Genomic DNA, 47,789 nt, shown 5'->3' with positions numbered 1-47,789 from the left:
CTGAGTCCGTTGGCGTATCGTCAGCGGTAGGCACACGCTGGTTCCGTCATCGCGGCGGGATGCCATTGTTCATGTCTAACCACATATCCGAAAGGTACTTGTCGTTCGCGGAGCGAGAAGACATTGGGCTGCTCCGTGCGCAAGGTGTTGGCGTGCGAGAGATTGCTCGCCGTCTTGGGCGAAATCCATCGACAGTTTCCCGGGAGCTGACGCGTAATGCTGCGACTCGCGGCGGCCTGCTCGAGTATCGCGCTTCAGTCGCACAGTGGAAGGCGGAACTAGTTGCCAAGAGACCGAAGCCGGCGAAACTGGTGACTAACCTGCGTCTGCGCCACTACGTGCAAGATCGTCTGGAGGGCAAGGTTCATGGCGCTGATGGTCGTGAGATTACCGGGCCTCGACAAGCGCCGTTCAAGGGCCGAAATAAACCACACCGTGGTGACCGCAAATGGGTTAATGGCTGGTCGCCCGAACAGATTGCTAACCGGCTACGGATCGACTTCCCGGATGACGAATCCATGCGCATCTCTCACGAAGCCATATATCAGGCGCTCTACATTCAGGGGCGAGGTGCTCTCAAGCGTGAGTTGGTGAGCTGTCTGCGCACTGGGCGGGCGTTGCGCGTACCGAGAGCCAGGGCACAAGCCAAAGCGTGGGCCCATGTCAGCGAGGGTGTCATGATCTCCAGCCGCCCTGCTGAGGTAGAAGATCGCGCCGTACCAGGGCATTGGGAGGGTGACCTGATCATCGGCCTGAACCGTTCCGCGATAGGGACTCTGGTCGAGCGGTCAACTCGTTTCACCATGCTCGTCCACCTACCCCGTGAAGAAGGCTATGGGCTAATTCCCCAGACAAAGAACGGCCCCGCACTTGCCGGCTACGGCGCTGTCACGATGGCTAATGCACTGAAGAAGACCGTGACTGGCCTGCCCATGCAGCTGTGGCAATCATTGACCTGGGATCGTGGGGAGGAGCTATCGGACCACGCCCGTTTTACTATCGAGTCAGGAGTGAAAGTCTTCTTTGCCGACCCTCACAGTCCATGGCAGCGCGGCACGAACGAGAATACGAACGACCTTCTGCGGCAATACTTCCCGAAAGGCACTGACCTGTCTCGTTGGAGTGCCCAAGAGATCCAAGCCGTAGCCCATGCGCTAAACACGAGACCCCGAAAAACACTCGGCTGGAAAACACCTGCCGAGACGCTGAACGAGTATCTCAAATCTATTCAACAATCCAGTGTTGCGACGACCGGTTGAATCCGCCTGCAGCATGAGTGCTGTCGAACATTGCGGAGATAACGCGGCCTGAGAAGGGTTTTTCGGAGTGCTCAAGCGGGAGCGTGTCGCTCATCAATCCTATCGGACACGTGATGAGGCGCGAGCAGACCTGTTTGATTACATCGAACGGTTCCACAACCCAAGAATGCGCCGTAGAGTCGCCCGGCAACATCAGAAATTTTCAGCCCTTTCAAAACCGTCCGTGGAAATGGGGTAGAACCCGGCGCAATTGCTCTGCGTTAGGACTCGCCAGCCTGCTAAGGACGTCCGTAATCGCTGCAGGCGTGTAGAACTGGCCAAGCCGAGCACTACCGGCATCAAGGGCCATGTAAAGCTCTCCCAGCACGTCACACGCCTTACAGGTCAAGGCAAGGACCAGGTGCGACAGGAGCCGCGGGAAAACCTCTTGGTCCTTCTCCCGATATTTCCTCATAATTTTTTTGATAGCGAGCTTCAAGCTCAGCTACGTTCCGATGCGCAAACACATTTGCGTGATGTTCATGCTGGCGGTGACCGGTGTGCTCGGTGCTGCGGGCTTTCTCTTCAAGCAGTTGAGCCAGCATCACTTCGATCAGCTTGACAGCCATGCGCTGGAAGAGAAGCTGCATGCCAGCCGTAGCCTGCTGGAGGTTCTCGGCGACCTTTCCAAGCTTCGATGCCTTGCGCCCGCAGCTGCAGGCGTTGCTGGGCGCTCATAGTGAACTGGCGGCGCAGATATATGGTTTCGAAGGTCATCTATTGTTCGCCGATACAGGCGGGGCGCAGCTGGTGTTCAGCCACCCGCATACGGCAGACGATGGCGATCTACTGCATGAGCGTCGCGTCTGGCATCGCAAAATAGGCGAGGTAGGGGTAGCAGGGCAGCCCCTGAAATCGTGCTTGCGCTCGATGTTACTGTCCACATCTTCACCGGTGTCTACGGGTTGGGCGAGGCCGCCATGCAGGGCGCGGTGAAACCCGACGAATTCTATGGCCACAAGCACACCATAGAAGCCGGACGCCCTGCCATCCTGCGCCGCAACCTGGGCAACAAGGCAATCAAGGTGGTCTATGGAGAAGAAGCCAGCGACGGTAAATCGGTAAAGACCGTGGATGTCGACCAGGCCCGAGCGCATGCGTTTCTGCCTGCCGGATGCCGAAGCCCTAATCTTGCCAGGCATGCTATCACCATTGAGAAGCACTACGGTCGTCCGATGTAAATCGAATGTGCCAAAGGCGGCGATCGCGGCCAGCTCTACATCGTCCAGGCGCGTCCTGATACACCCTAAGAGCCACCTGCTCAAAGAAAAAGGCACGGTCCTGATCGGAGGGCGCGCTATCGGTCAGCGCATCGGCGCCGGTCCGGTGTAGATCATCCACGACGTGTCCGACGGACAAGGTTCAGCCGGGCGACGTGCCGGTGCCCGACATGACCGACCCGGACGGGAGCCGGTGAAGAAGCGCGTCAGCGCCATCGCCACCAACCGTGGCGGCCGTATCTGCCATGCGGCCATAATCGCCCGAGCTGGGCATCCCGCGGTCATTGGCGGCGGCAATGCGACCGAGCAGCTGCAGGACGGCCAGGGCGTTACCGTGACCAGCGCCGAGGGCGACTGCCCTGTTCTTCGAAAATGAACTGGGGTTCGACGGCTCTACCCCATTCAGCCTGACGGTGCCTTGCTTAAGGAGTGTTTCACACGCATCGCCAGCACTTACACGAACAGACTCGCCAACTCGTCGAGAAAGTGTCCGCGAAGTTGCCAGCGTGTCATGGTCGTGCGTGCCGGTAGCAATGAAGCGAAAGGCGACCGAGTCATAAGTGGCCCGCTCAATCTTGCGGCTCGAGAACTCGCCGCCGCGCTGCCGCGACCGGTGTAGGCCTTCTTCAGAGCTGATATCCAGCCCGTCCACAACCTCGACGATAAACCGGGTGAGACGGTTTTCCGGAAGCCACTCATCGACCGGGGGCAGAAACAGGTAGCCTGCCTGGCGGTCAACGGGGCGAAAGCGATTCATTTTTCGGACTCGTTTCGGTTAGCGTGCGGTTATTATCCCATCAGAACGGGGTTAGTCCGACAGGCTGCTAGACCCCCCCTGCGTCTACTAGGTTTTCAATTACAGCAAGCATTGCGCGCTTTACAATCTCAACCTCGCTGTTGGATAGCCCTCTGACGGCAATCCCATTTAATTCCTCCGCGATCGGAATCAGGACCGACTTTAGGGAATGGCCCTTCGGCGTCAGGTAGATATAAATCTTCTTCCGATTGCCGTCTTGGAAGCGACGCTCGATGAGCCCATTGGTCTCCATCGCTTTGAGCGCAGCAAAGGTGGTCGGCTCCATCAGCCCGACTTCTTCGCTGAGTTCACGCTGGGTGAGCCCGTCCTGAACCCAGAGCACACGGAGGAACGACCAATGGCCAAAGCTGACAGAGTGTTGTGACAAGCGAAGTTGCAAGCTTTTTGTCAACACCCTTGCAGCGTCTCTGATGAGGTGCGCCAGGCGATCGTTGGGAACCTCTTCACGCCAGTGCCGCAGTACCCGCTGCGCCGTATGGTCTTGTTTCATTCGTTTTGTTTTCTTAGTCGGAAGATGGGTTTGCGTAGGGTGGAAGTGCGCCTGGCATGTGCTCTCGCTTTGCTCTTAGGCGTGCAGCTGTCCCGCATCGGCCGAGCGTACTCTGAAGTTTGAGCTCCTCGGTAGGACGGTCTATGCGCTGAAAAAGGCCCGTCCTGCCGTACGGCTTCAGCGTCGTCAACAGAACATTAATCATTTAGTCGAACCGATTTTTCGAGGGACTTGACAGGATCAGAACGAATAGTATCTTAGATCCCTAACTTAGATATAGAACTTTCCGGTTTCACTGGTCCTCAGCCAGTGGCAAGGTGCGGTGGAAGCGAGCAGCGACCCACGATTGCGGGAACGGCTTTAGGTATCTAGACTTGCGCTAAGAAAAACGTGAGAGCGAATCTCGCTATATAAGAAGCGCCTGTATGCAGGCCACTGATAGAAGGAGTGGGTAGATGCGCGAGATTCGGCATTTCATTAATGGCGAGTACGTCGCTTCGCACAATGGTCGTACGTTTGAGGATATAAACCCTGCGAACGGCGAGCTAGTGGCTACGGTGCACGAAGCTGGACAATTCGAGGTCGATGCCGCCGTCGCGGCTGCCCAAGTGGCGTTAGCAGGCGAGTGGGGGTGTATGCCGGTTGCCGAGCGCATGGCCCTGCTGCACAAAGTCGCCGACGGCATCACCGCTCGGTTTGAGGAATTCCTCGAGGCAGAATGCCTGGATACAGGTAAGCCGAAGTCACTCGCCTCCCACATCGACATTCCGCGCGCGCGGCAAACTTCAAAGTCTTCGCCGACCTCGTGAAGAACGTGCCGACCGAAAGTTTCGCAATGGACACGCCGGACGGCTTGGGCGCCCTGAACTACGCGACGCGGAGGCCGAGGGGGGTTATCGCTGTCATCGCGCCCTGGAACCTGCCTTTGCTGCTGATGACCTGGAAGGTCGGCCCGGCTCTTGCCTGTGGCAATACCGTCGTTGTCAAGCCTTCGGAAGAGACGCCGCACACCGCCGCCTTGCTAGGCGAAGTCATGAATGCCGCAGGCATTCCCAAGGGGGTTTATAACGTGATCCACGGCTTCGGTCAGGATTCGGCCGGCGAGCTGCTGACGCGCCACCCCGGCATTAACGGCATTACCTTCACTGGCGAGACTCGCACAGGCACGGCCATCATGAAGGCGGCTGCCGATTTCATGCTGCCGGTGTCATTCGAGCTTGGCGGAAAGAACGCGGCGGTCGTCTTTGCCGATGCCGACCTGGATAAAGCGATCGAAGGCACCATGCGCTCCGCATTTGCCAATTGCGGGCAGGTTTGCCTTGGTACCGAGCGCGTCTATGTCGAGCGTCCGATTTTTGAAGTCTTCGTTCAACGGTTGAAAGAAAGCGCCGAGCAGCTGCAGATGGGTTGGTGGGAAGAGCCTTGTGTGAGCTTCGGGCCACTGATCAGCCAAGAACACCGCAACAAGGTGCTCTCCTACTACGATAAGGCACGGGAAGACGGCGCAACTATCGTCACCGGTGGTGGCGTACCGGAGATGCCTGCGGCACTAAGCAGTGGTGCCTGGGTGCAGCCGACCATATGGACTGGCTTGCCGGAACATTCCGCCGTCATCCGTGAAGAGATTTTTGGCCCTTGTTGCCACATCTGTCCCTTCGACACCGAAGAAGAGGCGGTCCGACTGGTCAACGACACCCCATACGGCCTGGCTGCGGCGATCTGGACCGAGAACCTATCGCGTGCCCATCGTGTTGCTCCGCAAATCGAAGTGGGGGTGTGCTGGGTTAATAGCTGGTTTCTACGGGATCTGCGCACGCCTTTTGGCGGCAGTAAGCAATCGGGTATCGGCCGAGAAGGTGGTGTACACGGGCTCGAGTTTTATAGCGAGCTTTCCAATATCTGCATCAAATTGTGAGCGCGTGCACTGCTGACTCGCACGGCGAATTAAAGGAAGCTGGAATGGAAAATAACAAGATCAACCTGTACGGCGATGAACTTTACACGGCAATGCGCAACCGCGTTGCCGTGGCGCCGCTGACCGAGCGCGATCCTACCATCACGCTGGAGGATGCCTACCATGTCTCGCTGCGCATGCTCGAGCGTCGCCTAGCCGATGGCGAGCGGGTCATCGGCAAAAAAATCGGCGTCACCAGCAAAGCCGTGCAGAACATGCTTAATGTTCATCAGCCGGACTTTGGCTATCTCACCGATGCCATGGTATTCAGCAGCGGCGAAGCGATGCCCATCAGTGAGCTGTTGATACAGCCGAAAGCGGAGGGCGAGATCGCCTTCATTCTCAAAAAGGATCTAGTCGGCCCGGGTATCACCAACGCCGACGTGCTGGCGGCCACCGAGTGCGTGATTCCATGCTTCGAAGTCGTCGATTCGCGCATAAGTGACTGGAAAATCCGGATCCAAGACACCGTTGCGGACAACGCTTCATGCGGTTTTTTCGTGCTTGGCGATCAGGCCGTATCGCCGCGCAAAGTTGACCTCGTCACCTGCGGCATGGTTGTGGAAAAAAACGGCAGCATCATCAGTACCGGCGCCGGGGCTGCCGCGCTCGGCTCACCAGTCAACTGCGTGGCTTGGCTGGCCAATACGCTTGGTCGCTTCGGAATTTCCCTCAAGGCGGGTGAAGTGATTCTTTCCGGTTCCCTGGTCCCGCTCGAGCCGGTGAAAGCAGGGGATTTCATGCGAGTAGACATCGGTGGTGTCGGCGGCGCCTCAGTGCGTTTCACCTGAACAGGCGAGGGGACAATGAACAAAAAATTGAAAGCAGCGATCGTGGGTTCTGGCAACATCGGGACCGATCTGATGATAAAAATCATGCGCAATTCGGAATGCTTGGAAATGGCCGCCATGGTCGGCATTGATCCCGAATCCGATGGTTTGGCCCGCGCGGCCCGTATGGGCGTGGCAACCACCCATGAGGGCGTACAAGGGCTGATGCGCCTGCCCGAGTTCGCCGATATCGACTTCGTTTTCGACGCTACGTCGGCTGGAGCTCATGTCCAAAACGAAGCGATCCTCCGGGCAGCCAAGCCGAGCATTCGCTTGATCGATCTCACTCCGGCGGCCATCGGGCCGTACTGTGTACCGGTGGTGAATCTGGAAGAGCATCTGGGCAAGCTGAACGTGAACATGGTCACTTGTGGTGGGCAGGCCACCATCCCGATGGTTGCAGCGGTGTCACGCGTTGCCAAGGTTCATTACGCCGAAATCATCGCCTCGATTGCGAGTAAGTCCGCGGGGCCGGGCACTCGGGCCAACATCGACGAATTTACAGAAACTACTTCTAAGGCAATTGAAGTGATCGGCGGGGCCACAAAAGGCAAGGCGATCATCGTCATGAACCCGGCCGAGCCCCCGCTAATCATGCGCGACACGGTGTACGCCCTGTCCGAGATGGTCGATCAGACTGCCGTGGCAGCGTCAGTCGAAGAGATGGTCGCCGCGGTACAGGCGTATGTACCGGGCTACCGTCTCAAGCAGCAGGTGCAGTTCGATGTCATTCCGGAATCTGCGCCGCTGAACGTGCCGGGGCTTGGCCAGTTCTCCGGCTTGAAGACATCGATCTTTCTCGAAGTCGAGGGTGCCGCCCACTACTTGCCAGCGTACGCCGGCAATCTCGACATCATGACTTCCGCCGCGCTCGCCACTGCCGAACGCATGGCGCAATCCATGCTCAAGGCTTGAGGAGACCGCAATGACTTTCAATCCCGGCAAGAAGCTCTATATTTCCGACGTGACGCTGCGCGACGGTAGCCATGCGATCCGTCACCAATACTCTGTTAAGAACGTACAGGCGATCGCTCGCGCACTCGACAAGGCCAGGGTCGATAGCATCGAAGTGGCCCACGGCGACGGCCTGCAAGGGTCGAGTTTCAATTATGGCTTCGGTGCCCATACTGACCTCGAATGGATCGAGGCGGTGAACGATGTCATTAGTAATGCTCAGATCGCCACCCTTCTGTTGCCTGGCATCGGTACGGTACATGACCTGAAAGCCGCCTATAACGCTGGCGCACGCATCGTCCGCGTAGCGACTCACTGCACCGAGGCTGATGTCTCGAAGCAGCATATCGAATACGCCCGTGAGCTCGGTATGAACGCCGTAGGTTTCTTGATGATGAGCCACATGACCGAGCCTGAGCACCTGGCACAGCAGGCTAAATTGATGGAAGGCTACGGAGCCACGTGCATCTATGTCGTCGATTCTGGCGGTGCGCTGAACATGAACGATGTTCGGGCACGCTTCCGTGCGCTAAAGGATGTGCTCAAGCCAGAAACCGAAACTGGCATGCATGCCCATCATAACCTGTCGCTCGGCGTGGCGAACTCGATCGTCGCGGTAGAAGAGGGCTGCGATCGGATCGACGCCAGCCTGGCCGGAATGGGGGCGGGTGCGGGTAACGCACCGCTTGAAGTTTTCATTGCGGCCGCCGAGCGCCTGGGGTGGGAACACGGCACCGACCTTTATACCCTCATGGATGCAGCCGACGACATCGTCCGGCCACTTCAGGACCGGCCGGTGCGCGTAGATCGCGAGACGCTGGCGCTGGGGTATGCCGGCGTCTATTCCAGTTTTCTGCGGCACTCGGAAGTGGCCGCGCAGAAGTACGGCCTGAAGACCGTGGACATTCTCGTGGAGCTGGGGCGGCGGCGCATGGTCGGCGGTCAGGAAGACATGATCGTTGACGTTGCCCTGGATCTTCTCGCAGCCCGGAAGGAGCAAAGCGTATGAGCCGTACCCTGAGTGCCGAGCAAGTTGCAGCGCTTGCCGATCACCTCGAAAGTGCGGAGCTGGATGCCCGCGAGGTCTGCAAGGTGACCAAAGAGCTGCCGGACATGACTTTTGCCGACGCTTATGACGTGCAATGGGAAATCCGGCGACGCAAGGAAGCGCGTGGCAGCAGGATTGTCGGAATGAAGATGGGGCTAACGTCTTGGGCGAAGATGGCTCAGATGGGCGTGGAAACCCCAATCTATGGCTTTCTCGCCGACTACTTCAGCGTGGATGATGGCGGCGTGATCGACTGCTCAAAGCTGATCCATCCGAAGATCGAAGCTGAGATAGCCTTCGTCACCAAGGCGCCACTGCGCGGCCCAGGCTGCCACGTTGGTCAAGTGCTGGCAGCTACCGACTTCGTAGTTCCGACAGTCGAAGTCATCGACTCGCGCTACGAAAATTTCCAATTCGATCTTATCAGCGTTGTAGCTGATAACGCCTCCTCGACGCGTTTCGTTGTCGGCGGTCAAATGGCAGACGTTGCCGATCTGGACCTTCGCACTTTGGGCGTGGTAGTGGAGAAAAATGGACAGGTCGTCGAGGTCGGTGCCGGTGCCGCCGTTCTAGGGCACCCGGCGTCTAGCGTGGCCATGCTGGCCAACCTGCTGGCCGAGCGCGACGAGTACATTCCGGCCGGCACGTTCATCATGACCGGCGGCATTACAGCTGCCATTTCTACAGCGCCCGGCGACAGCATCACCGTCCGTTATCAAGGGCTCGGTTCTGTGTCGATGCGTTTCGAGTAACTACAATAAAAAGGTGAACAGCCATGCCTTTATTACAAGTCAGTATTGTCGAAGGTCGCTCCGCCGAACTGAAGGAACAACTGATTCGAGATTTGACCGCAACCGTCATTCAAACCCTATCGGTCAAGCCGGAAGCGGTACGTGTACTGATACAGGAAATGCCGAAGACTCATTGGGGCGCAGCGGGACAGTCGATGGCCAAGCGTGACGGAGAGGGAAAATGAGCAAGGAAAATCCTGAAATCGGGCTGGAGATCGACGCAGGCGGCATCAATACCAATTATCACGACGCCGGACAGGGCAGCGGCACTCCGCTTCTGCTCTTGCATGGCTCGGGACCCGGCGTCACGGCATGGGCAAACTGGCGACTGAATATTCAGGTATTGGCGCAGGTACGTCGCGTCGTGGCGCCTGATATGGTGGGTTTCGGCTATACGGAACGTCCTAAAGGCATTCAGTACAACCTCGACACCTGGGTCAAGCACGGCATCGATTTCCTTGACGCCTTGGGTATTGAGCAGGCTGATGTGGTTGGCAACTCCTACGGAGGGGCATTGGCGCTGGCAATGGCCATCCGATATCCGCACCGGGTAAGACGCTTAGTGTTGATGGGCGCAGCTGGTGTGCAGTTCGAACTTACTCCTGGCTTGGACGAAGTCTGGGGTTACACGCCCTCCGTCGAAGGCATGCGCCGTCTGATGGACAGCTTCGCGTATGACAAGGCATTGATCAGCAATGAACTGGCCGAGTTGCGTTATGGTGCAAGCATTCGCCCAGGCTACCAGGAAGCTTTTTCGCAGATGTTCCCCGCCCCCCGTCAACGCTGGGTCGACGCCCTGGCAAGCCCGGAAGCCGACATTCGGGCAATTGATAAGGAAACACTGATCCTGCATGGCCGCGAAGACCGGATCGTTCCACCGGTGACCTCGAAAAGGCTGTTTGAGCTGATCGAACGGGCGCAACTCCATATGTTCGGTCGTTGTGGTCACTGGACTCAGATCGAACATGCCGCTCGTTTCAACGAATTGGTCAATGATTTCCTGAGCGAATAATTAAGATTTTACTTGCCGTAAGCGGCATGCAACCAACAAGAGGCAACTAAAATGACAACCCTGATTGCATCCAGTCGTGATTACGGTGCCCTGGTCCAAGAGGATCGCGTACATAGCGCGATCTTCACGGACGAGCAAATATTTCAGGATGAGATGGAGCGTATCTTTCATCGCACCTGGCTTTTTGCGCTACATGAAAGCGAAATCCCGAACTTCGGTGATTTCAAGCGTATCCAGCTCGGTCGCTATCCGATCATTGCAACCCGTAACGAAAAAGGTGAAGTACAGCTATTGATCAACCGCTGCCGCCATCGAGGGGCGCAGGTATGTGAAGCCGCGCGCGGCAATGCGAAACGCTTTCAGTGCTGGTATCACGGCTGGACCTACGATACGACCGGCGACCTTGTTGGCGTCACTGGGCCGGAAGCCTACGATGAAGATTTCAAGCCTGAGCAGTACAGCTTGGCAAAGGTGGCGCGCATTGGGAGTTACCGCGGCTTCGTGTTTGCCAGCCTGGCTGAGCACGGCATGTCGCTTGATGAGTACCTGGGACCGACTAAGCAATACTTTGACATCATGGTCGATTCCTCGCCGACGGGCGAGTTGGAGGTCAAGCCCGGGGTCGTAAACAAAACTATGTACCGTGGCAACTGGAAGCAAGTCGGCATGGATGGCTATCACCCACATTATGTTCATATGTCGGTGTTCAAGATCTTTAGTAAGCGCGAGAGCACAACAGGGTCGGCTGTCGGGGCAATACATTTGGAGGATCCGTTTGCCGATGCCTCGAAGAGTCGTACCCGGGGCTTTCCACATGGGCATGCCTGCCTGGATTTCCGCGAACAGCGCCGTCCCCACGGGGTAGCGGCCATTGAAGAGCTTAACCACACGGACGAAGGCCGCAAGTATGTAGAAGACATGGTCGCTGCCTATGGCCAGGAGCGCGCCCAAGAACTAATTGCCTGGCATGGCGATCCTCATCTAGGCATTTTCCCTAATCTCCAGCTCATCCACGACCATGTCCGGGTGGTGATTCCGATCAGCCCCGGCGAGACCGAGGTGCTTATGTACCCGGTGTTCCTCAAGGGTGTCGGCCAGAGCATCAATGAAAAGCGCCTGCGCGCTCACGAGGCGTTCTACGGCCCGGCCGCCGCCGGCTCGCCGGACGACGCTGAAATCTTCGAGCGGACCCAGCGAGGTCTGCTAGCCGATGCTGAACCTTGGATCCTGCTGGGCCGAGGCATTCGGCGTGAGCAGGTTGACGAGGACAGTAGCGTGGCGGGCTGCATCAGTGACGAAATCACCCAACGTGCGCAGATGCAGGAATGGAAGCGGCTAATGACCGCTCGTTGAGGCGGCGGCGACATCCAACGTGGAGAGAAAATAATGGCAAGACAAATTGTAGAAGCGAGCCCCGAGGCATTGGGCACCGGCATCCTAGATATTGAGACTCAGCTCCGTCTTGAGCGCTTCCTCGCCTATGAAGCCGCCCTGATGGATGAGCATGAATATGATACCTGGATGTCGCTCTGGACTGACGACGACGACATTCTTTACTGGGTGCCCTGTAATGACGATGACCAAGATCCCACCACCGGCATCGCAATAATCTACGATAACCGTCGGAACCTGGCCGAGCGGATGATGCGTCTGAAAGATAAGACCGCCCATGCCTATCGGCCACGCGCCAAGCTTGTCCGCACTGTCTCTGGCATCGTTCCGCTGAAGGTTGAGGGTGACGAATTGGACGTTTCCGCCTCCTTTGTACTTGGCGAAATGCGTGTGGGGATCCAGAACATCTGGTTTGGGAAATGCTTATATCGGCTAAAAAAGGAACCCAACGGTTTCCGTATCCACCGCAAGAAGGTTATGTTGCTGAATAACGACGAAGCAATGCCAAACCTGACGTTCCTTGTTTAAGAAGGAAGGGATATGGCGGTTCGCAGGACGCAGGACCGCGAGCGCGTCAGTAGCAGAAAGAGAGGCTGGTTGATAACCGCCCTGGAGCGGACTTCCTCAGAAGTAGTGAATGATGAAGCGCGAAACTAACTGAAAAACAAAAACAATGGAGAATGATCATGTTAGCCACCGTTCTACGGCTTACTCGTAAAGTCAGACACCAGCTGTTGCTGGCGTCAGCAATGGCCGCGTTTGTGAGTGCAGGGGTGTCCGCCGCCGCCACGCCGGAAGTGAAAGACGGGCCCGTTAATGTGACCATCGCCGGGTATTCCTCCGGTGGGCAGGTTTCGGTGTTCGGTGAGGGGGTAATTGATGCTGTGCGTCGAAGTTACCCCGGCTCCAGCATAATCTATGAGCCCGGAAACCCGGCAGGAGCGCTGGAGTACCTGCGTAACGGTCGCCGTCCCTTCGCCCTGGAAAGTCTGGTTGAACCGGCAATGGCTTATGAAGGGCGGGCCCCCTTCAGAGAGAAATACAAGGAAGGCATCATCACCGGCGTGGCGAACGGTGCCCCTGACGTCTTCGCCCTCGCGGTCTACGCTCGAAAAGAATTTCTCGACGAGCACGGCGTCAAGAGCTTCGATGATTTGATCAGGAATAAAGTCCCTATGCGGGTCTCGGTCAACCAGCCGGGCAATTTGTGGGCCCGCGAGCATGTTCGTGCGCTGTTGTCGTACTACGACGTCACCATGCAAGATATCGAAAGTTGGGGCAGCAGCTTAGTGGCACAACCGACAGGTGCGTCCAATGACCTGATGCGCGATGGGCGTCTGGATGTGGTCATCACCGGCGGGGCGACCCCAGCAGGTGCCATCGTTGAGTTGGGAAGCGTGTTGGATATCGCTTTTGTCCCGCTTTCCAAAGAGCTTGCTGAGCACGTTGCCAAGGAGCTGGGCGTGAAGACCGGCGTGATTCCTGCCGGTTCTTACAGCTTTCAGAAGGAAGACCTGCACGTACCTTTTACAAGTTTCGTCATTGTGGCCGGCCCGGAAGCCAGCTTCGATGATGCCTACAAATTAGCCAAGTCCATGTACGACCAGATGGAACATTACCGCTCGCTGCATCCGGCATTGTCCCTTGCGAGTCGTGAACGCCTGGCAGATCTTGGCGACCTGAAACTGCACCCGGGGGCTGAGGCGTTTTATCGTGAGGTCGGCTTGATCAAATAATAGGAGCGCCGCCTTGTCAGCGGGCACGATCGCTTCTGTTCAACCATGCCAGCCGCACCGGCGATTGAGGAATAGCTACAAAAGAAAGTCCAGTGGCCCGTCTTTTCCTAAAGGATGATGGCGTCAAGCTGCCGGCAAACTGAAATAAGATGACTTTTCAATAACAAAGATAATAGGAACTGATCATGAGCACTAACACCCCCCGCAAAGGCACCAATCCCCTTGGCTCGCGTGCCACCACGGCGCTCGCCTTCGGCTGCTTGTTGGCGACAGGGTCCATACAAGCGGCGCCAGCCGAGCAAGAGCTCGCTGATCGAGTACGGGCTCTTGAGCAGGCATTGGAAGGGCTCAAGGCGGAAGCCGAGGCCCTGAAGGAAAGCAATAAGCCTAATCCCCATAGCGTCAAAATCGAAGAACGCGGTGGCCGCATGCAACTGGCGACCGAGGACGGAAACTTCACCTTCCGACTTGGTGGCCGTCTTCTGTTGGATACGGCTTGGTATGACGCCGACGAGTCCCCTATGGGTAGCGGTTCCGCGTTTCGGGATGTCCGTCTGGAAGCCAGCGGGACCATGTACAGGGACTGGTCCTATGTGTTCCAGTATGACTTCACGGGCGACGGCGAGGGCGGTGTCAAAGATGCAAAAATCGGCTATCACGGTTTTAAGCCAGCCGGCAAAGAGCTAAATATACTTCTTGGCAATCAGTTCCAGCCCTTCGGCTTAGAGAGTCAGCAAAGCGGCAAATATAAGTTGTTCATGGAACTAACTCCTCCAACCGCCATGCTTGGCGCTGGGGCACGGCGCGTAGGGATACGTGAAGATTTGATCGGTTCCAATTGGCGCTGGAGTTTCGCTGTGGCTCAGGACCCGCTTGGTAGCCGTGCCACGGATGTCAACAGGGACGACGCAGTGGACGTGGCCACTCAATTCAATATAAACCCGATTCAAGAAAAACAGCACGTCCTGAGCCTTGGAGTTTCCATGCGTCATCAGTCCTCAAATGACTCTGATGCAAAACGCCTGCGCGCGCGCCCTCAAACCGATATCAGTTCGTTCCGTCCGATCGATACGGGCGGGTTTATCTCGGACGGTTTCACTGCCGTGGGGGTGCATGGCCTTTACCAAAATGGCCCTTTCGAACTCTGGTCTGAATACCTGCGGCAGAAACACGACTCGATCAACGGGGGTGCTGCCAATGGAGAGGAGCCAGTGTTTACTGGGGGGTATGTAATGGCCGGCTATATGCTTACAGGTGAGGCGCGAGCCTATGACTCCAAAAACAACGTATTTGGAGCGACCACTCCAGCAAAAGGTCTCAGCCAAGGGGGCATCGGCGCCTGGCAGCTGGCGGCGGGTTACAGCACGCTCGATCTGAGCGACGGCAGTATCGATGGAGGCGAAATGGACATGCTGATTTTGGGGGTAAATTGGTTCCCGCAGCAACGCCTGCGCTTCTCCATGGAATACGGTAACGTGTTGAAGCTGGACGGTGGACCTTTTGACGGCGATAAGCCGAGCTTTGTGCAAGCCCGCGCTCAGCTCGAATTCTAATTAAAAAAACCGACAGTCATTCGGCCAGTAGAGCCGGTTGGCCCGCAAGCGATGCTGGCCAGCCGGTGTATAGAACTAGCGATTGGCTGCCTTAGCCGAAAGAGGCATCCCATGCAGATTATCAAAAGGGCATTCTGGCTTTTGTTCCAGATGGGTAACAAACTGCCCCTGGGGCGAACTAAATATGCAATTTTTGCCCTGTTGGCGGTACCGCTGACAATCTTCGAAGTCTGGTATGCACTGGCTGGCGAGTTTGGCCGGCTGGAGCTGGCCATCGTCTTCGTCGTGCCGATGTATGTGATCTCGTTCCTGGCGGTTAGCTATGCGCCGGACGTGCATCGCAGCACCATCGGCGACTACGTCCTGTCTGGATTGAGCTTGGTTGGTGGGCTGTATCTCATTTCCCAGATGGACCGCTATCACGAGTGGATCAGCGGGCTGAGCGAGTTTTTGCCCTTAGACCTGGCGGCAGCAGGGCTGTATCTGGTGCTTACCTTGGAGTTGCTGCGCCGCTGTGTCGGGCCGGGTATCTCCGTGGTGGTTTGGCTCGTGATCGCCTATTGCCTGTTCGGCCAGCACTTGCCGGGTTTCTTTGGCCACCGCGGCCTGGAATGGGATTACCTGCTCGAGGGCCTCATGGTCTCGCCTCACGATGGCGGCCTGTTCTCGGCACCGGTGCAAGTGGCTGCGGTGTATGCCTTCTTGTTCGTCACTTTTGGCAAGTTTCTTGAAAAAAGCGGTGGTGGTGAATTCTTCTTCAATTTGGCGGCATTGCTTGCAGGCAGAGCCTCGGGTGGCTCGGCCAAGGTGTCGGTAACCTCTAGCGGGCTGTTCGGCATGATTTCCGGCAGCCCGGCGGCTGATGTGATGACAACCGGTTCCATCACCATTCCAATGATGAAGCGCGCTGGATATCCGGGCCGCTATGCTGGCGCGGTAGAGGCTGTTGCCGCGACCGGTGGGGCGCTGCTGCCGCCGGTGATGGGTGCCGTGGTGTTTCTGATGGTAGAGTTTACCGGCATTGAATACGGTTCGATCATGGTCTCCATTATCGCCTCTGCGCTGCTTTACTATGCGGCGATCTATACGCAGGTCCACTGCTTTTCGTGTCGTCACGACGTTGGCAAAATCGATAGCGGCCTGATCCCAACGTTATGGACGGTCGTACGCACTGGCTGGGTCTTCGTCGTGCCATGGCATCCTTGTCTACTACATGCTTGCGGGGTATACCCGGCGCTGGCGGCGACGATTGGCTTGTTATCGGTGATTGTGGCGAGTTGGAGTTTGTCGTCACGCATTACACCAAGCAAGTTCATTCAGGGATGCGTTGAAGTCTGCACCGCGCTGGCGCCGCTGATCGCTGCCGTAGCCGGCGCGGGCATCCTGATGCTGGGACTGAACGTCACCGGACTTGCCTCGAAACTGGCGGCATTGATCTTCGGAATTGCCCAGGCGAACCTGCTGCTGGCGCTACTGATGGCTGCCCTGGTGACAATCATTTGCGGGATGGGTATGCCTGTGGTTGCGGTTTACTCGCTAGTGGCTGTAATGGTCGCACCAGCGCTTGTCGAAGCCGGTCTCACCGTTATGCAGGCCCACCTGTTCTTGGTTTTCTACGCGGTAGCCTCTTATATCACCCCGCCCGTGGCGGTGTCGGCCTATGTCGCCAGCACAATTGCCGATGAGCGCCCGATGGCGGTCTCCCTGACGGCCGCGAAGATAGGCGTTGTTGCCTTTCTGCTGCCTTTTGCCTTTGTCTACAACCCAGGGCTGCTGCTGATCGGTAGCTGGGAAGCCGCCTTGTTCGATATCGCCAAGGTGAGCGTGGGTGTGCTCATTCTCGCGGCTGCCGCAGAAGGGTGGTACCACGGGGACCTCAATCGCTGGGTCCGTGTTGCGCTTATTGGTGCCGGACTGCTGTCGATATCCGCCTGGGACATGGCTGGTGTGGTCGCTCTGCTGGTCGCTGGAAGCTATCTAATGGCCAAGCGCTTTTTGCCGTTGATCGATCAACGCTTCAGGGCTGACAGGGACTGGCGGCGGGTTTGTATAAAACTGAAAAAAAAGGCAGTGGAGATTAAACAATGATTCTATTGCACGATATATGCTATCTACGCCTTGGCTGCCATGATCTGGATGAAATGGTGCGTTTCGCCACTGGAATTCTTGGCTTGGAACTGAGAGAAAAAACAGCAACCCACGCTTACCTGCGTGGAGACAGTAGCGCTTTCAACTTGTGCTACATCAAGGGTGATGCGGATTACGACGCGTCTGCGTTTGAATTACGGCATCTAGATCAATTAAAAGCTGCCGAGCAAGAGTTGGCTGAGCATGGGGTCGGAGTTCACAGGGGAAGCGAAGCTGAATGCGACGAGCGCTGTGTAGAGGCATTTATTACATTTAAAGATCCTAACGATAACCAGATCGAGCTGGTCTATCGGCCACATCAGACCGGCGTGCGTTATTTCCCGGCGCGAGATGCAGGGATAACCGAATTCGGGCATTTCGGTTTGCATAGCCGTAATATCGAGCGTGAACTGCAATTTTGGACCGGTTTGCTAAGTGCACGGGTCAGCGACCGGATCGGCGACGGGGCACTGCTCCGCATTGATGAAGTTCACCACAAAATCGCGTTATTCCCCTCGGAGAAAGTCGGCATACAGCACGTCAACTTCCAAGTTGAGAGTGTCGATGACGTCATGCGCTCATGGTACTTCCTACAAGAGCAAAATGTTCCGATTGTCTTCGGTCCCGGTCGTCATCCAACTTCCACAGCGATGTTCATTTATTTCCTCGGGCCAGACCGGCGCGTTTATGAATACTCGTCAGGCGTGAAGCGAATCACCGACGAGGCCGGCCACGTACCCCGGCAATTCGAAATGAAGCCTTCTTCGTTCTGTATGTGGGGCGCTCGGCCAAATGTCGAAGAATTCAGCGAATAAGAAGCCAGCACAGCTGGCTGCAACAGTACCAACCAATGTGAGGGGAAAGTTGTGAACGAGCACAATTGCAGACGATTTGTCGGTAAAGTTGCGGTGGTCACTGGGGCTGGACAAGGGATAGGTTTGGCAACGGCATGGCGTCTAGCACAGGAAGGCGCCCAGGTAGTAATGGCAGACAAGTCAGCTGCCCCCACCCATGCTGCTGCAGAAGACATGCGTGAGGCCGGCCACGAAGCTGCAGTGGCAATTGCCGACCTGGCAACCTACGCTGGGGCACAAAGTGTGATGGCCCAGGCGGAGGCTGCCTTTGGCCGCATCGATGTCCTGGTAAACAACGTGGGAGGGACTATCTGGAAGAAGCCTTTCTGGCACTACAGCGAAGACGAGATCAAGGCCGAGGTAGAGCGCTCATTCTGGCCGCCAATCTGGTGTTGCCGCGCGGTTGTGCCATACATGCAGGCTAACGGGGGTAGCATCGTCAACGTCGGGTCGAATGCGACTATGGGTATCTTCCGGATTCCCTATTCAGCCTCGAAAGCCGGTGTAGTCGGGCTCACCACAGCGCTTGCAGTGGAACTGGCCGACTACAATATCCGGGTGAATTGCGTAGCGCCGGGCAACACCGCGGTTAAAGAGCGACCTACGCCGCGTCTGGCTCGTGAATTGACCGACCAGGAAAAGCGATGGAATCAACAGTTCTATGACTACGTGACAAGGGAAGGTCTGTTCGACCGTCCTGCTTCGGTTCACGAACAGGCGGCAGCGATCGCTTTCCTTGCTTCTCCTGATGCCTCCTACATTACTGGCGAGGTGATCGACACGGGTAAACGCGGCATGCGTATTTCAGAGGTCACCGGGGGTGAAAGATAGTGCTGATGGCCTTGTTGGGACGATGGTTGCGGTTGTAACAGGGATGCTTTTGTGACGGGCGGTGGCGAAGAGATATTTGCGATCAGCCTGGCACTGCTGTCCGCGCTGATGTTCGCCTTTACCTTCGTATTGGTCCGCATTGGCGTGAAAAGCGCTTCGAGTGAGACGGCGCTATGGCTAACGTTGCTTATCAACGCGGTGTTTCTCTGGGGCTGGAGTTTGCTGTCGTATGGCTGGCAATTCGACCAGTGGTGGGAATGGCGTTACTTCGTCTTGGCCGGGTTGTTCGCGCCTTTGCTAGGGCGTTTATTCCAATTTATGGGAATGGCAAGACTGGGCTCGAACATAACCACTCCATTGACCCTGACGCACCCAATGGTTTCGGTTGCCTTGGCGACCGCCTTTCTGGGCGAGCGGCTGAGTTACTTGGGCCTGATTGGAGCGGTGATGGTTATTGCTGGAAGCGTGCTTGTGGGCTCGCAGGGCGGGCAGGGCAATAGTGGAAGCCTGTCTTCTGTACCGCGCCGCTATCTGTTGCTGCCGTTGATTGCCTCGCTGTCTTATGGCGTTTCGATGGTCTTCAGAAAGATAGGGATCGACATCGGTTCCGATGCGGTGACCGCTTCGGCGGTAACCACAAGCGCGTCTTGGTTTTTTGCCAGTCTCTATATCGGAGCAACCAATGGCTTTGCGCGGATCCGTTGCACCCAGAAGGAGCTGGGGTATTTCGGTCTGGCTGGACTCTTCTCAAGCTTGGGACCCGTGCTCTTGTATGTAGCGATGCAGCATGCCGATCTTGTCGTCGTAGCACCGCTGGCTGCCACGACGCCGCTGTTCGTGCTGATGATGAGTTACGTCTTTATTCGCGCGGATGAAATTTTTACGACCAAGGTCGTTGTGGGAACGGTTGCAACGTCGCAGGTGTAATGTTGGTAACTGTCTATGGACTCGCCTGACCAGCACAGGAGTAGAAGGTAACATGACTGACTCGTTAAACATGGCGCACTTTTTTGTCTGCGACACCAATGCGTTGGGTAACAATCAGATCTTTCAGATCGCCCCCCCGGGCCTTCCGCCTGTAGCGGTGTATCGGGTAAAGGACAAGTTTTTCGCCACCGACAATACCTGCACCCACGGGGAGGCGAGCCTTTCCGAGGGTGATGTCGATGACGATTTTATAATCGAGTGCCCTTTTCACGGCGGCACATTCGACATTCGGACCGGGGAGGCCGTCGACTTTCCTTGCGTTCTCCCTCTGAAGACATACCCCGTCAGCGTCGAGGATGGAAAGGTCTATATCAACCTGAACGCAGGTCAGCTCAAGACCTAACCGGAGCTAGTTAAGATGATCGATTGCCACACCCATGTCGTGCCGGCGGATTTCCCCGCTTATCTTGGTCGAGACCCGAATCACAGCTGGCCGTGCATGCAGTGCTGCGAAGGTCACCACCGAACCGTGATGATTCGTGGCAAGCCTTTCAGGGAGGTGAGCGAAAACGCCTGGGACGGGGCCAGGCGCGTGACGGAGATGGCGGATGAAGGGATCGAACGTCAGGTGCTGTCACCGATGCCGGAGCTGCTGTCCTACTGGTTCGATGTAGAGGACGCGGTTGCTTTTTGTCGTTATATGAACGGAACCATTGCCGAGCTGGTGGGTCACGCCCCTGATCGCTTTTATGGCCTGGGAATGGTTCCCCTTCAGGACCCCGAGCGTGCCGCACGTGAGGTCCGTTCGCTCAAGTACGAGTTTGGGCTAGTCGGCATCGAGGTGGGAAGCAATGTCAACGGCGTCGCGATGGGGGACCGTCGCTTCGACCCGTTCTTCGAGGCGCTGCAGGAAGAAGACATGTGTCTGTTCGTACACGCCTTGCACCCGAATCGGGACCGGCTATACGGGTTGCCGCTCATGGAGCCGCTGGTGGCCTTCCCGAACGAGAACAGCATCGGCATCGTATCCTTCCTCGCCAACGGGGTTACCGAACGATTCCCGCGGCTCAGGGTTGCCTTCAGTCATGGCGGAGGAGCCTTTCCGATGACTCTGCCACGCTTGCAGCATGGCTGGGAGGTCAGCGTCGCGTTACGCGAGGCTATGCATCTGTCACCCGTGCAGCAGGCCAGATCGTTTTGGTACGACACCTTGGTTTACAGCGAGCGCGCCATCGCCTATCTGCTGGACGTCTATGGCGCAAGCCGCCTGATGATCGGTACCGACTATCCCTTTGTTATCCGTGAGTCTTATCCCGGACGCCGCCTGGAAGGTCTTGGCATTAGTGAGGCGGACAAGACTGCGCTGACGAGGGACAACTGTCTTCGTTTCCTCGGCTTGATCAATTGATTACCGAATAGCAATAACGAGCACGGCCCAGCTGACGTGTGGCCCAAGGAGTAGCGATGCCTAACATCTCTATTGATAACACCGGCGAAAAATTCAAGCAGACTGATCAGCACGACTGCATTCTTCGAGCCGGCCTTAATGCAGGGCTCGGCCTGGCATACGAATGCAATTCGGGCGGTTGCGGCAGTTGTAAGTTCGAACTCCTGGAAGGGGAGGTCGAGGAGCTTTGGCCGCAGGCGCCGGCTCTTACAGAGCGTGATATAAAAAAGGGACGTAAACTCGCCTGCCAATGCCGGGCCAAGACCGATCTGGTGGTAAAGATGCGTACCGACCCACGGTACCTACCAGGACCGGTGCCGGGTCGCTTCTCCGCAACTCTGCAGGCGCGTCGTGAGATTACTGCCGATATAACCGAGTTCCGCTTCAAAGCGCCGGGACCGGCCCGATTCCTTCCCGGCCAATACGCAATGCTAAGCCTCGAGGATGGGCTGGGACCGCGGGCTTATTCGATGAGCAACCTGCCGAATGAGGATGGTACTTGGGATTTTTGGATTCGCCGCAAGCCGGGTGGACAGGTCTCGGAGGGCATTTTTGCACGTCTGCATCCCGGTGAACGCGCCTGGATCGATGGGCCGTATGGGCTAGCTTTCCTCAGAAACGAGGTGCCTCGCGATGTGCTGTGTATCGCGGGCGGTTCGGGGATATCGCCGATGTTATCAATCGCGCGAGGTGTCGCCACCAGTCCGGCGATGGTCGACCGAAAGGTCCATTTCTTCTTTGGCGGGCGGACTCCGGAGGACCTTTGTGGCGTCACCGAGCTTCAGGCGCTGCCGGACTTTGCCGAACGCCTGAACCATTGTCCCGCTATTTCTGTGCCCGAAGTGTCCCCTGGATGGGATGGCGCCGTCGGCTTTATTCACGACATCGTGGAAGCGCGTTTAGGTGAACGGCTACCCGAGTTTGAATGTTACCTGGCTGGCCCGCCTCCGATGGTCCAGGCGACCGCGAGGATGCTGCAGGCCTGTCAGGTGCCGCCAAGCCAGATCCACTACGACCCATTCTACTGATCGCGTACAGTCGCGTGATCCGCTCATTGAAATAACACGAGGCTATAACCATGCGTGTATCAAAACTGGTCGTGCGTGAAGACGTGCGGCGCGCTTTACATGAGGATATCGCGGCAGGCGACATCACGGCGGGCCTGATCCCGGACGGGCATATGGCAAGCGGGCACCTAATCTGTAGAGAGCAGGCGATCTTCTGTGGTCGGGACTGGTTTGAGGAAGTCTTTCAGCAACTAGATCCTTCAATCTCCATAGATTGGGAGGTTAAGGACGGCGACTTCTTGCAGTCTGAACAGGTTTTTTGTCGTTTTTCAGGGCCCGCCTCCGCTTTGTTGCAAGGCGAACGCACTGCGCTTAATTTCATTCAGATGTTGTCGGGCGTTGCGACGGCGGCGAGGCGTTACGTAGACGTACTGGACGCCCTTGGGACCGGCGTAAGATTGCTTGACACGCGCAAGACGCTACCGGGCTTACGAGCTGCACAGAAATATGCCACCGCCTGTGGTGGCTGCGTGAATCATCGGATCACGCTCGCCGAATGCTTTCTCGTAAAGGAAAACCACATCCAAGCGTGCGGCTCCTTGACCAAGACGATCGAAACCGCACGGCGCCAATCGAGCTACGCCAAGCTGGAGGTCGAGGTAGAGACGATGGATGAGCTGCGTGAGGCCATTCAGGCGGGAGCTGATATGGCGCTGTTGGATAACTTCACACCGGCGATGGTCCGTGAAGCCCTGACGATCAACCAAGGGGCGCTGCTACTGGAGGTTTCGGGTGGGGTGAACGCGGGCAATCTGGCCGACTACGCAATGGTGGGCGTGGATTTCATTTCAGTGGGCTCGTTGACCAAAGATCTGAAAGCCGTCGACTTCTCCATGCGCTTCAGTCAGTAGCCTTGTGCTTGGTGCCGCCATGGCGAAGCTCTTTTGTTCATGCCAGTCGGCGGTCGCCAGACAGAGGTCAGTTGTTTGCCCACAGGGCTGTATGTAAAGTTCAACTCAAGCGAGGTCAGTACCTATGCGCTTATTGTCGTCATGGTACGAATGGCCCTGAGTTAAGTGTTGCTATGGATACCTTTGCGCCCACTATCCCCCGGTGTCAGGCTAGTTGTCGCGTGACCGGATTCACCCAAACCGAACCCCGGGGGCGGAAAAGAGCTGTGTAATGCTGCGTTATTCTGCTGAGCGAAAAGCTGCCCTGCTGAAGAAATTGCTTCCCCCGACGAACATGTCCGTAGCCGAGCTGGCGCGGCAGGGAGAGGATCTCCGAAATGAGCCTGTATGCTTGGCGCAAACAGGCCAAGGCAGAAGGAGCCCCCGTGCCAGGAAACAATAAGCTGCCCGATAACTGGCCGGCCGAAGCCAAGTTCGCCATGGTGCTGGAAACCGCTGCGCTATCGGAAATTGAGTTGAGCGAGTACTGCCGCCGTAAGGGTTTATATCCCGAGCAGGTCAGCGCCTGGCGTCAGGCCTGTATCAGCGGCCAGCAACCGGCCAAGGCGCAACGACAGACAGAACGGGAACAGGCCAAGTCCGACAAGAAACGTATCCGCGAGCTGGAGCGTGAACTGCGGCGCAAGGACAAGGCCCTGGCTGAAACGGCGGCCATACTGGTGCTGCGAAAAAAGCTCAATGCCTACTGGGGAGACGACAGCGAGGGCAATTGACCTCGTTGCCAGAACGGCAGCAATTCGTTGAGTGGCTGGGTGAGGCAGTTAAAGCGGGTGCCGGCAAAGGCGTGGCCTGCGAGGAAATGGGTGTATCACTGCGCACGATTGAACGCTGGACAGAAGAGGACGTCATGCACGCCGATGCGCGAACCACCACGGTACGCCCCACGCCGGCCAATGCGCTGAGTCAGGACGAGCGTGAAGCCATCCTGGCCGTGTGCAACAGCCAGGAGGAGCACGCCCACCTGCCGCCGAGTCAGATCGTGCCGCGGTTGGCGGATTAGGGCCAGTATCTGGCCTCGGAAGCGACCTTCTATCGCGTGCTGCATGCCGCCGACCAGCAGAATCGTCGGGGTAGCAGCCTGCCGCCGCACAAGCCTGCCGCGCCGACCAGCCATGTGGCGACAGGTCCCAATCAGCTGTGGTCATGGGACATCACTTACCTGCCCTCGCCGGTGCGTGGACAGTATTACTACCTGTACCTGATCGAGGACATCTACAGCCGCAAGGCCGTGGGCTGGGAGGTCTACCAACAGGAAAGCGGCGAGCTGGCCGCCGGCCTGCTGCAACGCAGCGTACTCAGCGAGCACTGCTGGCTACCCTGTGCTGCACTCAGACAATGGCGCGCCGATGAGATCGGTCACCATGCTGCAAAAGATGTATGACCTGGGCGTTACTCCGTCGCACAGCCGGCCGAGGGTCAGCGACGACAACCCGTACTCGGAATCGCTGTTCAGAACACTGAAATACTGCCCGCAGTGGCCGCAGAACGGCTTTGCCGACCTGGAGGCTGCACGGGTCTGGGTCAGAAATTCATTCATTGGTACAACCATGAACATCGGCACAGCCGCATCCGCTTCGTAACACCGACAGAGCGTCATCGCGGCCTGGATCACCAAGTACTGGCGAGCCGTCATGCGCTGTATCAGCGAGCCAAAACCCGCATGCCGTGGCGCTGGTCAGGCAACACAAGAAACTGGACGCCTATCGGGGCGGTCACGCTCAATCCAGAACGGGAGCAACCGCACCTGCAACAGGCCGCATAAGAATACGGTCGACGCGACAACGACCTTGAAAAACGCCGCGGGCGGCGGCGATCATGAGCCTGATCCAGTCGGCACGGATGAATGGGCATGACCCGTATGCCTATTTGAAGGATGTGCTGACGCGCCTGCCGACGCAGAAGGCCAGCACCCTGGCCGAGCTGCTGCCGCACAACTGGGTATCCCCCGGCAAGGTGTAATGCCCGTTCGCTTAGGAACAGGCAGCATGGGAAAGGGCCCGTCGCCCCAAGCGTCGCAAGCTTGCCCAGTTCCCGGAGTTGGCGCAGCTTATTGCGGGGAAGCTTCAGATCCAGTGGTCGCCCGAGCAGATCGCTGGATGGTTGAAGCGCACATACCCGGACTCGGCCAAACAGGCGTCATACGAGACCATTTATCGCAGCCTCTTCATTCAAGCCCGTGGCGCATTGTAGAAGGAATTACTGGAGCATTTGCGCCGCAGCCGTGCCATGCGCCGCTCGCGCCATCACACCGAGAAAGCCGCGAATCACCGCCGCATCAGCGATACGCGTTCCATCAGCGAACGGCCGGCCATGGTCGAGGGGGCATTGGGAAGGTACCTGTTGTGTGGCAGCAAAAACAGTCAGATTGCCACGCTGGTAGAGCGCCACAGCCGCTATGTGATGCTGGTAAAGGTGGCTGGAAAAGATGTAAGCGCTCCATAAACCCCACCTTCACATGAAGTAACCACCATCCGAAGCTGGACTCCCGTTTTCAATGGAGCGAGCTGCCATGATGCGCCCCGACGCGAAAGTCGAAAAAGTCTACCTCTACCCCAAGCCAGTCGACTTTCGAAAATCCATCGACGGCCTGGCTGCCCTGGTCGAGCTAGATATCAAAGTGGCGGTGTTTGATCCGGTGCTGTTCGTCTTCCTCAACCGTGCGCGCAATCGGGTTAAGATTTTGTACTGGGAGCGCAACGGCTTCTGTCTGTGGCTCAAACGTCTGGAGGCCGAGCGATTCAAAACTGCGCCGGATGATCACGACGAGGCGATAGTGCTGACGGTTGAGGAGCTGAACTGGCTCCTGGATGGTTTTGACCTCTGGCGCAACCGTCCGCATCAGGTTTTGACGCCGCGCTTCGTGACCTGAGCCGGTATAATCCACGGCATGATTTCCATGCCCGAAACCCTTCCCGACGATCCCGTTTTGCTGAAACAGCTTTTGTTGTCGGCGAATGCGCAGGTATCAAAGAAGGACGGGCAAATCGAGCGACTGCGCGAACAAAACGCGCTTTTGATCCAGCGTCTCTTTGGCCGCAAATCCGAGCAGACCACCGATCCCGATTCGCCGCAGCTGGCGATGTTCAACGAGGCTGAGCAACTGGCCGAAGCCGTGCCTGAAGCGCTTGCTGATGAGGCCCAGGAAGAAGTTGTCGCGCCGACCCAGCGCCGCGGCAAGCGTAAGTCGCTGCCAGCTGAACTGCCGCGCGTCGAGATCGTTCATGAACTTCCCGAGCACGAACTGACCTGCGAATGCGGCTGCCGTAAGCAGGCCATCGGCGAAGAGACCAGCGAACAGCTGGAGATCATCCCGATGCGGGTCCGGGTGATCAGACACATCCGCAAAACCTATGCCTGCAAAATGTGCGAGACGTCGCCGGTCACTGCCGACAAGCCGGCTCAACTGATCGAGAAAAGCCTGGCCAGCCCCAGCGTGCTGGCGATGCTGCTGACAACCAAGTACACCGACGGTATCCCGCTGTACCGCTTCGAGAAGATGCTGAGCCGCCATGGCATCGACGTTTCCCGCCAGACCCTGGCGCGCTGGATGATCCAGTGCGGCGAACAGCTGCAGCCCGTGCTCAATCTGATGCGTGACACGCTGTTGGACTACCCAGTGCTGCACTGCGACAAAACCCGCCTGCAAGTGCAGAAAGAGCCAGGCCGTGATCCGAGCAGTCAATCATGGATGTGGGTGCAAACCGGTGGCCCACCGGACAGACCTGTGATCCTCTTCGACTACTCCTCCAGCCGTGCGCAGGAAGTACCGCTGCGCCTGCTCGCAGGCTATCGCGGCTACTTGATGACCGACGACTATGCCGGCTACAACGCCGTGGCCGCACAAGCGGGCGTCGAACGTCTGGCCTGCTGGGCGCATGCGCGGCGCAAGTTCGTCGAAGCGCAAAAGGTGCAGCCCAAGGGCAAGACCGGGCGGGCCGATGTGGCGCTGAGCCTGGTCAACAAGCTGTATGGTATCGAACGCGACCTCAAGGAGGCGAGCGCCGAACAACGCCACGAGGGTCGTCAGCAGCACAGCCAGCCGATCCTGGCCCAACTGAAAAGCTGGCTTGAGAAAACCCGGCCCCAGATAACCACGCAGAACGCTCTGGGAAAAGCCATAAATTACCTGGCCAGCAACTGGAGCCGGCTGGAGCGCTACATCGAAGCCGGCCACCTGCCCATCGATAACAACGCCGCCGAGCGCGCGATCCGCCCCTTCGTCATCGGCCGCAAGAATTGGCTGTTCAGCGATACACCCAAAGGCGCCACGGCGAGCGCGCAGATTTACAGCCTGATCGAAACCGCCAAGGCCAACGGCCAGGAGCCCTACGCCTATCTGCGGCACATCCTCGAACGCCTGCCGGGGGCCACCAGCGCCGAAGACTACGAAGCGCTGCTGCCGTGGAACGGCCAATCAACGACGTCACTGTAAAACGCAAAACCCGCCGGTGGGAGGTGGGGTTTATGGATCGCTTACGAAAAGATACCCAGACAGTGGTCGATGCGCTGATTAAAAACGCTCGGGAGCTGCCTCAGGAACTCTACCGCTCCTTGACCTGGGATCGAGGAAAAAGCAGTACTTCCGGAAGGGAACTGATCTTTCGCTCTACTCGCAGGGCGAACTGGATGAAGTCGCTCGGCGGTTGAACGAGCGCCCCAGAAAGACTCTGGGGTCCTCGACTCCCGCCGAGTTTTTTACCCACGCTGTTGCGTCGACCGGTTGAATCCACAACCGTAACCGGCCACTCAACCAGATATTTACTTGGGCTCATTAACCGAAGCCGTCCTCAGGCGCAAGCTGCTGATGCAGCCAGCGCCAAGGGCAAAGCATGCCGCGATTGCTAGCGGCACCCTGCTCTCATAGCCTGCACTGAGGTTAAAAACCAGCGCGACCGTTACCGCGCCCAGGGTCTGCCCAAGCAGACGCGCCGTCCCCAGCATGCCACTGGCGCCACCCGTTCTGTTCACGGGCGCTGCGCTAATGATGGCGCGATTGTTGGGAGACTGAAAAAGCGCGAATCCCAGCCCGCAGACTGCCATGCGCCAGACAATTTCAATATTCGTGGGATCGGGGGGAAGGATTGCCAGCAGGCCTAGCCCGAGAGTCAGAATCAGCAAGCCCGTGCTGCCAAGCAGGCCCGCAGGATGGCGGTCGGCCAACCGTCCAACCACCGGCGCTGCGATCATCAGCATGAGCGGCCATGAGGTCATGAGAAAACCGGTTTCGACCGGCGTCTTTTGCAGGACATTCTGCAGATGAAACGGGAGAAACACGAAAACCAGCATCGAAGCTGCAAAGGCACACACCGACGTGGAAATTGAGAGCGCAAATACCGGGATCCGCAGAAGGTCCACTGGCAATAGGGGCGCGGGTACTGACAATTGCCGGCGTACGAGGAGATAGCCAAACAGTCCGGAAAATGCGAGTTCCAAGAGGATCAGTCGCAAGTCCCCGCCGTGCCCCAAGCCGTCCAGACCAGTAATGAGCAGGCCAAAGGTAAAGGCAGTCAGTAGCGCGCTGACAACATCGAAGCGGTGGGCGGAGCGAGGCGTATGGGGGAGCGTCTTAATGCCGATTACTAGCGCAGCAAGGCCCAATGGCACGTTAAACGCGAATAACCAAGGCCAATCCGCTATTAGCAGAATAGCGCCGGCAACAGTGGGTCCCAGCGCGGCAGAGCCGCCTGAGACCAATGCATTCGCGGCAATCCCTCGGCCAAGCCGATGGCGTGGCTGAGTGAAACGGACCAGTGCTCCAATGACACTCATGATGCCGGCGGCGCCGAGCCCTTGCACGACGCGGGCGCCAATCAGTACAGGCAGTGAGTCGGCTGCTGCGCAAGCAAGCGAGGCCGAAGTGAATACCAGCAGCCCCAAACAAAAGACCCGGCGATAGCCGATGATATCGCCCAATGATGCGAGCGGAAGTAGCGCCACCATTACTGCCAGCTGGTAGGCATTCACTATCCAAACCGAACTCGCCGCAGTGGCCCCCAATTCACGGGCTATGGTGGGAAGCGCGACGCTGACAGTCGTGCTTTCCAGAACCGCGATGGCCACGGCTAAAGAGATAGTGAAGGTCGCCCATTGCCGACGGGGCAGGGGGAGCCCATCTGTGCTTATTCTTTCAATGAATTGCAAAAGCTGGTCCTAACAGGAAAAGCAGAACAAGGGTAGACAAGGAGTACGGCCAAAAAAACCGCGGCGGTTACACCGTGCAGCCGAGCCACAGCTCTGACATATATGAGGTGACGGGAGGGGGCTGCTGCTAAATGCGCCGCTCCAAGTTCTGGCGCATGGACGCAGCATCCATGTGACCGCTCAGTTAGCCGCGTTCGTCCCACCGAATGTCTCCGTGCGCATCCAAGCGAGGCCGGGCTTGCCGGCAGGCTGAGGCGAGCGCCCTGTCCGGCATAGTAGATTGAATGATGCTTTTGCTCGTTCAGTTTTTTCCGTAGAAGCTCAGCTCAATTCCGGTCATAGCGGTTGCTAATGGCTGTCATGGCCCTGTTGAATAGAATGGCCAAGAGGAATATAACAATTAAGATCGCATACATCTGTTCAATGAGAAAGTTATTGTAATACTCGATAGCTAGGAAGCCAAGGCCGATGTTTGCTAGCTTGATTTCACCCAGCAGCACTCCGATAACCGTCACCCCCAGGCCCAGCCGCATTCCTCGAATGATCGGCCCCACTAGCGAGGGCATGTAAATCTTGGTGAGCATCTGCCTGGGGCTCAGGTTGAAGGCTCGCCCGACATTCACCAATACTGGGCGCACGGTGAGGGTGCCAGCCATGGTGCTGAGCGCAATGGGAAAGAATCCAGAGAGCGCCCCGATCGCCATTTTCGATTCCGGCCCGATGCCGAACATCAGCATAACGATGGGTAAAAATATAATCTTGGGCGCGGTTGCCAGCGAGGATAAGTAGGGGTCGGCCACCTGAGCGACAACGCACCGGCTGCCGAGTGCGACACCGCAGACAACGCCGGCAAAGGTCGCAATAATGAAACCGACACTGATTTCCAGCAGCGTCACCCCAAGATGACCATAGAAGGTTGGGCTGTTTATCTCATCCCAAAGGGCCAAGACGATCTTCCCTGTACTTGGGATGACACCCTCATAGAGTAGCCCTGAATGCGCCAGCAACTCCCAGCCCGCGAGAAACGCAATCAGGGTCGTCAGCTGTAATGAGCGAATCCGCCAGACGGATAGGCGGCTTAGAGCGGTCTTAGGCATTTCTCAACCTTTTTAAGAGCAGTCAGTAGCACGAGGCTGATCAGGACGATGAAGACGATCCCCGCATACATGCCGGGCACGTCGTAGCGGAAGAACATGGCCGAAACCAAGCGCCCCAAGCCACCGAAGTCGATCAGAAATTCGATTCCGATGACATTCACCAAGGCGTAAATCAGGCCCAGGCGCAGTCCTGTGAAGGCGGCCGGTACGGCAGCAGGCAATTGAATGAGAAGGAATTGTTGGCGCCCGTTCAGGTGGAAGGACTTACCCACGTTCAGCAACGTCTGGGGCGCAGTCCGTAGTGCTTCGCAGACATAGATAGCAATCGGGATCATTCCGGTAATAAACCCCATGGCGATGGTGGTGCCATAGTTGCGCCCGATCACCACGAGGAAAATCGGGTAGAGAAGCACTAACGGCGCCGAGAACATGGCGGCGAGCCAGCCTCTGTAGGCATTGCCGAGGAATTCGTAGCGAAACAGCGCGTAGCCCAAAGGTAGTCCCACCAGCATCGCTGCTAGGGTCGCCGCCAGCGCCTGCAGCAGCGTAACCAGGACCGCGAGCGCGAGGGCGTCCTCGATGAATAGCCGCCCAAGGGAGAGGATGACCTCGCTAGGCGCGGCGATGATCGAAGGCGACGTAACGTTCAAGGCTGCGAGCAATTCCAAGACAAGGCAAAGTGCGACGAGTAGGCCAAAGCTGGTAGCCTTCGGCCCTATTTGCCGCCGGGGCGTTCGGATAGGCATGGGCTCAACGTGGGTCATGGACATAATCGATGAGCTCCTCGATTTCATTGGCGGTCAATGATTCCCGCAGCGCCCCGTGTTCAATGGCCTCCTTCATCGTGCGCTCCAGCCCCTTAACGGGGACCGATAGGAGCGTTTTCTTGGGATAGAAGGCGGCGGCTTCGCGCGCAATGTCCATGTCTAGGTTATTGAACTCGGCAAATCGCTTGATCGCAGCCTCTTGGTTTTGATACATCCAATCGACTGCACGCATGTATGCGCGCATGAAGCGTTTCGCGACATCACGGCGTTCGGTCAGGAACCGCGTGTTGGATATGTTTGTCCGCACCGTTTGGTCCGCGAGGGCGGGAATATCGCTACCCTTGGCGACGATTTTAAGCTCCCCCTTTTTCACCAGATCCAGGTTGAAAGGCGGTACCGACCAGCCCACGTCCAGCTGCCCGGACATGACCTGAATGCGGTTATCGGGAATGCCACCAGATGAAATCGGTTTCGCCTGGACCCTAGCATTGTCCAGCAGCGCCAGCAAAACGAGTTGGCTAGAAGAGCCTGGTCGCGAGTAGCCGATCCGCTTACCGGCAGCATCCGCGAAACTTTCGAGATCGCTGTCTGCGCGAGCATACCAGAACAAGTCGTTGGCTCCGGTCATCTGCGCGCCGATGATGCGCACTGGCGCCCCGCGCCGATACGCACCCAGCACGCCGAGCATGCCATTGACAAAGCCCATGTCCACGCTGCGTGTGGTTACCGCCTGCAGGGTCTCGGCGCCGCCTTTGGTCCAGGTAACGTCCACCTCGAGGTTTTCCTCGGCGAAGAGGCCTTCCTCGATCCCCTGGTAGATGACCAGTGTGTCCCAGAGGCCTCGCTGGCCAATGGCGACAGCGACTTTGTCCGTGGCTGCAGAAGCGAGGGTCGGTGCCAACGCGGCGATCACAAAGGCGACGAAGGTGACCAGTCGTTCTTTCATAGTGTTCTCCTGTCCGTACTGTTTTTATTGTTGTAACGAAATGGGTATCAGACTTCGCCAGTTGCTATCATGCCACGGGCTGCTTCCTCCCGAAGATCTTCCCAAATGCGGCCTACATAGCGGCCGAATTCATCGGTTGCGATTAGCTCAGAGCCTCTTGGCCTGGGCAAGTCGATATCGACAACCTGTTTGATAGTTCCGGGCCGATACGACATCACCACCACTTTATCGCTCAGTTGCACAGCCTCGGTGATGTTGTGAGTTATCAGTACGGTCGTCTGATTCAGCTCGCTGCATATCTGCAGCAGTTTGTCTCCAAGTAAGAGGCGGGTCTGCTCGTCGAGGGCACCGAACGGTTCGTCCATCAACAGGATACGAGGCTCCGACGCGAGCGTGCGTGCGATTGAAGTTCGCTGACGCATGCCGCCTGACAGCTGGTGCGGGTAACGGCCTTCGAAACCCTTGAGGCCGACGAGCTGAATGAAATGGCGAGCCTTCTCTTCCCGCTCGGCGCGGCTGATGCCTGCTACTTCAAGGGGGAAGGCCACGTTGTCAAGCACGGTTCGCCAAGGAAAGGTCGACTCCTCCTGAAACACCATGCCGATATCCTTGTGCGTGCCGGTGACTGACTGCCCGTCTACCCGCACCGAGCCGGTGTCGCTCATCACCATGCCACCGATGATATTGAACAGGGTCGACTTACCGCAGCCGCTGGGGCCGATAATGGAGACGAACTCGCCTTGCTGGATATCGAGGCTTGCTGGTGCGAGCGCTTGGACCTGCTCGCCATTATCGGTATGAAAGGTCTTGGAGATATTGCTGAGCGCCAGGGCAGCAGTCATGGTTCAGGGCTCCAGGGTCAGGTTGATGTTCTTCGCCTGAGTGAACGCGAGCAGTTCCCCCATGCACTCCTCACGTCCCAGGCCTGACTGCTTGTACCCACCGAAAGGCGCGCCGGGGATGTGCGCGCTGGCCCCGTTGATCCAGATATAGCCGGCCTCGAGCTGGCTGGCGGTTGAGTGGGCAGTTGCCAGGTCCTGCGTCCATATCGAGGCGGTGAGTCCCAATTCCAGATCATTCACCTCCGCGACCAAGTCCTCCTTGTCGCTCCAGCGAATGACCGAGAGGACAGGCCCAAAGATTTCCTCCCGCGCAATTCGCATGGAGGACGTGACGTCGGCGAACACGGTGGGGCGTACAAAAAAGCCCTTGGCCAGTTCGCTGTCGCCCGGTCGGCAACCGCCACTGACCAGGCGGGCGCCTTCGGCTTGGCCGATGGCGATGTAGCTCATAACCTTGTCGTACTGGGCTAGGTTGGACAGACACCCCATCTCCGTGCCCATCCGGGCGGGTAACCCCAGGCTGATGGCATCGGTTTGGCGTATCACCGTCTGCAGCACCTCCTCGTAGACCGACTCATGAACATAGAGGCGGCTGGTGGAGCCGCACGACTGTCCTGCCGTCCAGCCAAAATTCATGCCATGAACGGCACTCGCAGCCGCCTTCTCGAGATTCGCATCGGGAAAAATCAGCATGGCGTTCTTTCCGCCGAGCTCCAGCAGGGTGCTTTTCAGCGTACTGGCGGCGGCACGCGCGACGGCGCGACCGGTGGGAACACTGCCGACCAGGCTGATGGATTCGACGTCCGGATGTTCCGCGAGCGCCGCGCCTGCTTCGGCCTTGCCATTGATGACGTTGAGCACACCGGCCGGCAGGAGGCCGTCGAACAGCTCCGCCAGCCTGAGCGCTGAAAGTGGTGTGTGCTCGCTGGGCTTGATGATTACGCTGTTGCCAGCGACGAGGGGGGCGGCGATCTTGGCACAGACGAACATGGCCGGATGGTTGAAGGGTACGATTCTGGCTACGACGCCTAGTGGCTCGCGGATCACATAGTTCAGCTGACCTGCCGCGGTGGGAACGGTTTCTCCCTTCAGTTCGGTCGCCAGGCCGGCAAAGTAATCAAGGAGGTGCGCGCCCGTGTGCATGTCGCCGATCATCGCTGCCCGCGGGTTGCCGCAATCGAGCGCGTCGAGCAAGGCAAGTTCGTCTGCATGGTCGCGGACCTTTTGAGCCAGCAGTCGAACGGCTGCGGCCCGCTGAGTCGGTGCGAGGGCGCGCCATTGCGGCTGGGCCTGGCGCGCAGCGCTTACTGCACGCCCGATGTCTTCGGCTCCGGCTTCTTCCACTTCGCCCAAGCTGCTGCCATCGGCTGGGTTGATCACCTCAAGTCTGCGGTCGGTCAGCGCTGAGTGCCATTGGCCGCCATAGTAGAGTCCCCGATTGCTCGGTTGCACCTGATCGGGGGTCAGGTCGTTGGCTGCGGACGTCATTTGGCTTGTCCTCGCTGGTGCGTAACGCTTTGATTGTCGGTCTTGAAGTCAACGACGCCGCCGACGTAACCTGCTTCAACCACCACGTCCAGCAGGGCGGGTACGCCACGTTCGACTGCCGCAATGGCACGGATCACAGCCATGCGCAAGGTCTCTATGTCCGTGATCGGGCCTTCGGCTTCGAAGCCTTGCGCGCGGGCGACCGCCGCCAGGTCGATAGCGGGTTCGTCCAGCCGCTGACCCACCCATTTGTTTTCCACCGGGCGGTTGCGCTCGATGGCGACGGCTTCCTGGTGCGCGACGTCGTTGTAATAGGCTCGGTTGTTGGCCACTACGATGAGGAGCGGAATGCCGTGCCGTGCGGCCGTCCAGAGCGCATTTGCACCCATCATCAGATCGCCATCACCGAGTACCGCGACCGGTAACCGACCGCTGCCCTTCAGCGCCAAGGCGGAGCCGATAGCCATGCCCGGGCCAGATCCGATACCTGCCCCGCCGTCATAGCCGAGGTAATCGAGCGGGTGGCGGAATCGACAGGCGGCGCCCGGCCAACCCAAGGGCAGACGCAGGTAGGTGGTCAGCCTGTCATTGAGCACATTCGAGAGTGTTTGGGCCAGCGCGTTCAGATCCAGCGCGCTTGCGCTATGTGCTGCCGCCGAGGCAGGCGCCGGGATTGACCCGCGCTCCCGTGGTTTGATCGCTGGGGCCTGCGCCGATAGCCGCTCAATCAGCGCCGACACCGCCGCATCCGGGGCGCCATCGAGTGCCAGGTCAACGGGCGCCATCCGCTGGTGATTCATGGCCCAGCCATTGATCGCGTAGTCATCTAGGGACGCATGGATAATCCGCGCAGAGGGCTTGCCATCTGGCCAGACGGTATACAGCGTGCCCCCCAGGTCGAGCCAGTCCAGGCTGAGAATTACATCGGCCGTAGCCAGCAGTTCTACCGCATCCGAGCCTAGACGGAGCGCGGGCGGCAGGGCATGCAGAGGATGTTCTGTCGGGAAAGCCGCGGCGACCTTGAGGTCGCTCAGCACTCGGGCGCCGAGACGTTCGGCAAGCTCAACTCGACGCTGCCAGTCGTCAGCGTCCCGTGACACACGCCCGGCGAGAATCAAGGGGTTGCGGGCGTTCAGCAACATTCGTGCCGCTTCATCTAGGGCTCTGGACGACGGTACTGGCGGTTCGCCCGGGAGAAAGCGTTGGGGGTCAGGAAGTTTCGGCGGCTCGCTCAGGGCTTGCTCCTGCAAGCCGACATCGAGGCAAATGTAAACTGGACCATAGGGCCGGCGACAGGCTGTTTGCCAGGCACGGAGCATGCTTTCCAGCGCCGCGCCGATAGAGGCTGGCTGGTCGTCCCACTTGATGAACGGGCGCACTAAGGCCGCCTGATCCTGGGACGTGTGGATCCAGTCGATCCAGGGGCGGCGGCGGTTGGCGTCGACGGGGCCGGTGGCCCCCAAAATGATAATGGGCGCGCGGTCACACCAAGCGTTATAGATAGCCATGCTGCCGTGCATCAGCCCGACGTTGCTATGTAACGCCACAGCCATGGGCCGCTCGGTAACCTTGGCATAACCATGCGCGAGCGCGACGGCATGTTCCTCATGCAGACAGACCAACATCCGCGGCGCATGGTCGCCCAGCAGGTTGACCAAGCTATCATGGAGGCCGCGATAGCTGGCCCCAGGATTGAGGGCAATGTAATCGAGAGGCAGCACGCGCAGTGCCCAGGCAACGGCGTCGCTGCCCCAATGTAGTTCTGTTGCGTCTGGTGGAAGCGGGCAGTCCTGGTCGTTGACTATGCTCGTGGATGCATGATCGCTCATCTTCCGTTTCCTTTTTCTTATTGTATTAGCCGCCAAGCGAACGGCTGCTCGGTAGTTCGGGTGAAAGAAGAGCGGGTGCCTCGTATTCTCGTAACGTAAGAGCCGCTCTTAGAAAAAAGTAGTTGTGATCGTCCGATCGGTCAAGCGCAATTTGGGTGCGTCCTCTGTCTGGTGTTCTGCCTGTTGTGTGCGTCATGGTGAGGAGCAGAACGGATCGTGCGCTTGACAAAGCACGGTTTGCTGCTAAAACAAATCTAAGATGTGTTCTCATTTATTAATAATTCGTGTGAGACCACGTCCTTCAGCCCCAAATAAAAATATAGGTTCGCTAATGGGCACGCAGGGTAGATCGGCGCAGACATCCGCTAAATCACATGCACAATACAATGTGTATGAAGGGCGTTCGAGCGCCCAGGGCTCGGGTGGCTGTTTGCCCGAATGGAGGATGGCGCTCGATGTGAGTCCAGTTTCCAGACTACTTACTTTGGCGGCAGCGGAATACCTAGAAAGCAGCAGGTGCCTTTTTCACAGGCAGGCGGCTGGGCTATTCCGGTCGCTCGGTATGGCTAGTCAGGTTCCGCGCTTCTCGCCAAACGGCGGGCAAACCGATGCCAGTTGTCTTGCGTCGAGGCACACCTTCCAGGCGCAGAGAGACTCTGCCGCGATGACGGCCCTTGAAGGCGGGGCCAATCTGGCCTTGCTGCTCACCGCTAGGCCTTCCGAGAACTATCGCCCGGACGCCATCCTTGTACGCGGACCTTTGCGTGAGTCCCCCCTCGCGCTTTTCCGGAGAACTGCATATGCAACGCTTTACCGTTTCGCTGGACGATGATCTGGCCGACCTCTTCGACGTTTTCCTGCACCGTTACGGTTATGGAAACCGCTCCGAGGCGATTCGCGACCTGATCCGCAATAGGCTCGAGGCCAGTGAACTTGAGCAATCTGCCGGTGGCCATTCGGTCGGTGCTGTTACCTACGTCTACAGCCATAAAGAACGGGAACTGGCCAACCGGCTGGCTCGCGCTCAGCACCTCCACCACGAGATCACTGTCTCCACGCTGCGAGTCCAGCTGGATCACGATCATTGCTTGGAGACGATGTTGCTTAGTGGAGCTACCGACCACATCCGCACCTTTGCCGACTCGGTGATCGCCCGACCTGGAGTGCGGCACGGCCAGCTCTATCTGCTCCCGGTGACGCTCGAACAGTTCGGTCACGGTAATGGAATTGGCGACTCAGCCAGCAGCACGCACCCGCACGTACACGTACACCCGACCGTCTGATCGGCTGCGTTGTTACCAATGATGGTTAAGGCCATCACCATTCATTCGGCAAGGAGTGAGCATAGATGGCGATTCTACCGCGAACGAAACGCGCTTCAGTACTGGCGGTTCTTCTAACCATACCGGGTCTTTGCCTGGCGCATTTTCAGGAACTGATTCCGAGCAGAGCCGTCGTTGAGGACAAGACCGAAGGAAATCTGAGTTTAGACATCCAATTTACCCACCCGATGATGGGCGGACCGCGCATGAATATGGGCAGGCCCGTTCGTTTCGGAGTCATGGGTCCTCAAGGCAAGCAAGATCTCAGTGATGCGCTCATACCCCGGATAGAAGAGGGCAAGCAATTTTTCAGCGCTCACTACGCCATCGACCAGCCTGGCGATCACATCTTTTATCTCGAGCCCGCCCCGTATTGGGAGCCTGCGGAAGATGTGATGATTATCCACTATACAAAAGTAGTAGTAGCCGCGTTCGGTGGTGAGGGGAACTGGGACGGTGCCGTCGGGTTCCCGGTGGAAATCAATCCCTTGGTTCGGCCGTATGGTCTTTGGGCGGGCAATCTGTTCCAAGGGACGGTCACCCGTGACGGGGAGCCGGTGCCCTTTGCCACGGTTGAGGTCGAATGGCGTAACGATGGATCGTTCACTGTGCCTGCCGATCCCTTTGTCACTCAGATCATCCGGGCAGATGCCAACGGTATATTCAGCTATGCCATGCCGCGAGCGGGCTGGTGGGCCTTTGCGGCATTGCTACCAGGTGAGACGCCAATACCAAATCCAGCGGGAGATGACGTCGAAGTCGAATACGGCGCGCTCATCTGGGTGCAAGCCACCGACATGCATTAATGGAGATGTTTCATGGCCCATATCCCCGAGGGTATCCTTGCCACGCCGGTGTTGCTGACGGGCGCAGTTGTCAGCGTCACCCTGTTGAGCATTGCGCTACGCCGTCTTCCGCCCGAGCGGGTACCGCAGACAGCCTTCCTGTCGGCCGCTTTCTTTGTCGCGTCTCTGATCAGCGTCCCCGTCGGAGCGAGCAGCGTGCATCTACTGCTCAATGGGCTGATGGGGATCGTGCTTGGCTGGTCGGCAGTACCCGCTATTGTTGTCGCATTGCTGTTGCAGGCGTTATTCTTTGGTTTTGGGGGCATCGTGGCACTGGGTGTCAATGCGATGAACATGGCGCTACCTGCGCTGCTCTGTGCCTTTCTGTTGCGCCCTATGCTGCATCGCGCTACCCCACGTAGCGCCATCTGGTTGGGGATGGCAGCGGGCGCCATCGGCGTCGCCGGCACCGGACTGCTGCTGTGTTTGAGCATCGGACTATCCGGGCCGGAACTGCTACCGGCCGCGAAGGTGATCTTTGTGGTGTTTTCTACCACTGCTGGTTGTGGAGTCAGTGATCACGGGGTTCGCGCTCGGTTTCGTCGATCGCGTCGCCCCAGAGCTGTTGAGCTTGCGACAGGTTCGCTATGACTAGAGAAATCACGTTTGGCTTGTTGCTGCTTATTATCAGCAGCCCGCTCGCGGCGCATCAGCTCAAGGTGTTTGCCTTTGCCGAGGAAGGCAGGGTTTCCGGCAAGGCTTATTTTGCCGGTGGCGTCAAGGCACGTGGCGCTGAGGTGTTTTTGGAGAATTCCGATGGACTTGTAGTTGATCGCGCGCAGACTGATGGGGAAGGCGTGTTTAGCCTAACCCCCGATAGGCGCCAGGATTACCGAATTACTGCCCAGACTGGCGACGGTCACCAGGCTCAATGGAGTATCTCCGCGGCTGAACTGGTCGGCAATTTCGAAAGTTATGGGACCAATGGCTCCGAGGCATCCGTGATCGCCCCCACAGGTGAAGCGTACGGCAGGGCGCAGCTAGAATCGCTGATCGAGCGTGCCGTTGCCCGTCAGATAACGCCTTTGCGTGAACAACTCTTCGGTTTCCAGGAGCGCCTGCGTTTGCAAGACATTCTTGGCGGCTTGGGCTACATCGTTGGCTTGGCAGGGCTGTTGCTGCACTGGCGGCCTCGTATGCTGGGAGCTGATCGATGAGCTTCGTCAGCTTGTCTGCCGCGAGCCAGCCTGGCAGCCGGCTCGATAGGATGGACCCCCGTTTACGTGTCGTTGTCACTGCGCTCTTCGCCTTGACGACAGCCAGTCTGCATAGCCTTGGCGTGGTGGCAGTGGCGCTCGGTTGCGCCTGGGTGTTTGTCTGGATCGCCCGGCTCGACTTGCGCTCATTGCTGCGACGGATTTGCGCACTTGAGGGTTTCATGCTGTTGATGCTGGTCATGCTCCCGTTCTCGACTCCAGGCATTCCGATGTTCGGGTATGCCGGATGGACGGCCTCATGGGAGGGTTTTCTGCTGGCGCTGACCATTATTCTCAAAGCGAACGCAGTTACCTTTACTGCCCTGGCGCTGGTCGGCACCTTGGAGCCCGAATCCCTGGGGCATGCCATGGCCAAGTTGGGCATGCCCCAGGTCCTCGTACAGCTTTTCTTGTTATCAGTGCGTTATATCGGTGTGTTTCAGGAAGAGCATCACCGTATTCGTCGGGCAATGCAGGCGCGAGGGTTTGTCCCGCGCGGCGATCGTCATACCTGGCGCTCGTTCGGCTGGTTACTGGGCATGCTGTTGGTGCGCAGCTTCGAACGTTCTCAACGAGTTCTAGCCGCCATGAAATGCCGTGGGTTCACTGGGCAGTTGCCTTTGTTCACTATGGATAGATGGCAGCGTTGCGATACCGTCGCTCTCGGCATGGTATCGATTTTTCTGATTGGCCTGACTTACTGCGAGCACTTCTTATGAGCCAGCCGCTATTATCGTTGCGAGGCATTGCAGCAGACCATGAGGGGCGCAATGTGCTGAGCGAGGTCGCTTTTAGCCTGCATGCTGGTGAGCGTGTCGCCTTACTAGGGCATAACGGGGCAGGTAAGACGACCCTGCTTCATTTATTAGTGGGACTGCATCCTCCCGCGAGGGGGCGGATCACCATTTTTGGTGTCGAGACAGCCGATGAGTCGTCGTTCCGTGAAATACGCGGCCGTGTTGGTCTGTTGTTTCAAGATTCGGATGATCAGCTTTTTTGTCCGACTGTGCTCGAAGACGTCGCGTTCGGCCCGGTCAACCTTGGCTACAGTCGCACGGAGGCGATATCAATAGCGCACACCACGCTTGCCGAGCTGGGGCTTGCCGGCTTTGCCTGTCGTGTCACGCGTAAACTGTCCGGAGGGGAGAAAAGACTGGTGGCTCTAGCCGCTGTATTGGCGATGCGGCCGGAGGTGTTGCTTCTCGACGAGCCTACCTCGGGGCTGGATGAGTCGTCCCGTGAGCGGCTAATCGAGTATCTGGAACGGTTACCACAAGCCATGCTTTTTGTCTCGCATGACCATGCGTTTGTCGAGCGCCTGGCCACGCGCGCGGTGACGGTTAAAAACCGCACGCTTGTACCTTTCGCGCTGCACCGACACGCATTTTTGCACGGTAATCTGCATGTGCGCCCCTCCGAAACAGACAGGCAAACTGATCTTGCCTAGCAGCTGTGGACACAGGTTAAGGATGGTCGGAAGTAGTCATGCTTTTTTGACTGCCTCCGGGCTTTGCCGTCCTATTCTGGACATAGCGTTGACATCGTCAGAAGCGTCACGATTATTCAGACCATCCATAGCTGGCGGGCCGCGGCGTCACCTTCTAATGGGCGTCACGTGGCTGGTGAAAAGCGAAGGCGCCCGAAATGGCAAGCCAGGGCTTGGCACCGGCATGCCAGGTGTTTCCGCAATCCGATCTGAGCATCGAATGCCTTCGCCGGAATGGCGAGGCCAACAAAAACAACAAGATGAAACAAGAGGCGTCGTTATGAAAAAAGGTGTTATGCGACCTGGCCACATCCAACTGCGCGTGCTCAATCTAGAGAGTGCCCTGGTTCATTACCGCGACCTGCTCGGCCTGATCGAAGTGGACCGTGATGACTACGGACGCGTCTATCTGAAAGCCTGGGCCGAAGTGGACAAGTTTTCCCTGGTGCTGCGTGAAGCGGACGAGCCGGGCATGGATTTTATGGGTTTCAAGGTGCTTGATGAGGATTGCTTGAATCGGCTCACCGAAGACCTACTCAACTATGGCTGTCTGATCGAAAACATCCCCGCCGGCGAGCTCAGGGGCTGCGGGCGCCGCGTGGGCTTCCAGGCACCGTCCGGGCATTCCTTCGAGCTCTACGCCGACAAGGAATACACGGGGTAAGTGGGGGGGTGGAGGAGGTCAATCCGGAAGCCTGGCCGCGCAATCTCAAGGGCATACGCGTGGTGCGTTTCGACCACGCCCTCATGTATGGCGACGAATTGTCGGCGACCTATGACCTATTCACCAAGGTGCTCGGCTTCTATCTGGCCGAACAGGTGCTGGACGACGGTGGCACGCGCGTCGCGCAGTTTCTCAGCCTGTCGACCAAGGCCCACGACGTGGCCTTCATTCATCTGTCTAGTTGTGATCTCTCGGTAGGTTGTTCATCCGGAGCATTCCCGGAAAACTGGAAGTGCGACCAACCAAGCCTTCCAGGAGCCCCGGATGAACCTGCATAAAAATGCCCGTCTTACCCCACGAGGTCGAGCTCTTTTAGTCCAACGTATGCTTCAAGGATTACGCGTAAAAGAGGCAGCACAAGCAGCCGGTGTAAGCGTGCGTACTGCCTACAAATGGCTTCGGCGTTACCGCGAAGAGGGAGAGAACGGAATGATGGATCGCACCTCGCGTCCTCGCACCTGCCCCCACGCCACACCTGAGCCTGCACTAGAAAAGCTGATTGAGCGACGCAGGGCTCGCCACACCTATCGACAAATTGCTCACGAGCTAGTTGTATAAACCCAGTACGTTCTTCAGTGGAAGTGGAGCGCGGCTGATGGGAGGCCGGTAACCGAGGCTGGCGTGAGGCCTGTGCCAGTTGTATCGGTGCAGCCACGGCAACAGGTGGGCGGCGCGCTGCTCGGAGTTTTCGTAGCTGCGTGCGTATGCCCACTCACGCAAGCTGGTCTGGATGAAGCGCTCGGCCTTGCCGTTTGTGCGCGGTGTGTAGGGTTTGGTCCATAGATGGCGCAAGCCAAGCCTGCGCGCCGTTGTCGGTCATGATGCGAGTAACCCGTATACCGAGGCCTCGGTAGTAGCGCAGCGCCTGAAGAAGCGCGCGGCAGGCGCTGGTGCCACGCTCATCGGGATGCAGGGAGCTGAAAGCTATTCGGCTGGCATCATCGATGGCCACCTGGACGAACTCCCAGCCGGCACCGTCCGAGTTCTGCTGGCGGTTGCCCGTCACGCGGTGGCCGGGTTGGCGGAAGCGCCCCAACTTCTTGATGTCCAGGTGCAGCAGATCGCCGGGTTTCGCGTATTCGTAGCGCAGCACCGGTGGTGCCGGCTCCAGTTCTGTCAGGCGATGCAGGCCGAGCTTTCTGAGGCGACGCGCCATCGTGCTGACGGCCAAGCCCAAGTCGTCGGCTATCTGTCGATAGGTCTTGCGTGCCCGACGCTGCTCGACAAGGCGATCAAGCAGAGCGTCTGGAGTGGCATGCGGGCAGAACCCCGGTAAGCGTACGGCGAACTCACCTTGCGAGATTCAGGCAGATACCCATTGATGCGGCAGCAGTTGGCCTATCTCACTCGCCCGCTGCGTCGGCAGTCGTGTCAGTACATCCTTCAGATAGGCATACGGATCATGCCCATTCATCCGCGCCGACTGGATCAAACTCATGATCGCCGCCGCCCGCTTGCCGCTGCGCAGTAGTGACCCGGCAAACAACCAGTTCGAGCGTCCAAGGGCCCATGGCCGAATCTGGTTCTCGACCTGATTATTGTCGATGGGCACAGCGCCGTCATCAAGGTAGCGCGTCAGTGCCAGCCAGCGTTTGAGGCTGTAATCCAAGGCTTTCGCCGTGGCTGATCCGTTGGGCACCCGATCACGTTGGGCTAGCATCCAGTCATGCAGCGCGTCGAGGATTGGTGAAGACTTTTCCTGCCGTATTCGCCAGCGATCCTCGTCGCTCATGTCGCGCACTTGCCGTTCGACTTCATATAGGCTGGCAATGGAGTGCAGCGCCTGTTCGGCCAGTTGGCTTTTGTTCGCGGCGTGGAGGTCGAAGAATTTGCGCCGGGCGTGGGCCATGCAGCCGATCTCAGTCACGCCTTGCTCGAAGCTGGCCTTGTAACCGGCGAAGTCGTCGCAGACCAACTTGCCGTTCCATTGACCAAGGAAGTTGCGTGCATGCTCGCCGGCGCGGCTGGGGCTGAAGTCGTACACCACGGCCTTCAGATCGGCGAAGGGTGTGGTGCTGTAGGCCGAGACGTAAGCCCGATAGGTTTTCTTCTCGCCTGGCGCGAGCATCTGCACCGGGGTTTCATCGGCGTGGATCACACCTTGGGCCAACACGGCTTCGCGCAGGGCATCGACTAGCGGCTGGAGCTGCACGCCGGTTTGCCCGACCCGTTGCGCCAGCGTCGAGCGAGCGATGGCTAGGCCGGCACGGCCAAAGATTTTCTCTTGCCGGTACAGCGGCAGGTGATCGGCGAACCTGGCCACCATCACGTGAGCCAGGAGGCCGGCGGTGGGGATGCCTTTATCGATTACCTGGGCCGGCAAGGGTGCCTGGATCAGTGTTTCGCACTGGCGACGGACCCATTTCCCACGCACGTGCTGTTCGACGGTGAACACGCCTGGCGTGTAATCCAGCTTTTCGCTGACGTCTTCGCCGACGCGCTGTAGCTGGCAACCGCAGGCGCACTGGGTGTTCTCCGGCTCGTGACGGATCACGGTACGCGGAAATTGCGGTGGCAGCGGTGTGCGCTTGGGCTGTTGGCATGGTTCGGCTGGGATAACCGGGGGATTGACGGCTTTCAACTCCGCCTCGATGGCGGCGATGTCGGTGTCGAGCAGCTCATCAAGCAGGCTGCCCTGGTCTGGGCTTAGCTGCTCGCTGCGCTTGGCGAACTTGTTCCGTTTGAACCATGCGATTTCGTGGGTGAGTTGTTCGATGACTGTTTGATCGCGGTGGATCTTCTTGCCCATCGTGCCGACCTGCTGGCCCAGCGTATCGACTTGAGACATCAACTGCGCGGCCAATGCGCGCAGCTGGTCGGGTGTCATCTGGTCGAGACTGGGCGAGGAAGTCATGCCGACGATTGTGCCAGTGCGGGGAGTCAGCGGCGACGAATCGATGGGCTAATGGCAGGCGCTACAGCACTGTGATTGCGCCGGCCGCACCAACCCGCTGCCAGGGTAGACCGAGTACCAAAGCCTGAAGCTGCTCGGTGTCGAGCTCGACTTCCGAGCCGTGGCGGATGCCTGGCCAGTGAAACTTACCTTGGTTCAAACGCCGCGCGGCCAGCCAGATCCCCACGCCGTCATGCACCAGGACTTTCATGCGGTTGGCACGGCGATTGGCAAAGAGATAGGCGCAGTGCGGCTTCGCCGCACCGAACACCGCGATCACACGGGCCAATGCGGTCTCGGTGCCGGCGCGCATATCCATCGGTTCGGTGGCGAGCCAGATGCTATCGATGCGGATCACGGGGCGAGCCCCCGGACAAAGCGGGCGCAACCGTTAGGATCGGAAGCTGGCCATTTCACCGTGACTGACTGCTCGCCAAGCGGCAGCTCAATAATCACCGCTGCTTCAGCCGGCCGTTTGGGCGTAGCCCTCAACGGAATGAAAGCCGGCAACACTGCGGGTGGCTGATCTCGGTAAAGCGGTAACCACTTGCGAATGACGTTGGCGTTGATGCCATGGCTGATGGCAACGCTGGAGACGGTCGCGCCGGGTTGCAGGCATTCCTGAACGACCTGGGCCTTGAACGGTTTGGGGTAAGAGCTTCGTTGGCGCATAGGAATCCTGACGTTAAGGACGATCGCGTCCGCTTAAAAATATGCGGACACCATCGCCCTTAATGTTGGAGTTCGGAAGGTGACTTGGCTGGACGCTTACGAACCCCGGTCGCGATGAGCGATCTTGCAGGCCAGCCTCACCTTCCTCCCGAAAACGCCTGAGCCACTTGTAGGCCGTTCGAACGCTTACGCCTGCAGCCTGCGCGGCATCTTCGACACGCAAACCTTGCTCGATACGCTGGACAAGAAGGGCTCGACCGCGAGGTGTAAGACGGGCATGTTTATGCAGGTTCATCCGGGGCTCCTGGAAGGCTTGGTTGGTCGCACTTCCAGAATTCCGGGAATGCCCCGGATGAACAACCTACTGAGAGATCACAGCTAGGGCTGACGGTCAGCACCATCGCTCGCCACCTCAAACGAATTGGGCTCAATCGCCTCCCCGAGCTGGAGCCCGCCCCGCCGATCAGGCGTTATCAGTACGCTCACCCAGGCGAGCTGCTGCACCTGGATATCAAGAAGCTCGCACGTTTCTGGAGGCCGGGGCACCGAGTCACAGGAACCCGGCTGATGGGCTCAGATGGAGCGGGCTGGGAGTTTGTCCATGTCGCCATCGACGATGCCTCACGCATCGCCTTCTCCAGCTTGCATACCGATGAGCGGGGTGGCAGCGCCTGTCGTGCACTGCTCCAGGCGTAAGGCACATCCGCACCAAACCCTATACCCCAAGAACCAATGGCAAGGCTGAGCGCTTCATTCAGACCAGCTTGCGCGAATGGGCCTATGCCAGAAGCTACGAGAGCTCTGAGCAGCGCGCACGACATCTGGCTCCCTGGCTACACCAATACAACTGGCACAGGCCACACTCCAGCCTGAATTAATGCCCGCCCATCAGCCGCATTCCACTGAACTGTCAGTACCGATGCAAAACTGACCCACCCTTGTATCTCGACTATCACCCAATTTGGAGGGATAGTTCCCGACTGATCATCGGGGGAAGGTCATGAACCGCCCCGGCTTTCCCGGAGGCTCCGACTCTTGAGAGGATGGAGCTATGAAGACAACAACGAAGTATTCCCCGGAAGTGCGTGAGCGAGCTGTTCGACTGGTATTGGAACATCAAGACGACCACGAGTCGGAGTGGGCAGCGATTTGCTCGATTGCCGCCAAGATCGGTTGTACCGCTGAGACCCTGCGCCGCTGGGTGCGCCAGGCCGAGCGCGATTGCGGCAAGCGTGAAGGCCAAACCACCGACGAACGCGAGCGGATCAAGACACTGGAACGAGAGGTGCGTGAGTTGCGCCAGGCCAACGAGATCTGCGCAAGGCGTCCGCGTATTTTGCTCAGGCGGAGCTCGACCGCCGCTTCAAGCCATGAAGACGTTCGTCAACGAGCATCGTGCGGTTTATGGAGTCGAGCCGATCTGCCGGGTACTGCCGATCGCTCCATCGACCTACTACGCGTATGCACGCTGCCAGATCGCTCCCGAGCGGCGCTCCCGGCGGGAGCGACATGACGACGTGCTGAGCGGGCATATCCAGCGTGTCTGGGGCGAAAACTTCCGAGTTTATGGTGTACGCAAGGTCTGGCGACAGCTCAGGCGCGAAGGCGTAGTCGCAGCGCGCTGCACGGTGGAGCGACTGATGCGACGACTGGGGCTGCAAGGCGTCGTACGCGGCAAATCGGTCAAGACCACGATCAGTGGAAAGGCCTCCGTGTGCCCGCTGGACAGGGTCAACCGCCAGTTCCGCGCCGAGCGGCCCAACGCGCTCTGGGTGTCAGATTTTACCTACGTCAGCACGTGGCAGGGCTTCGTCTACGTGGCCTTCGTCATCGATGTATTCGCCCGGCGCATCGTTGGTTGGCGCGTCTCCAGCTCGGCCCGTACCGACTTTGTGCTTGATGCGCTGGAGCAGGCGTTGTATGCCCGCCGGCCGGTCGACCAGAACGGTTTGATCCACCACAGCGACCGTGGCGTGCAGGGCAGATTCAACCGGTCGTAGCAACACCTTTAATCGGAGGTGTTTATGGGACGACCAGCAGCGTGGATGCAGAAGTTGACGGGGCGTGAAGCAATGCGTTCGCCAGGTGCGCCGTCACTTCGCCGCGAGATCGAGCGGCTATTTTGGACGCAAATAGCAACCGGGATCACAAGTGAGAAGGCAGCTGAGTCCGTTGGCGTATCGTCAGCGGTAGGCACACGCTGGTTCCGTCATCGCGGCGGGATGCCATTGTTCATGTCTAACCACATATCCGAAAGGTACTTGTCGTTCGCGGAGCGAGAA

At 58.2% G+C, this 47,789-nt stretch carries 39 protein-coding genes, 14 pseudogenes and 1 other annotated feature; of the genes and pseudogenes, 40 read left to right on the top strand and 13 right to left on the bottom strand.

Features of this window, described 5'->3' with window-relative positions; genetic code table 11:
• The 4 genes and pseudogenes from DQ405_RS20435 to DQ405_RS20420 form a co-directional block, all read left to right on the top strand.
• On the top strand, positions 1 to 1,259 hold a 1,259-nt coding region (locus tag DQ405_RS20435), incomplete at its 5' end, for an IS30 family transposase (protein ID WP_241730088.1).
• A gap of 7 nt (positions 1,260 to 1,266) precedes the next feature.
• A pseudogene (locus tag DQ405_RS20430) lies at positions 1,267 to 1,497 on the top strand (IS3 family transposase); the annotation flags it as partial.
• Between the two features lie 256 nt (positions 1,498 to 1,753).
• Positions 1,754 to 1,978: a hypothetical protein gene (locus DQ405_RS20425; RefSeq protein ID WP_168425873.1), complete on the top strand. Its 225-nt coding sequence runs from the start codon at positions 1,754 to 1,756 to the stop codon at positions 1,976 to 1,978.
• A gap of 129 nt (positions 1,979 to 2,107) precedes the next feature.
• Positions 2,108 to 2,907, top strand: a pseudogene (locus DQ405_RS20420) (PEP/pyruvate-binding domain-containing protein); the annotation flags it as partial.
• Between the two features lie 435 nt (positions 2,908 to 3,342).
• Here DQ405_RS20420 and DQ405_RS20415 read toward each other — a convergent pair.
• The gene (locus tag DQ405_RS20415; RefSeq protein WP_168425872.1) at positions 3,343 to 3,825 is read right to left on the bottom strand and encodes a MarR family winged helix-turn-helix transcriptional regulator; all 483 of its coding nucleotides are present in this window, start codon (positions 3,823 to 3,825) and stop codon (positions 3,343 to 3,345) included.
• Positions 3,826 to 4,280: 455 nt separating this feature from the next.
• Here DQ405_RS20415 and DQ405_RS20410 point away from each other — a divergent pair.
• The 25 genes and pseudogenes from DQ405_RS20410 to DQ405_RS20290 form a co-directional block, all read left to right on the top strand.
• Positions 4,281 to 5,740: pseudogene (locus DQ405_RS20410) on the top strand (2-hydroxymuconic semialdehyde dehydrogenase).
• A 44-nt stretch (positions 5,741 to 5,784) separates the two neighbouring features.
• Positions 5,785 to 6,570, top strand: coding sequence for a 2-oxopent-4-enoate hydratase (dmpE, locus tag DQ405_RS20405; protein ID WP_168425871.1), 786 nt, complete (start codon positions 5,785 to 5,787; stop codon positions 6,568 to 6,570).
• Between the two features lie 15 nt (positions 6,571 to 6,585).
• Positions 6,586 to 7,524, top strand: coding sequence for an acetaldehyde dehydrogenase (acetylating) (locus DQ405_RS20400; protein WP_168425870.1), 939 nt, complete (start codon positions 6,586 to 6,588; stop codon positions 7,522 to 7,524).
• A 10-nt stretch (positions 7,525 to 7,534) separates the two neighbouring features.
• On the top strand, positions 7,535 to 8,572 hold the full coding sequence (gene dmpG / locus DQ405_RS20395; RefSeq protein WP_168425869.1) for a 4-hydroxy-2-oxovalerate aldolase: 1,038 nt from the start codon (positions 7,535 to 7,537) through the stop codon (positions 8,570 to 8,572).
• On the top strand, positions 8,569 to 9,363 hold the full coding sequence (gene dmpH, locus DQ405_RS20390; RefSeq protein WP_168425868.1) for a 2-oxo-3-hexenedioate decarboxylase: 795 nt from the start codon (positions 8,569 to 8,571) through the stop codon (positions 9,361 to 9,363). Before dmpG ends, dmpH begins: the two co-directional genes overlap by 4 nt.
• Positions 9,364 to 9,386: 23 nt before the next feature.
• Positions 9,387 to 9,587, top strand: a complete 201-nt coding sequence (locus tag DQ405_RS20385) for a tautomerase family protein (protein ID WP_168425867.1) — start codon at positions 9,387 to 9,389, stop codon at positions 9,585 to 9,587.
• Positions 9,584 to 10,414, top strand: coding sequence for an alpha/beta fold hydrolase (locus DQ405_RS20380; RefSeq protein ID WP_168425866.1), 831 nt, complete (start codon positions 9,584 to 9,586; stop codon positions 10,412 to 10,414). The genes DQ405_RS20385 and DQ405_RS20380 overlap by 4 nt, the downstream gene beginning before the upstream one ends.
• 51 nt (positions 10,415 to 10,465) lie before the next feature.
• The gene (locus tag DQ405_RS20375) at positions 10,466 to 11,767 is read left to right on the top strand and encodes an aromatic ring-hydroxylating oxygenase subunit alpha (RefSeq protein ID WP_168425865.1); all 1,302 of its coding nucleotides are present in this window, start codon (positions 10,466 to 10,468) and stop codon (positions 11,765 to 11,767) included.
• Between the two features lie 33 nt (positions 11,768 to 11,800).
• Positions 11,801 to 12,334 carry an aromatic-ring-hydroxylating dioxygenase subunit beta gene (locus tag DQ405_RS20370; RefSeq protein ID WP_168425864.1) on the top strand — a complete coding sequence of 178 codons (534 nt, stop codon included), beginning with the start codon at positions 11,801 to 11,803 and terminating at the stop codon, positions 12,332 to 12,334.
• Between the two features lie 158 nt (positions 12,335 to 12,492).
• A complete protein-coding gene (locus DQ405_RS20365) occupies positions 12,493 to 13,542 on the top strand; it encodes a TAXI family TRAP transporter solute-binding subunit (protein ID WP_168425863.1) in 1,050 nt (349 codons plus the stop codon).
• Positions 13,543 to 13,727: 185 nt separating this feature from the next.
• Positions 13,728 to 15,095, top strand: coding sequence for an OprO/OprP family phosphate-selective porin (locus tag DQ405_RS20360; RefSeq protein ID WP_168425862.1), 1,368 nt, complete (start codon positions 13,728 to 13,730; stop codon positions 15,093 to 15,095).
• A 51-nt stretch (positions 15,096 to 15,146) separates the two neighbouring features.
• Entirely contained in the window at positions 15,147 to 17,183 is a 2,037-nt protein-coding gene (locus DQ405_RS20355) for a TRAP transporter permease (protein WP_241730087.1), read from the top strand.
• Positions 17,180 to 18,037 carry a VOC family protein gene (locus DQ405_RS20350; RefSeq protein WP_168425861.1) on the top strand — a complete coding sequence of 286 codons (858 nt, stop codon included), beginning with the start codon at positions 17,180 to 17,182 and terminating at the stop codon, positions 18,035 to 18,037. The genes DQ405_RS20355 and DQ405_RS20350 overlap by 4 nt, the downstream gene beginning before the upstream one ends.
• A gap of 51 nt (positions 18,038 to 18,088) precedes the next feature.
• Positions 18,089 to 18,907, top strand: a complete 819-nt coding sequence (locus DQ405_RS20345) for an SDR family NAD(P)-dependent oxidoreductase (protein ID WP_168425860.1) — start codon at positions 18,089 to 18,091, stop codon at positions 18,905 to 18,907.
• A gap of 51 nt (positions 18,908 to 18,958) precedes the next feature.
• The gene (locus DQ405_RS20340; protein WP_206678923.1) at positions 18,959 to 19,834 is read left to right on the top strand and encodes an EamA family transporter; all 876 of its coding nucleotides are present in this window, start codon (positions 18,959 to 18,961) and stop codon (positions 19,832 to 19,834) included.
• 52 nt (positions 19,835 to 19,886) lie between these two features.
• Positions 19,887 to 20,237 (top strand): non-heme iron oxygenase ferredoxin subunit, encoded by a 351-nt coding sequence (locus DQ405_RS20335; protein ID WP_168425859.1) that lies wholly within the window; start codon positions 19,887 to 19,889, stop codon positions 20,235 to 20,237.
• A 15-nt stretch (positions 20,238 to 20,252) separates the two neighbouring features.
• On the top strand, positions 20,253 to 21,242 hold the full coding sequence (locus DQ405_RS20330; protein WP_168425858.1) for an amidohydrolase family protein: 990 nt from the start codon (positions 20,253 to 20,255) through the stop codon (positions 21,240 to 21,242).
• A gap of 56 nt (positions 21,243 to 21,298) precedes the next feature.
• Complete coding sequence (locus DQ405_RS20325; RefSeq protein WP_168425857.1) at positions 21,299 to 22,309, top strand: 2Fe-2S iron-sulfur cluster-binding protein; 1,011 nt, start codon at positions 21,299 to 21,301, stop codon at positions 22,307 to 22,309.
• 50 nt (positions 22,310 to 22,359) lie between these two features.
• Positions 22,360 to 23,199: a carboxylating nicotinate-nucleotide diphosphorylase gene (gene nadC, locus DQ405_RS20320; protein ID WP_168425856.1), complete on the top strand. Its 840-nt coding sequence runs from the start codon at positions 22,360 to 22,362 to the stop codon at positions 23,197 to 23,199.
• Positions 23,200 to 23,470: 271 nt separating this feature from the next.
• Positions 23,471 to 25,021: pseudogene (locus tag DQ405_RS20315) on the top strand (IS3 family transposase).
• A gap of 38 nt (positions 25,022 to 25,059) precedes the next feature.
• A pseudogene (locus DQ405_RS20310) lies at positions 25,060 to 25,218 on the top strand (transposase domain-containing protein); the annotation flags it as partial.
• Positions 25,219 to 25,233: 15 nt separating this feature from the next.
• Positions 25,234 to 25,686: pseudogene (locus tag DQ405_RS20305) on the top strand (transposase); the annotation flags it as partial.
• Positions 25,687 to 25,753: 67 nt separating this feature from the next.
• Positions 25,754 to 26,128, top strand: coding sequence for an IS66 family insertion sequence element accessory protein TnpB (gene tnpB, locus DQ405_RS20300; protein WP_241730086.1), 375 nt, complete (start codon positions 25,754 to 25,756; stop codon positions 26,126 to 26,128).
• A gap of 18 nt (positions 26,129 to 26,146) precedes the next feature.
• The gene (gene tnpC, locus DQ405_RS20295) at positions 26,147 to 27,691 is read left to right on the top strand and encodes an IS66 family transposase (protein ID WP_168425855.1); all 1,545 of its coding nucleotides are present in this window, start codon (positions 26,147 to 26,149) and stop codon (positions 27,689 to 27,691) included.
• Positions 27,688 to 27,983: pseudogene (locus tag DQ405_RS20290) on the top strand (IS30 family transposase); the annotation flags it as partial. The gene tnpC (DQ405_RS20295) and the pseudogene DQ405_RS20290, both read left to right, overlap by 4 nt.
• 34 nt (positions 27,984 to 28,017) lie before the next feature.
• Here DQ405_RS20290 and DQ405_RS20285 read toward each other — a convergent pair.
• The 7 genes from DQ405_RS20285 to DQ405_RS20255 form a co-directional block, all read right to left on the bottom strand.
• Complete coding sequence (locus tag DQ405_RS20285; protein WP_178114173.1) at positions 28,018 to 29,400, bottom strand: MFS transporter; 1,383 nt, start codon at positions 29,398 to 29,400, stop codon at positions 28,018 to 28,020.
• A 326-nt stretch (positions 29,401 to 29,726) separates the two neighbouring features.
• Positions 29,727 to 30,497 (bottom strand): ABC transporter permease, encoded by a 771-nt coding sequence (locus DQ405_RS20280; protein ID WP_168425854.1) that lies wholly within the window; start codon positions 30,495 to 30,497, stop codon positions 29,727 to 29,729.
• Entirely contained in the window at positions 30,479 to 31,267 is a 789-nt protein-coding gene (locus DQ405_RS20275; protein WP_168425853.1) for an ABC transporter permease, read from the bottom strand. The genes DQ405_RS20280 and DQ405_RS20275 overlap by 19 nt, the downstream gene beginning before the upstream one ends.
• Entirely contained in the window at positions 31,248 to 32,210 is a 963-nt protein-coding gene (locus DQ405_RS20270) for an ABC transporter substrate-binding protein (RefSeq protein WP_168425852.1), read from the bottom strand. The genes DQ405_RS20275 and DQ405_RS20270 overlap by 20 nt, the downstream gene beginning before the upstream one ends.
• 47 nt (positions 32,211 to 32,257) lie before the next feature.
• Positions 32,258 to 33,052: an ABC transporter ATP-binding protein gene (locus DQ405_RS20265; protein WP_168425851.1), complete on the bottom strand. Its 795-nt coding sequence runs from the start codon at positions 33,050 to 33,052 to the stop codon at positions 32,258 to 32,260.
• A gap of 3 nt (positions 33,053 to 33,055) precedes the next feature.
• A complete protein-coding gene (locus tag DQ405_RS20260) occupies positions 33,056 to 34,540 on the bottom strand; it encodes an aldehyde dehydrogenase family protein (protein WP_168425850.1) in 1,485 nt (494 codons plus the stop codon).
• The gene (locus DQ405_RS20255; RefSeq protein WP_168425849.1) at positions 34,537 to 36,369 is read right to left on the bottom strand and encodes a thiamine pyrophosphate-binding protein; all 1,833 of its coding nucleotides are present in this window, start codon (positions 36,367 to 36,369) and stop codon (positions 34,537 to 34,539) included. The genes DQ405_RS20260 and DQ405_RS20255 overlap by 4 nt, the downstream gene beginning before the upstream one ends.
• A gap of 800 nt (positions 36,370 to 37,169) precedes the next feature.
• Between DQ405_RS20255 and nikR the strand changes: the two genes are divergently transcribed.
• The 8 genes and pseudogenes from nikR to DQ405_RS20215 form a co-directional block, all read left to right on the top strand.
• A complete protein-coding gene (nikR, locus tag DQ405_RS20250) occupies positions 37,170 to 37,652 on the top strand; it encodes a nickel-responsive transcriptional regulator NikR (protein ID WP_168425848.1) in 483 nt (160 codons plus the stop codon).
• Between the two features lie 65 nt (positions 37,653 to 37,717).
• Complete coding sequence (locus DQ405_RS20245; RefSeq protein ID WP_168425847.1) at positions 37,718 to 38,497, top strand: DUF4198 domain-containing protein; 780 nt, start codon at positions 37,718 to 37,720, stop codon at positions 38,495 to 38,497.
• A gap of 12 nt (positions 38,498 to 38,509) precedes the next feature.
• A complete protein-coding gene (gene cbiM, locus DQ405_RS20240; RefSeq protein ID WP_206678922.1) occupies positions 38,510 to 39,127 on the top strand; it encodes a cobalt transporter CbiM in 618 nt (205 codons plus the stop codon).
• On the top strand, positions 39,124 to 39,693 hold the full coding sequence (locus DQ405_RS20235) for a carboxypeptidase regulatory-like domain-containing protein (RefSeq protein WP_168425846.1): 570 nt from the start codon (positions 39,124 to 39,126) through the stop codon (positions 39,691 to 39,693). Before cbiM ends, DQ405_RS20235 begins: the two co-directional genes overlap by 4 nt.
• Positions 39,690 to 40,451 (top strand): cobalt ECF transporter T component CbiQ, encoded by a 762-nt coding sequence (gene cbiQ / locus DQ405_RS20230; protein WP_168425845.1) that lies wholly within the window; start codon positions 39,690 to 39,692, stop codon positions 40,449 to 40,451. The genes DQ405_RS20235 and cbiQ overlap by 4 nt, the downstream gene beginning before the upstream one ends.
• Positions 40,448 to 41,179, top strand: coding sequence for an energy-coupling factor ABC transporter ATP-binding protein (locus tag DQ405_RS20225; RefSeq protein ID WP_168425844.1), 732 nt, complete (start codon positions 40,448 to 40,450; stop codon positions 41,177 to 41,179). The genes cbiQ and DQ405_RS20225 overlap by 4 nt, the downstream gene beginning before the upstream one ends.
• Positions 41,180 to 41,498: 319 nt before the next feature.
• Positions 41,499 to 42,115, top strand: a pseudogene (locus DQ405_RS20220) (VOC family protein); the annotation flags it as partial.
• A gap of 91 nt (positions 42,116 to 42,206) precedes the next feature.
• A pseudogene (locus DQ405_RS20215) lies at positions 42,207 to 42,497 on the top strand (leucine zipper domain-containing protein); the annotation flags it as partial.
• Here the strand turns inward: DQ405_RS20215 and DQ405_RS20210 are convergent.
• The 5 genes and pseudogenes from DQ405_RS20210 to DQ405_RS20190 form a co-directional block, all read right to left on the bottom strand.
• Positions 42,489 to 43,215 (bottom strand): annotated as a pseudogene (locus DQ405_RS20210) (integrase core domain-containing protein); the annotation flags it as partial. The pseudogenes DQ405_RS20215 and DQ405_RS20210 sit on opposite strands and share 9 nt — an antisense overlap.
• A gap of 30 nt (positions 43,216 to 43,245) precedes the next feature.
• The gene (gene tnpC / locus DQ405_RS20205) at positions 43,246 to 44,796 is read right to left on the bottom strand and encodes an IS66 family transposase (protein WP_168425843.1); all 1,551 of its coding nucleotides are present in this window, start codon (positions 44,794 to 44,796) and stop codon (positions 43,246 to 43,248) included.
• 61 nt (positions 44,797 to 44,857) lie between these two features.
• Positions 44,858 to 45,193 carry an IS66 family insertion sequence element accessory protein TnpB gene (gene tnpB / locus DQ405_RS27565; protein ID WP_168425842.1) on the bottom strand — a complete coding sequence of 112 codons (336 nt, stop codon included), beginning with the start codon at positions 45,191 to 45,193 and terminating at the stop codon, positions 44,858 to 44,860.
• Positions 45,190 to 45,507, bottom strand: a complete 318-nt coding sequence (tnpA, locus tag DQ405_RS20195; protein WP_168425841.1) for an IS66-like element accessory protein TnpA — start codon at positions 45,505 to 45,507, stop codon at positions 45,190 to 45,192. Before tnpA ends, tnpB (DQ405_RS27565) begins: the two co-directional genes overlap by 4 nt.
• 106 nt (positions 45,508 to 45,613) lie before the next feature.
• Positions 45,614 to 45,802: pseudogene (locus DQ405_RS20190) on the bottom strand (leucine zipper domain-containing protein); the annotation flags it as partial.
• A gap of 83 nt (positions 45,803 to 45,885) precedes the next feature.
• Here DQ405_RS20190 and DQ405_RS20185 point away from each other — a divergent pair.
• The 3 pseudogenes from DQ405_RS20185 to DQ405_RS20175 all read left to right on the top strand — a co-directional run.
• A pseudogene (locus DQ405_RS20185) lies at positions 45,886 to 46,385 on the top strand (integrase core domain-containing protein); the annotation flags it as partial.
• 173 nt (positions 46,386 to 46,558) lie between these two features.
• A pseudogene (locus DQ405_RS20180) lies at positions 46,559 to 47,486 on the top strand (IS3 family transposase); the annotation flags it as partial.
• Positions 46,836 to 46,952 (top strand) — a sequence feature (AL1L pseudoknot). It overlaps the preceding pseudogene by 117 nt.
• Before the next feature lie 66 nt (positions 47,487 to 47,552).
• A pseudogene (locus DQ405_RS20175) lies at positions 47,553 to 47,789 on the top strand (IS30 family transposase); the annotation flags it as partial.

It is taken from the genome of Pseudomonas sp. SST3, assembly GCF_003325755.1.
Note: the sequence above shows the minus strand (reverse complement) of the source record. Positions and strands in the feature narration are given on the sequence as shown.

Coding starts and splice junctions, on each gene's coding strand:
- DQ405_RS20425 (WP_168425873.1), top strand. CDS start 1,754: ATGCGCAAACACATTTGCGTGATGTTCATGCTGGCGGTGACCGGTGTG.
- DQ405_RS20415 (WP_168425872.1), bottom strand. CDS start 3,825: ATGAAACAAGACCATACGGCGCAGCGGGTACTGCGGCACTGGCGTGAA.
- dmpE (WP_168425871.1), top strand. CDS start 5,785: ATGGAAAATAACAAGATCAACCTGTACGGCGATGAACTTTACACGGCA.
- DQ405_RS20400 (WP_168425870.1), top strand. CDS start 6,586: ATGAACAAAAAATTGAAAGCAGCGATCGTGGGTTCTGGCAACATCGGG.
- dmpG (WP_168425869.1), top strand. CDS start 7,535: ATGACTTTCAATCCCGGCAAGAAGCTCTATATTTCCGACGTGACGCTG.
- dmpH (WP_168425868.1), top strand. CDS start 8,569: ATGAGCCGTACCCTGAGTGCCGAGCAAGTTGCAGCGCTTGCCGATCAC.
- DQ405_RS20385 (WP_168425867.1), top strand. CDS start 9,387: ATGCCTTTATTACAAGTCAGTATTGTCGAAGGTCGCTCCGCCGAACTG.
- DQ405_RS20380 (WP_168425866.1), top strand. CDS start 9,584: ATGAGCAAGGAAAATCCTGAAATCGGGCTGGAGATCGACGCAGGCGGC.
- DQ405_RS20375 (WP_168425865.1), top strand. CDS start 10,466: ATGACAACCCTGATTGCATCCAGTCGTGATTACGGTGCCCTGGTCCAA.
- DQ405_RS20370 (WP_168425864.1), top strand. CDS start 11,801: ATGGCAAGACAAATTGTAGAAGCGAGCCCCGAGGCATTGGGCACCGGC.
- DQ405_RS20365 (WP_168425863.1), top strand. CDS start 12,493: ATGTTAGCCACCGTTCTACGGCTTACTCGTAAAGTCAGACACCAGCTG.
- DQ405_RS20360 (WP_168425862.1), top strand. CDS start 13,728: ATGAGCACTAACACCCCCCGCAAAGGCACCAATCCCCTTGGCTCGCGT.
- DQ405_RS20355 (WP_241730087.1), top strand. CDS start 15,147: ATGCTGGCCAGCCGGTGTATAGAACTAGCGATTGGCTGCCTTAGCCGA.
- DQ405_RS20350 (WP_168425861.1), top strand. CDS start 17,180: ATGATTCTATTGCACGATATATGCTATCTACGCCTTGGCTGCCATGAT.
- DQ405_RS20335 (WP_168425859.1), top strand. CDS start 19,887: ATGACTGACTCGTTAAACATGGCGCACTTTTTTGTCTGCGACACCAAT.
- DQ405_RS20330 (WP_168425858.1), top strand. CDS start 20,253: ATGATCGATTGCCACACCCATGTCGTGCCGGCGGATTTCCCCGCTTAT.
- DQ405_RS20325 (WP_168425857.1), top strand. CDS start 21,299: ATGCCTAACATCTCTATTGATAACACCGGCGAAAAATTCAAGCAGACT.
- nadC (WP_168425856.1), top strand. CDS start 22,360: ATGCGTGTATCAAAACTGGTCGTGCGTGAAGACGTGCGGCGCGCTTTA.
- tnpB (WP_241730086.1), top strand. CDS start 25,754: ATGGAGCGAGCTGCCATGATGCGCCCCGACGCGAAAGTCGAAAAAGTC.
- tnpC (WP_168425855.1), top strand. CDS start 26,147: ATGATTTCCATGCCCGAAACCCTTCCCGACGATCCCGTTTTGCTGAAA.
- DQ405_RS20280 (WP_168425854.1), bottom strand. CDS start 30,497: ATGCCTAAGACCGCTCTAAGCCGCCTATCCGTCTGGCGGATTCGCTCA.
- DQ405_RS20275 (WP_168425853.1), bottom strand. CDS start 31,267: ATGTCCATGACCCACGTTGAGCCCATGCCTATCCGAACGCCCCGGCGG.
- DQ405_RS20270 (WP_168425852.1), bottom strand. CDS start 32,210: ATGAAAGAACGACTGGTCACCTTCGTCGCCTTTGTGATCGCCGCGTTG.
- DQ405_RS20265 (WP_168425851.1), bottom strand. CDS start 33,052: ATGACTGCTGCCCTGGCGCTCAGCAATATCTCCAAGACCTTTCATACC.
- DQ405_RS20260 (WP_168425850.1), bottom strand. CDS start 34,540: ATGACGTCCGCAGCCAACGACCTGACCCCCGATCAGGTGCAACCGAGC.
- DQ405_RS20255 (WP_168425849.1), bottom strand. CDS start 36,369: ATGAGCGATCATGCATCCACGAGCATAGTCAACGACCAGGACTGCCCG.
- nikR (WP_168425848.1), top strand. CDS start 37,170: ATGCAACGCTTTACCGTTTCGCTGGACGATGATCTGGCCGACCTCTTC.
- DQ405_RS20245 (WP_168425847.1), top strand. CDS start 37,718: ATGGCGATTCTACCGCGAACGAAACGCGCTTCAGTACTGGCGGTTCTT.
- cbiM (WP_206678922.1), top strand. CDS start 38,510: ATGGCCCATATCCCCGAGGGTATCCTTGCCACGCCGGTGTTGCTGACG.
- DQ405_RS20235 (WP_168425846.1), top strand. CDS start 39,124: ATGACTAGAGAAATCACGTTTGGCTTGTTGCTGCTTATTATCAGCAGC.
- cbiQ (WP_168425845.1), top strand. CDS start 39,690: ATGAGCTTCGTCAGCTTGTCTGCCGCGAGCCAGCCTGGCAGCCGGCTC.
- DQ405_RS20225 (WP_168425844.1), top strand. CDS start 40,448: ATGAGCCAGCCGCTATTATCGTTGCGAGGCATTGCAGCAGACCATGAG.
- tnpC (WP_168425843.1), bottom strand. CDS start 44,796: ATGACTTCCTCGCCCAGTCTCGACCAGATGACACCCGACCAGCTGCGC.
- tnpA (WP_168425841.1), bottom strand. CDS start 45,507: ATGCGCCAACGAAGCTCTTACCCCAAACCGTTCAAGGCCCAGGTCGTT.